46 protein-coding genes, 1 tRNA gene and 1 pseudogene (1 of these 48 running past the window's edge) are annotated in these 57,671 nt (G+C 38.2%); 26 read left to right on the top strand and 22 right to left on the bottom strand.

Annotated elements, in window-relative coordinates:
* Nucleotides 1-527: the 3' portion of a DNA polymerase IV gene (dinB, locus tag K0B81_04355; GenBank protein ID MBW6515835.1), read on the top strand. Its footprint begins 583 nt before the window's first position; 527 of the gene's 1,110 nt are visible here — the last part of the coding sequence; the start codon falls outside the window, past its left edge; the stop codon is at nucleotides 525-527.
* 120 nt (nucleotides 528-647) lie between these two features.
* Here the strand turns inward: dinB and dprA are convergent, their stop codons facing one another.
* From dprA to K0B81_04340, 3 genes are read right to left on the bottom strand one after another with little or no spacing between them, the layout of a single operon-like run.
* Nucleotides 648-1,736: a DNA-processing protein DprA gene (gene dprA, locus K0B81_04350; GenBank protein MBW6515834.1), complete on the bottom strand. Its 1,089-nt coding sequence runs from the start codon at nucleotides 1,734-1,736 to the stop codon at nucleotides 648-650.
* Nucleotides 1,708-2,739: a GTPase ObgE gene (obgE, locus tag K0B81_04345; GenBank protein ID MBW6515833.1), complete on the bottom strand. Its 1,032-nt coding sequence runs from the start codon at nucleotides 2,737-2,739 to the stop codon at nucleotides 1,708-1,710. Before obgE ends, dprA begins: the two co-directional genes overlap by 29 nt.
* Nucleotides 2,740-2,774: 35 nt before the next feature.
* Nucleotides 2,775-4,298 carry a T9SS type A sorting domain-containing protein gene (locus tag K0B81_04340; protein MBW6515832.1) on the bottom strand — a complete coding sequence of 508 codons (1,524 nt, stop codon included), beginning with the start codon at nucleotides 4,296-4,298 and terminating at the stop codon, nucleotides 2,775-2,777.
* A 233-nt stretch (nucleotides 4,299-4,531) separates the two neighbouring features.
* Here K0B81_04340 and K0B81_04335 point away from each other — a divergent pair, with 233 nt between their 5' ends.
* The 9 genes and pseudogenes from K0B81_04335 to K0B81_04295 all read left to right on the top strand — a co-directional run bounded on the left by K0B81_04335 (nucleotide 4,532) and on the right by K0B81_04295 (nucleotide 16,157).
* A complete protein-coding gene (locus K0B81_04335; GenBank protein ID MBW6515831.1) occupies nucleotides 4,532-5,620 on the top strand; it encodes an undecaprenyl/decaprenyl-phosphate alpha-N-acetylglucosaminyl 1-phosphate transferase in 1,089 nt (362 codons plus the stop codon).
* On the top strand, nucleotides 5,617-6,366 hold the full coding sequence (locus K0B81_04330; GenBank protein MBW6515830.1) for an MBL fold metallo-hydrolase: 750 nt from the start codon (nucleotides 5,617-5,619) through the stop codon (nucleotides 6,364-6,366). Before K0B81_04335 ends, K0B81_04330 begins: the two co-directional genes overlap by 4 nt.
* Nucleotides 6,350-7,753, top strand: coding sequence for a hypothetical protein (locus K0B81_04325; GenBank protein ID MBW6515829.1), 1,404 nt, complete (start codon nucleotides 6,350-6,352; stop codon nucleotides 7,751-7,753). The genes K0B81_04330 and K0B81_04325 overlap by 17 nt, the downstream gene beginning before the upstream one ends.
* A 5-nt stretch (nucleotides 7,754-7,758) precedes the next feature.
* On the top strand, nucleotides 7,759-8,349 hold the full coding sequence (locus K0B81_04320; GenBank protein MBW6515828.1) for a hypothetical protein: 591 nt from the start codon (nucleotides 7,759-7,761) through the stop codon (nucleotides 8,347-8,349).
* Nucleotides 8,350-8,351: 2 nt separating this feature from the next.
* Nucleotides 8,352-8,804 (top strand): hypothetical protein, encoded by a 453-nt coding sequence (locus tag K0B81_04315; GenBank protein MBW6515827.1) that lies wholly within the window; start codon nucleotides 8,352-8,354, stop codon nucleotides 8,802-8,804.
* Between the two features lie 96 nt (nucleotides 8,805-8,900).
* Entirely contained in the window at nucleotides 8,901-11,114 is a 2,214-nt protein-coding gene (locus K0B81_04310) for a UvrD-helicase domain-containing protein (GenBank protein ID MBW6515826.1), read from the top strand.
* Nucleotides 11,115-11,164: 50 nt separating this feature from the next.
* Nucleotides 11,165-12,181, top strand: a complete 1,017-nt coding sequence (locus K0B81_04305) for a hypothetical protein (protein MBW6515825.1) — start codon at nucleotides 11,165-11,167, stop codon at nucleotides 12,179-12,181.
* An 86-nt stretch (nucleotides 12,182-12,267) separates the two neighbouring features.
* Nucleotides 12,268-13,416 (top strand): annotated as a pseudogene (dxr, locus tag K0B81_04300) (1-deoxy-D-xylulose-5-phosphate reductoisomerase).
* A gap of 203 nt (nucleotides 13,417-13,619) precedes the next feature.
* A complete protein-coding gene (locus K0B81_04295) occupies nucleotides 13,620-16,157 on the top strand; it encodes a DNA internalization-related competence protein ComEC/Rec2 (protein ID MBW6515824.1) in 2,538 nt (845 codons plus the stop codon).
* A 70-nt stretch (nucleotides 16,158-16,227) separates the two neighbouring features.
* On the opposite strand, the gene K0B81_04290 is transcribed toward K0B81_04295, so the two are convergent.
* The 8 genes from K0B81_04290 to K0B81_04255 all read right to left on the bottom strand — a co-directional run bounded on the left by K0B81_04290 (nucleotide 16,228) and on the right by K0B81_04255 (nucleotide 35,209).
* On the bottom strand, nucleotides 16,228-17,454 hold the full coding sequence (locus tag K0B81_04290) for a mechanosensitive ion channel family protein (GenBank protein ID MBW6515823.1): 1,227 nt from the start codon (nucleotides 17,452-17,454) through the stop codon (nucleotides 16,228-16,230).
* Nucleotides 17,455-17,801: 347 nt separating this feature from the next.
* Nucleotides 17,802-19,412: a CTP synthase gene (locus tag K0B81_04285; GenBank protein MBW6515822.1), complete on the bottom strand. Its 1,611-nt coding sequence runs from the start codon at nucleotides 19,410-19,412 to the stop codon at nucleotides 17,802-17,804.
* Nucleotides 19,413-19,481: 69 nt separating this feature from the next.
* Nucleotides 19,482-19,931 carry a hypothetical protein gene (locus K0B81_04280; GenBank protein ID MBW6515821.1) on the bottom strand — a complete coding sequence of 150 codons (450 nt, stop codon included), beginning with the start codon at nucleotides 19,929-19,931 and terminating at the stop codon, nucleotides 19,482-19,484.
* Nucleotides 19,909-21,798: an ABC transporter ATP-binding protein/permease gene (locus K0B81_04275; GenBank protein ID MBW6515820.1), complete on the bottom strand. Its 1,890-nt coding sequence runs from the start codon at nucleotides 21,796-21,798 to the stop codon at nucleotides 19,909-19,911. Before K0B81_04275 ends, K0B81_04280 begins: the two co-directional genes overlap by 23 nt.
* Nucleotides 21,799-22,030: 232 nt before the next feature.
* Nucleotides 22,031-25,603: a transcription-repair coupling factor gene (mfd, locus tag K0B81_04270; GenBank protein ID MBW6515819.1), complete on the bottom strand. Its 3,573-nt coding sequence runs from the start codon at nucleotides 25,601-25,603 to the stop codon at nucleotides 22,031-22,033.
* A 55-nt stretch (nucleotides 25,604-25,658) separates the two neighbouring features.
* On the bottom strand, nucleotides 25,659-31,958 hold the full coding sequence (gene sprA, locus K0B81_04265) for a cell surface protein SprA (protein ID MBW6515818.1): 6,300 nt from the start codon (nucleotides 31,956-31,958) through the stop codon (nucleotides 25,659-25,661).
* A gap of 61 nt (nucleotides 31,959-32,019) precedes the next feature.
* The gene (locus K0B81_04260; GenBank protein MBW6515817.1) at nucleotides 32,020-32,814 is read right to left on the bottom strand and encodes a type III pantothenate kinase; all 795 of its coding nucleotides are present in this window, start codon (nucleotides 32,812-32,814) and stop codon (nucleotides 32,020-32,022) included.
* 100 nt (nucleotides 32,815-32,914) lie between these two features.
* On the bottom strand, nucleotides 32,915-35,209 hold the full coding sequence (locus K0B81_04255) for an agmatine deiminase family protein (protein ID MBW6515816.1): 2,295 nt from the start codon (nucleotides 35,207-35,209) through the stop codon (nucleotides 32,915-32,917).
* A gap of 468 nt (nucleotides 35,210-35,677) precedes the next feature.
* Between K0B81_04255 and K0B81_04250 the strand changes: the two genes are divergently transcribed.
* The 15 genes from K0B81_04250 to K0B81_04180 all read left to right on the top strand — a co-directional run bounded on the left by K0B81_04250 (nucleotide 35,678) and on the right by K0B81_04180 (nucleotide 47,760).
* Nucleotides 35,678-36,616: a M23 family metallopeptidase gene (locus K0B81_04250; protein ID MBW6515815.1), complete on the top strand. Its 939-nt coding sequence runs from the start codon at nucleotides 35,678-35,680 to the stop codon at nucleotides 36,614-36,616.
* Nucleotides 36,617-36,660: 44 nt separating this feature from the next.
* The gene (locus K0B81_04245) at nucleotides 36,661-37,371 is read left to right on the top strand and encodes a thiamine diphosphokinase (protein ID MBW6515814.1); all 711 of its coding nucleotides are present in this window, start codon (nucleotides 36,661-36,663) and stop codon (nucleotides 37,369-37,371) included.
* Nucleotides 37,364-37,597 carry an exodeoxyribonuclease VII small subunit gene (xseB, locus tag K0B81_04240; protein ID MBW6515813.1) on the top strand — a complete coding sequence of 78 codons (234 nt, stop codon included), beginning with the start codon at nucleotides 37,364-37,366 and terminating at the stop codon, nucleotides 37,595-37,597. Before K0B81_04245 ends, xseB begins: the two co-directional genes overlap by 8 nt.
* Nucleotides 37,587-38,477: a polyprenyl synthetase family protein gene (locus tag K0B81_04235; GenBank protein MBW6515812.1), complete on the top strand. Its 891-nt coding sequence runs from the start codon at nucleotides 37,587-37,589 to the stop codon at nucleotides 38,475-38,477. Before xseB ends, K0B81_04235 begins: the two co-directional genes overlap by 11 nt.
* Nucleotides 38,478-38,482: 5 nt before the next feature.
* Nucleotides 38,483-38,923: a dUTP diphosphatase gene (gene dut / locus K0B81_04230; GenBank protein ID MBW6515811.1), complete on the top strand. Its 441-nt coding sequence runs from the start codon at nucleotides 38,483-38,485 to the stop codon at nucleotides 38,921-38,923.
* Between the two features lie 78 nt (nucleotides 38,924-39,001).
* Nucleotides 39,002-39,922 (top strand): quinolinate synthase NadA, encoded by a 921-nt coding sequence (gene nadA / locus K0B81_04225; GenBank protein MBW6515810.1) that lies wholly within the window; start codon nucleotides 39,002-39,004, stop codon nucleotides 39,920-39,922.
* A gap of 50 nt (nucleotides 39,923-39,972) precedes the next feature.
* The gene (locus tag K0B81_04220; GenBank protein MBW6515809.1) at nucleotides 39,973-40,632 is read left to right on the top strand and encodes a methyltransferase; all 660 of its coding nucleotides are present in this window, start codon (nucleotides 39,973-39,975) and stop codon (nucleotides 40,630-40,632) included.
* A gap of 38 nt (nucleotides 40,633-40,670) precedes the next feature.
* Complete coding sequence (locus K0B81_04215; GenBank protein ID MBW6515808.1) at nucleotides 40,671-41,324, top strand: ATP-binding cassette domain-containing protein; 654 nt, start codon at nucleotides 40,671-40,673, stop codon at nucleotides 41,322-41,324.
* Nucleotides 41,321-42,091, top strand: coding sequence for a hypothetical protein (locus tag K0B81_04210; GenBank protein ID MBW6515807.1), 771 nt, complete (start codon nucleotides 41,321-41,323; stop codon nucleotides 42,089-42,091). Before K0B81_04215 ends, K0B81_04210 begins: the two co-directional genes overlap by 4 nt.
* A 1-nt stretch (nucleotide 42,092) precedes the next feature.
* The gene (pgsA, locus tag K0B81_04205; protein ID MBW6515806.1) at nucleotides 42,093-42,680 is read left to right on the top strand and encodes a CDP-diacylglycerol--glycerol-3-phosphate 3-phosphatidyltransferase; all 588 of its coding nucleotides are present in this window, start codon (nucleotides 42,093-42,095) and stop codon (nucleotides 42,678-42,680) included.
* A gap of 7 nt (nucleotides 42,681-42,687) precedes the next feature.
* Complete coding sequence (locus K0B81_04200; protein MBW6515805.1) at nucleotides 42,688-43,878, top strand: DUF4837 family protein; 1,191 nt, start codon at nucleotides 42,688-42,690, stop codon at nucleotides 43,876-43,878.
* Between the two features lie 56 nt (nucleotides 43,879-43,934).
* Nucleotides 43,935-44,702 carry a YjbH domain-containing protein gene (locus tag K0B81_04195; GenBank protein MBW6515804.1) on the top strand — a complete coding sequence of 256 codons (768 nt, stop codon included), beginning with the start codon at nucleotides 43,935-43,937 and terminating at the stop codon, nucleotides 44,700-44,702.
* Between the two features lie 46 nt (nucleotides 44,703-44,748).
* On the top strand, nucleotides 44,749-46,668 hold the full coding sequence (locus K0B81_04190; protein ID MBW6515803.1) for a hypothetical protein: 1,920 nt from the start codon (nucleotides 44,749-44,751) through the stop codon (nucleotides 46,666-46,668).
* The gene (locus K0B81_04185) at nucleotides 46,658-46,873 is read left to right on the top strand and encodes a hypothetical protein (GenBank protein ID MBW6515802.1); all 216 of its coding nucleotides are present in this window, start codon (nucleotides 46,658-46,660) and stop codon (nucleotides 46,871-46,873) included. Before K0B81_04190 ends, K0B81_04185 begins: the two co-directional genes overlap by 11 nt.
* Nucleotides 46,873-47,760, top strand: a complete 888-nt coding sequence (locus tag K0B81_04180; protein ID MBW6515801.1) for a DUF58 domain-containing protein — start codon at nucleotides 46,873-46,875, stop codon at nucleotides 47,758-47,760. The genes K0B81_04185 and K0B81_04180 overlap by 1 nt, the downstream gene beginning before the upstream one ends.
* A gap of 26 nt (nucleotides 47,761-47,786) precedes the next feature.
* On the opposite strand, the gene K0B81_04175 is transcribed toward K0B81_04180, so the two are convergent.
* From K0B81_04175 to K0B81_04125, 11 genes are all read right to left on the bottom strand, one after another.
* The gene (locus tag K0B81_04175) at nucleotides 47,787-48,365 is read right to left on the bottom strand and encodes an indolepyruvate oxidoreductase subunit beta (protein ID MBW6515800.1); all 579 of its coding nucleotides are present in this window, start codon (nucleotides 48,363-48,365) and stop codon (nucleotides 47,787-47,789) included.
* A 9-nt stretch (nucleotides 48,366-48,374) separates the two neighbouring features.
* Entirely contained in the window at nucleotides 48,375-49,967 is a 1,593-nt protein-coding gene (locus tag K0B81_04170; protein MBW6515799.1) for an indolepyruvate ferredoxin oxidoreductase, read from the bottom strand.
* A 307-nt stretch (nucleotides 49,968-50,274) separates the two neighbouring features.
* Nucleotides 50,275-50,667 (bottom strand): cytidine deaminase, encoded by a 393-nt coding sequence (cdd, locus tag K0B81_04165; GenBank protein MBW6515798.1) that lies wholly within the window; start codon nucleotides 50,665-50,667, stop codon nucleotides 50,275-50,277.
* 10 nt (nucleotides 50,668-50,677) lie between these two features.
* Nucleotides 50,678-51,223, bottom strand: coding sequence for a 23S rRNA (pseudouridine(1915)-N(3))-methyltransferase RlmH (locus K0B81_04160; protein ID MBW6515797.1), 546 nt, complete (start codon nucleotides 51,221-51,223; stop codon nucleotides 50,678-50,680).
* Nucleotides 51,168-52,067, bottom strand: coding sequence for a bifunctional enoyl-CoA hydratase/phosphate acetyltransferase (locus K0B81_04155; GenBank protein MBW6515796.1), 900 nt, complete (start codon nucleotides 52,065-52,067; stop codon nucleotides 51,168-51,170). Before K0B81_04155 ends, K0B81_04160 begins: the two co-directional genes overlap by 56 nt.
* A gap of 21 nt (nucleotides 52,068-52,088) precedes the next feature.
* Complete coding sequence (locus tag K0B81_04150; GenBank protein MBW6515795.1) at nucleotides 52,089-52,955, bottom strand: RNA polymerase sigma factor RpoD/SigA; 867 nt, start codon at nucleotides 52,953-52,955, stop codon at nucleotides 52,089-52,091.
* 11 nt (nucleotides 52,956-52,966) lie between these two features.
* On the bottom strand, nucleotides 52,967-53,281 hold the full coding sequence (locus K0B81_04145) for a MerR family transcriptional regulator (GenBank protein MBW6515794.1): 315 nt from the start codon (nucleotides 53,279-53,281) through the stop codon (nucleotides 52,967-52,969).
* 13 nt (nucleotides 53,282-53,294) lie between these two features.
* Nucleotides 53,295-54,362, bottom strand: coding sequence for a LysM peptidoglycan-binding domain-containing protein (locus K0B81_04140; protein ID MBW6515793.1), 1,068 nt, complete (start codon nucleotides 54,360-54,362; stop codon nucleotides 53,295-53,297).
* Nucleotides 54,352-54,627, bottom strand: a complete 276-nt coding sequence (locus tag K0B81_04135) for an acylphosphatase (GenBank protein MBW6515792.1) — start codon at nucleotides 54,625-54,627, stop codon at nucleotides 54,352-54,354. Before K0B81_04135 ends, K0B81_04140 begins: the two co-directional genes overlap by 11 nt.
* A 113-nt stretch (nucleotides 54,628-54,740) precedes the next feature.
* Nucleotides 54,741-55,847, bottom strand: a complete 1,107-nt coding sequence (locus K0B81_04130) for an amidohydrolase (protein ID MBW6515791.1) — start codon at nucleotides 55,845-55,847, stop codon at nucleotides 54,741-54,743.
* Nucleotides 55,848-55,888: 41 nt separating this feature from the next.
* Entirely contained in the window at nucleotides 55,889-56,875 is a 987-nt protein-coding gene (locus K0B81_04125; protein ID MBW6515790.1) for an aspartate-semialdehyde dehydrogenase, read from the bottom strand.
* 87 nt (nucleotides 56,876-56,962) lie between these two features.
* Between K0B81_04125 and K0B81_04120 the strand changes: the two genes are divergently transcribed.
* Nucleotides 56,963-57,039: transfer RNA gene (locus K0B81_04120), tRNA-Arg, on the top strand.
* The last annotated feature ends 632 nt before the right edge of the window (nucleotides 57,040-57,671 follow it).

Below are 57,671 nucleotides of genomic sequence, written 5' to 3'. Positions count from 1 at the left end.
AAATGTATAGCTTGGACATCAAGACAGGAAAAGATCTAAAAAAATGGGAGTTACAGGATTTACTCAAACATTTCGGACAGGTAGGTAATTATTACTACAAGATAGTCAGGGGCATCGATAATCGAGAAGTAAAGGTTAGCAGGATCAGAAAATCATTAGGAAAAGAAAGAACATTTTCCAAAGACCTGTTTGATCCCAAGGAGATGCTTGAAATACTCAATTCTATTGCTCAAGATGTCTCAGAAAGCTTGATTAGAAAAAATATCAAAGGGAAAACAGTAAGCATCAAGATTAAGTATAATGATTTTACTCTCCATACGAGATGCCTAACCAGACAATATTTTTTCTCCGATCATGAGACTATGTGTGCTATTGTGCGGTCTCTCTTTGAGACAAATTATATTCGTAACCGCGGAGTAAGACTTTTAGGGGTATCTGTATCCAACCTCGACACAGAAGAAAAACTTGATGCAGGAGAACAACAGTTATTTGATTTTTTCACAGAATGTGATGCCGAAGAAGTATAACAATAGTAACTCTTTCTTCAGAATTTCACAGCTCAAATACAATAAACTATCTCTTTAATAAATCACTGCTGCAAATAATCGTTGAGGGTTGATACACGAGCAAAAAGTAAGAATATTAAGTTAATCAACAGAACTAACCATAGTTCCGTCACCAACCCGCACTAGGTTTTTTATCTCAAGATTAAGTAAAATAGCCGATAACTGACCAATTGATAACCCTGTTTTTAACACTAAATTATCATAATTTATGGCAGGTCTATTTTCTCTGATAATCTTAAGAACCATTTCTTCATTCTTATTTAACTCCGGTTTTGCCGTTTCTATTGCCTGCAGAAGAAGATCATACTCTTCAATTATATCTGTGTGAGAAGTTACGATCTTAGCTCCTAGTTTTATCAAATAGTTTGGACCTTCCGAAACTTTACGATTTATATCTCCCGGCAAAGCAAACAGATCTCGATTTTGATCGAGAGCAAATTTTGCAGTCAGCAAAGCACCACTGGTCTTTTCTCCCTGCACGACGAAAGTACCGACAGTTAACCCGCTAATGATCCTGTTCCTGAGGGGGAAGTTCCACTTCTCCGGTTTGGAACCGGGAAGAAATTCAGATATCAGAGCACCTTTCTCCAATATGCGTTCTGCTAATTTATGATTTTTTTGAGGGTATATCTGATCACAGCCGGTTCCCATTACAGCTATAGTTCTTCCTTTACTCTCTACAGTAGTAAGATGAGCTTGAGTATCGACACCATAAGCTAAACCACTAACTATTGTGAATCCCGCAGCAACCAATTGTTCTGTGATCTTTCTGGTCATTATAATACCATAATTATCTGGCTTCCTCGTTCCAACAACAGCTAATGCTCTCTCTTCCCCCAGAATAGGCAAGTTTCCCCGATAGAAGAGAAATAGAGGAGGATTGAATATGTTGATCAAAGGTTCAGGAAAATCTTTGTCTAAAATAGTTACAAAATTTATCTTATAACGCTCGATCAATTTGCATATCTGAGACCAGTTTTCAGGATCTTTATCAGCTGCGATCTGCTTTTTTATTGGATGACTAACAAAATCTAGAGGTTCTAACGGCTCTAATCCTTTGCCGATAAAATTCTCCGGCTCCCCCAAAGCTTTTAGCATTTGATGGGTTTTGATCAATCCAAGATCTTTAATCTGTACTAATCTAATCCAAGACTTTATTTTCGCTGTCATTTTTCTTCACTATTCTATATAATTCATTTTTTAAGCGATCGACATTCTCCCCTGTTGCAGCAGATATTAAAACTATTTGCTCGTAGTGTTCTTTAGTAAATTTCTCTTCTAATTCTTTGATCTTTTTGTCTCGTGCTTCGCCGGTTATTGTATCAAGCTTATTCAAGGCAATAAGATGAGGTTTCTTTTGCAGATGCTTGTCATACTCATACAGCTCACTGCTGAGTACTTGATAGTCGTGCTGAGGATCTGAAGAATTGATATCTATCAAGAAAAGTAGGACTCTAGTTCTTTCAATATGCCTTAAGAATTGTAGCCCTAATCCTTTACCTTCATGCGCACCTTCAATAATACCGGGAATATCGGCAATTACAAAAGAGCTGTAGTCTTGCATTGATACAACCCCCAAAGATGGTTCTAAGGTAGTAAAGGGATAATTGGCAATCTTAGGGTGAGCAGCTGAAACCTTGCTTAAAAGTGTCGATTTGCCGGCATTGGGAAAACCTACTAACCCGACATCAGCAATAAGTTTTAATTCTAATTCTAATTCTTTCTCTTCTCCTATACCACCATCTTCTGCAGTTCTAGGTGCCCGGTTTGTACTTGAGGCAAAAGAGGCATTACCCTTACCCCCCATGCCACCTTTCGCTATTACTTTTTGCTGATTATGTTGATCTATCTCTGCTAACAGCTCTCTTTTACCTTCTGTAATGTCATAGATAATAGTCCCAAGGGGAAATTGCAGAACTCTGCTCTCTCCAGATCTACCGGTTTTGTTCTTGCCGGAGCCATGTTGACCACGTTTGGCTTTATAGAGTTTTAGATAACGATACTCTAATAGGGTGTTGATATTTTCATTACCAACTGCTATGATATCTCCACCTTTGCCACCATCTCCACCATCAGGTCCACCTTTGGGTACAAATTTTTCTCGTCTGAAACTGATACATCCCTTACCACCGTTTCCTGCATGAACCTTAATTCTTGCATAATCTATAAACATCTCCTACCCTTGCCTGTTCTGTTGAAAATACCAGATTATTTGATAATTAGTAACTTGTTTTGTAAAAATTGCTTTGTATGATCATCCCTATAACGGATAAAATAAACTCCACTTCCTACCACTCTCCCTTGTAAATCTCTTCCGTTCCAGAAATACTCATCCGTTGATCCATTGGTAGTTTCTTCTCCCCATTTGTAGATCAATCTCCCTTTAATATCAAAGATATCCAAGTATGAATCGGGTGATCGCTCGAGATTTTTCAGCTCGATTTTCAGATAATTGCTCTCTTTTGAAGGATTAAAAGGATTAGGATAGACTGTAATATAGGCATTGATATTGGGAGAAATAATCTGGTCGTCTATATTAGAGTAGATAAGATATTCAACCATTTCATAGCCATTATCACTGAATCTTATCACTCCATTTGACCATTGCTCAGAGAAGAGTGTTGAGAAATTCACCGGTTCGGTAAAATCAAGACTTTGCGGTTGAAACTGATAAACCGATTCATTATCCAAGACAACTTCTGAAATGAGAGGGAAATTGCCGTTAGTATCATAATAGGTGAGATTAATTGTTGTTACAGTAATTAAGTCTTCGATCTCAATATCGAATAAACCGGGTAAAATGTTTTCAAAGGGTTCAACAATATACTGATCTATCACCATCATTGCCGGTTGTCCAATATCTACAAATTCGGATTCCATAGAAAGGGAGATCTGCATTGTTAAGGGAACGAACAGCAGGCTATTAGTCGTATTTGGCCATTCCCCAAAATAAGGATCAGTAGTGAGATCTTCCTTAAAACAGGACATGATAAGATTGTTCTGATCAATATGATGCTCAATATTGCCTATTCTGGAAATAGCATCAATACTTAACCCAGCAAATCTATATAAACCGGGAGTGAGCACAACAGGTATCTGACCATAAACCATTGCATAGAAAACCGAATCGATCAATACTGTTTCCGGATTTATAATTAAAGATGCATAAACATTATAGGGTCCCAAAATAGGACCAGTTGGAAAGCTAATGCTATTATTGGATATTGCTGTATAGAATCTGGACTCGGAATGAGAAAAATATTGGGCTGTAATATCTAGATACTCTGGAAATCCATCCGCTATGTCACCAACATCATCTTCTGCAACCATAGCCAATTCGTTCATAGCAGGAGGGAAACTATCGTTAAGTATGTATCCAGACATCATTACCACCAAAGAATCAGGTAGACCGGGGATAATATCATCTAAATCATCAAATCCGTTTCCGATGGATGTTCTATAACGACAAAGTACAATATCATCAGGATTTACCGGTATTATTGCGTCATAGGTTAGATCATTAACAGATATCAATTCTTGGCTTAACCAATTCTCCCCCTGTGAATAATAAAATCTAGTAATAGAATCAACGAGTGGAAAGATTTCGCTTCTGATATGAATTTCATTGTTGAGGGTATAAGAGCTGTGGCGTATATTTGTCCAAAGATTAGTTTCTTGAGCATACATATAGAGTGAACTAAAGAGACAGAAAACTGTTAATAACCTTTTCATGCAACTTCCTCTTATTTTTTATGAGTCATAATTTTTCAAAAAAATCATAAGAGTCAAGGAATAATATTCTTTGAATGCACTGCTACTTGTCTTCTCAGAACTACTTCCGAAAAAGCATAGGGCATTGAATCGCTTATAGCATTAAATAGACTGTTGAGCTGATAAAACCTTTGACAAAAAAAAACTCCATTCAAACTGTGATTTAATAATTGTTAAAGAGGTCACTCATTCGCATGAATGTTTCGATATATGAATATGTACTAGTTTTAATGCTATCTTTCATGACCGTCTTTGCTTTAACACCTCTAATCAGGAAGCTGGCATTAAAAATAGGATTTGTCGATAATCCTTCCCAAAGGAAGATTCATGCCAATACTATACCTCTTCTTGGTGGTTTAGCGGTTTTTATCGGCTTTATAATTTTCGTCCTTTATGATGTCATCATAGTACCGCATAGAACATTTGATACCGCCCTCATTGGCTACTTGGGCGGTGCATTTCTTATTTTGACTATTGGTTTAATAGATGATAAATATGGCATGAAACCTATAATAAAGTTTATGGGGCAAATCATAGCTTCATTGATTTTTATCTACACTAATGATCTTTTAACTATCTTGGGTCCCATTTATATTACACTGCCAATACTGATCTTTTGGATGGTTACTCTGATAAATGCCTTTAACTTTCTTGATAATATGGACGGTATCAGTACTGGTGTTTCTGCAATCTTAGCTCTCGGCTTTTATGGTTTTGCTTTTGTTACTAAGACCAGTGCTCTTTCTCAGCAGGCACATTACATTTCCTTATTATCACTAACTTTTGCAGGTGCAGTGTTAGGTTTCTTGCCATACAATTTCAATCCTGCTAAGATCTTTTTGGGAGATGCCGGTAGTTTATTTATCGGTTATTTTCTTGCTTCAATGGGTATATTAACAGGAAGATTAGCTGTCATCAGAATGGAGCATAATCTCTATTACCTTCTACCAGTATTATTATTAAGCTTTCCATTATTTGATATAACATTGGTTAGTTATACACGTAAACGAGACGGAAGAAGAGTTACACAAGGTGGCAAGGATCATTCAACACACAGAATAGTGAACGCCCTGCAGTCACCCAAAATTACCAGTATAGTAGTATATCTGATCAACATTGTTATTGTCTTATTGACAGTTGTCATTCTCAAAATGAATTCTCATGTCCTTCTTATTTTCTCGGTTGTTTTCTTCGGGGCAGGATTCTATCTGTTTGGAGCTAAACTTGATTCTATCCCTATTATCATTACCAAAAACCAACTAAAGATAAAAAAGAAAAAATGAGAATTGCCAGAATACTCGGTACAGCACCCGGAATACCTGTTTTAGGTAAGAGTCACTCAGCTTTATGGTGCAAAACAAATGGTCGCAATGTATTATTCGACTGCGGAGAAGGCACTGCTCAAAAGCTTCTTGAATATGAGTTAGATAAAGATGTGCTGGATGCAATAATAATCAGTCATCTCCACCCAGATCATATAATTGGGTTATTCATGGTGTTGCAAATGTTTCATCTGCAAAAAAGAGTTCGCCCATTGACAATCTATTTACCGGAAGCAATCGATTCCGTTATCAAAATGATGAATACACTATATCTGTTCCCGGAGAGATTTGAATTTCAAATAACTGTCTTAGATATCTCCGAGTTAAAGAATATGATACCATGCATAGAACCAATAAAGAATAGTCATTTATCTAATTATAGGAAATTTATCGAAGAACATAAAGTCCCTAACCTAATGAATTCCTACTCATTTTTTATACATACGTACGAAAAAAGAATCATCTATACCTCTGACATAGTAAATACCCAACACTTAACTGAATACATAGATGATTCAGACATTATAATAATCGATGCTCTACATCCATCTAGAGAGGACATCTGCGGGATTATCAGTCAAGAAGAAAAGCTGATTATCCTGATCCATGGTTTATCTGACGAATTACAAGAAGCTTTAGAAACAATCAGCCATTCGAACGTTATTATTGCAAACGATGGATTTCAGATCGATGTTGAAAAGAATTAGTATCTTCTGTTTGCCACCAATTACTATTATTTTAATAGTAACTGTAGGGTGTACCTCAAACTATTACGTTACCGCATATAACTTGCAACAGCGGGGAAATTACATCGGAGCAATAGAAAACTACGATCAGTTTATTGAAAGAAGTCAAGATGGAGCTATGGTTACAATAGCTCTAAATAATCGTTCTCAAGCATATTATCAATTAGGTTTACAAACAATGGAGCGGGGTAACTATCAATTAGCAATCCGTATGTTCTATCTGGCTAATAGCGCTATAGCAGATGAGAAAATGGTTGATTGTTATCTGTTTTTAATAGATAATGCCAATGTAGTTGAAGAATTAGACTCAACATTAAGATTGTATGACTTTATCATCAATGCTTTTCCGGGAATACCTTCGATCAGCAATGTAATATATCGCCGTCTGATGATCATCCATGAACATAGACCTGAGCGTAATGCTATCTTTGACAACTACAGACTCCTTGTTGAATATGATGAAGAAGAAGAGTATATTGATCTTGCCCAACCGATAATAGACGAATACCTCCCTTTGCTTATCGAAGATGCTAAATCTGATCCAGAAACAAAAACCGCCATTTCTCGCCTATTGTATTTGTTAAATTATCCACATTCTTATCTTGATGAGGTCAAAAGTGAGATTGGATTGTTGTATTTATATGAGGCAGACCTTCACAGAGCCAATGAGCAATTTCATGAAGCTGAGAATTATTATTCATTAGCAGTTGAATTCAACCCAGCATTGCAGGTTGAGATAAATGAGCGATTAACCCAAACTATTAATCAAATGATAGCTTATGGAGATAACTTATTAAACGAAAGAAAAATTGATGAAGCAATAGATATCTACACACAGACCTTTGCGATCATCCCTGATAATCTCCTTGCAGAGAGGGCGATTGCCAGGGCAAGAGAGTTGAAAGAGAATATTGCTCAAGCTAATACTCTCTATAACCAAGCACTTGAACAAGAACAAGAAACCAATTACCAAGATGCTTTACGTCTCTACCGGTTATCATATAATAGAGACCGACAACCACGAACCGCTGAGAAAATTGCTTTAATGGCCAATATGATCGATTTAGGAACTAATCCGGAGGGCTTTGCCAGGAGAATAATCACAGAATACAGAAATGGTATTATAGTAAGAAATCTGAATAGAATAATTGAGGAACAGAGAGAAATGCATAGTGACGCTGTTAATGTGTCAGGTTGGAGAATTATGCTATCAACAGGTACTTACCGTTATGAGATCAGGTATGATATAACTTCTCGAACAGACAGCTACTATTTCATCTGGCACGTAAATCTCTTAAACAAACAATTAACTCCTTTAAACAGAATATCTACTGAGATAATGGAATAGAAAAAATGATTCATAAAATACCTTGTTTATTACTCTTGCTTTTCATTGTTTTTTCAGTCAAAATATTATCGGCTGATTTCAGTATCATGGAGTTTTCCAACCCCTATAAATATGAATGGTTTGAAGAAGAGGACAGAATTACTTTTCGTGACAGTCTGGAATATAGAACAATGATACTGAGTGAGTATGATGAATTGAAACAATCAACCATGACCAACGCTTTAAAAACAGCATTTCTGCCCGGCTGGGGTCATTTTACTCTTAGAAGCTATACTAAAGGACAGATCTTTCTTGGGGCTCAATTAGCTCTGTTGGGATCGAGTTTGTATTATTATGAAAAAGCCATGATCCATTACCGTAGATATGAGAAAGCGACACAAATTGATGAAATAAATGAGCATTATGACAACGCCTTGCTACCTTATCGGCAGTCCAATCTCTTATTGGGACTCTTTATAGTTGTTTGGGGCTACACAATCTATGATGTGATTGTTGAGACTAATCAACATAATTGGAATATTTGGAATGATCTTGTACAACAGAATTCTAATCAGGCATTAATCATCACTCCCACTGGTATAACCTTAAGGTTTTAACAATGAAAGAAGTTAAGTCATTGAAACAGCGATTTTTCATAGTTGATAAGTCACATTACGTTATTTTTGTGATATTCTTATCTATTCTCTTTTCCATTACCTCTTGTTCGCTTGATAGAAAAAATCCCTTAGACCCTTCCGGCAGTGGTGATGTAAGAGTCCCGCCAAAAGTACTCGGTTTGACATCCAGCAAAGTTATGACTCCCCAAAATGCAATTATAATAAGGTGGAATCGTCTTGCAGATGTAGATGGATATTATGTTTACCGTGCTTTTGGAGTATATACTATGAAGGAGAAAATTGGGGTTATCGAATCGAATGATATCATCGAATATACTGATATGAACAGCATCTTCTTTGGTAGAAAGTATTATTACTGGATATCGGCGTATATAGAATATCCTCAAGGTAGATTGGAAGGACCTTTATCGGACTATATAGAAGTGAGTTTTTAGTCTTCCGTTCTAAAAGAAGTATATGCTTCATTTCATTCTGTTAAATAGTTTAACTTCATTTTTAAAACAACTGATCAATAAAGTTATTAGAAGAGTATGTTATTAGAACATCTTGATCCACAACAGCAAAAAGTTGTGTTAAATACAGAAGGACCATTGCTTGTTTTCGCAGGAGCCGGAAGTGGAAAGACCCGTTCCATCATCTATCGTGCTGCTTACTTAATCCAAGAGATGGGAACAGAACCATGGAAGATACTCATTGTTACTTTCACCAACAAAGCCGCACGGGAATTAAAAGAACGACTTGCCCAGCAGCTTTTTATTGATGTCCGTTCTTTATGGGTAGGAACCTTTCACTCTATTTGCGCAACGATCCTTAGGTTTGAAGCAAAAGAACATCAGCTCCCTTTTACTAGTAATTTTACGATTTTTGATGCAGACGATCAGAAGGGTTTGCTAAAAAAAATCTATAAAGAGCTTGATATCGACGCATCATCTATGCCAATCGGGACAGTAGCCAGTATAATCAGCAGAACAAAGAGTTCCTTGATCAACACAGAAAATTTCTTTGATTACCATCCTCCAAATGTTTATACTGAATCTGTTTATAAAATTTTCATTAGATATCAACAAAAATTGCGGGATAACAATGCTCTCGATTTTGATGACCTATTGATGGAAACTGCTATTCTATTAGCTAATAATGAAATAGTATTACACAAATACCGTCGTAAATTTTCTCATATTATGATCGATGAGTATCAAGATACAAACTTTGCTCAATTCCGGATTATTCAATTGTTAGGTGGCGAGCATGGTAATATCTGCGCCGTAGGGGATGATGATCAAGCGATATATAGCTGGCGTGGAGCTTCCATACAGAATATAATCAATTTTGCTCAAGATTTTAACAATGCTACTATCATCCGATTAGAACAGAACTATCGTTCTTCTCAACCAATACTTGATATTGCTAACAAACTTATCTCCTGCAACTCGACTCGCCATCCGAAACAGTTATGGTCAGACAGAAAGAAAGGTGAAAGACCCGTGTTACATACATATGAAACCGACACTGATGAAGCGAAGGCAATTTTACAAGACATAAACCATCTTTTTGAATCCCAAGATTTTTTCGAAACAGTTGCAATTCTTTATCGGACAAATGCTCAATCCCGTATCTTTGAGACAGTATGCCTCGAGTTGGGAATTCCTTATAAAGTACATGGTTCACTTAACTTCTTCCAAAGAAAAGAGATCAAAGATATTATTGCCTATTTAAGAGTCATCATAAATCCCGAAGATACAGAGAGTCTTTTACGGATAATTAACTTCCCACCCCGCACTATTGGAGGAATAACAATCGGTAAATTGGCAGAATATTCTGCTGAAAGAGGTATAACTCTCTATCAGGGACTAATAGAAGCTGAAAAAATCACTACGCTCTCTAATCGACAACAAAACAGTTTAAGTAGTTTAGTTTCTTTGCTGCTCCGTTGGCAAAATATGATTAGCACAACAGAAGTGACTGAACTATTAGAAGACATCTATCAATCATTACAAATCATCGAGTATTATTCTGTCAGTAAGGATTTCAAAGATGTGACCCGCATAGAAAATATCAAAGAATTTCTTGTTGCCACCATGGATTTTGCCGAGAATTATCGCAAAGAAAACGACCAACCAGCAACTCTGGTAGATTTTTTACAAAATATATCTCTCTTCACGACACTGGAATCAGAATATGAGAACTTACCGGAAGACGGAGAGGAAAAACAGCAAGTAAATCTAATGACTCTCCATAATGCCAAAGGATTGGAATTTGATTATGTTTTTATTTCCGGTTTAGAAGAGAAGCTCTTACCCCATCAACTATCCCTGCATAGTAATGAAGAAATAGAAGAAGAGCGGCGACTTCTTTATGTCGGTATAACAAGAGCCAAGTCACATCTGTTTCTCAGTTATGCCAGATACAGGCGTACTTACTATGGCTATGAGATTACTATGCCCAGCAGGTTTATCAAAGAAATATTTCCGGAACAAAAGAAACAAATACCCATTGATCAACGTAATTACAATAAGTCGGTAAGAGTTAATGATTTTACTGAAAAAAAGGTAAAGATACCATGGATAAAAGAAGATGAGAAACTATTCCGTATCGGTCAAAGGGTGCGACACAAAGATTTTGGAGACGGCACTGTGTTGAGTGTTGAAGGTAAGGGAAAGGATGCTAAATTATCCATTCTCTTTAGAGACGGTAAACTAAAAAAGATAATCGGTTCTTATGTTCAAATCTTGACCGAAAAATAAAAATGATTATTATATTACATAAGAGTTAATTAAGCAAGAAGGCATAATCAATGAAAGACATATATTCTATACGACATAGCACCGGTTCTTACAAGAGACATCCTGTCATCATGATATCAGCTATAGCTGTTATGATCGGTTTTCTATCTCTCCCTAATGATCTTACGGCAGAGAAATATGCCGGTGAGATCTTTCGAATGGGAGCTGGGGTAAGAAATTTTGCTCTGGGAAATACCGGTTTGACAGATTATCAAACAGCTTCTATTGCCTATTGGAATCCGGCTTTATTAGCAAAGACAGAGGGACAGGGTTCATCTTTTGAATTAATGCATGCTGAAGAGTTCATGGGACTAGTAACCTATGACACTTTTTCAGCAGTATGGGGTGAGCGAGCCCGTTACGCTTTAGTTCTTTCGAGAATCGGGATCAATAATATCCCTCTTACCCGGCTTCCTAATCCTGACGAACCTGTCTCAGTTGATAATCAACCTTACCATTATAAAACCGTTAATAATTCGGATTATATTTTGTACTTAGGTTTCTATCGGCATCTCGGTTCTTATGTGATCGGTTTTACCCCTAAGCTGGCTTATCGAACTTTAGCTGAAACTAGTGGTTACGGTTTCGGCGCCGATATCTCTACCTATTTTGATCTGCACCATAATTTGCTGTTAGGCATGAAATTACGCGACTTCTTTTCCACACAGATCTTTTGGAGTAACGGTACTCACGAAATAGTAAATCCGGGTTTGGATTTTGAATTTAGTTATTATTTTGCTACCCCCCTTATCGGCAGTAGATCAAGAATAATTGCCGGAACAGAGATCATCGCTGAAGGACGAGAAGAGGCAGCTACTATTCATCTTGGTCTTTTAAGTTTTGACTATCACTTTGGACTGGAGATACCAATTCCCGATTATGTAAATCTTTATGCCGGATATGACATAGAAAACTTTACTGCAGGGATATCGGTCAATATCAGCCAGTTCCAGATCAATTATTCCTTCAAGCATAACACTGAAATTGACAATTCACATCGTGTCTCTATTGGATTGACACTCAGATAATCATTGAAGTATTTACTCGACAAATAGTAAGCGTCATCTAATCTTGATCATTAAAGTGCTTTGATCCTAATTTATAACAAATGAAGATGATAAAGGATACTTAGATGAAGAAAATTGCTGTTCTGGGGCTTACAGGTTCTATTGGTCTTTCTGTTGTAGAAGTGGTCAGAAAACATCCACAACTGTTTCAGATAGCTTTCGCAACATCGCATAACAATTATGAACTGATGACTTCCCTCTCTCAAGAATTGCAGATAGATAAGATCGTATTGACGGGACAGAACTTCTCTAATCAGAAAAAACCCGCTCAGCAAGGAATTTACTTTGGTCAGGAAGAGGTTTTGCAGATTCTTTCTTCCGAAGAGTTTGATATAGTTATCAATGCTGTTTCCGGTTCTGCCGGTTTGGTTTATTCTTTTCATATTTTAGAAATGAATCACTCCTTAGCTCTTGCTAACAAAGAATCTTTAGTGATGGCAGGACATCTTTTCCAAGATCAAATCAACAAAAAAAAAATCATCCCGATCGATAGTGAACATAGTGCACTTTTTCAACTATTTAACGGTTTGAGCCCGGCAGAGATAAATAAAGTCATTATAACTGCTTCCGGCGGTCCTTTTCGTGAATTGCCGTTAGAGGAATTTAGCCATATTACTCCCGAACAGGCATTACAACACCCAACCTGGTCAATGGGAGCCAAGATAACTATTGATTCCGCTACTATGTTCAACAAAGGGCTGGAAGTAATTGAAGCTCACTGGCTATTTCAACTCCCTTATGACAAAATTGATGCTGTTATCCATCCCCAATCAATTATTCATTCGCTGGTTGAGTGCTCGGACGGGTCCCTGCTTGCCCAGTTGAGTAATCCCTCCATGCAATTACCGATACTTTATGCCCTTTCCTATCCCCGCCATATCGAATCCGATTTAGGGAAAACCAATCTCACTTCTTTACCCTCCTTATCATTCTTTGATATTGATGAAAAGCGATATCCATTATACAGATTAGCCAGAGAGGCAGGAAAGCAGGGGGGGATAATGCCTACGGTCTTAAATGCTGCTAATGAAGCGGCTATAAAGCTTTTTTTAGAGAAAAAGATCCCTTATCTAAAGATCCAGCAAATCGCCGAAGAATATCTAAATAAACAGAGCAATATCGAAAATCCCGATTTGGAAACTATTTCAGAGGTAAATGAAAAGACTTTTAAGCAGGTAATCACTACTTATGGTTAAAAAGTTGAGAGAGTTTAGCGCTACGCTGTTTAGATAGTTGAGAAGAAAGAAATAAAAAATGGTTAAACTGATGTTATAATCTTAACGGCTGCGAAGGGCGAAGGGCAAAGGGCTAAGAGCGAAGGGCTAAGGGCAAAGGGCTAAGAGCGAAGGGCTAAGGGCTAAGGGCTAAGGGCTAAGGGCTAAGGGCGAAGGGCAGAGAGATGGAACTGAAGATCTCTGGTAACACCGGATTGGAAGATAGAAGATATAGTGTTCCAGCACCTCTCTTGATTATATCACTTTTTTGGATTGCCGGTATTTTAGCAGGTTTTTATCTCCCCTCTAATTGGCACAGAGCAGAACTGCTTTTTTATGTCATCCCATTATTTGCTCTAATAGCACTAACTTTTCTGCTTTTCCAGGATCAACTTGTTAAACTTTTGCTTCTTCTACTCCTCGTTTTCTTGCTGGGATATCTCCGCTCTAACCTGTTAACTCTTTTCCCTGATAACCATATATCCAATCTATTCCAACTAAAAGAAAAGATCGTTGCTGAAACGGAGATCAGTATTGTTCGGGAACCTCAGAAAAGAGAATATATCTATGGCACTAACTACCGCATATTTGGTGATCTGATCACGCTGAATAATTACCCTATCAGAGGAAAGGTTATTCTGACTTTCCCGGCTAATTATCTGGCTGGGGATCCTGAAGATCTTATACCCGGCAACATCATCAGGACTATTGCCGAGCTGACCCCTTACAGGAATAGTCGTGGTTTCTCCCGCATCCCTCAACCTTTCTTCACTAATAGAAGTAGTCAGGCAGCCCAAGGTAGAGCTAAAACGCTTGTTTATGCCGAACCTGTTTCCGCAGGAATTTATGGTTTGGGTTCAGGATATCGCTACCGGATCTCCCAAATCAGACGATACATAAAAAAAAGAATAGAAAGCCGTATCCCGACAGAACATATCCCCTTTATTAAGGCAATTTTGTTAGGTGATCGTGAAGAGATGGGTGATATGCGGGAACGTTTAGCTGCAGGTGGCATGGCACATCTAATCGCAATCAGCGGTATTCATCTGGCAATAATAACCTTGATCCTGCTGACTTTTCTTAAACTAATTCATATCCGCCGTGTACCGGCTGGATTGATCATTATCATTTTCTTTGTTATCTATGGAGAATTATGTAATTGGAGCCCTTCGGTCAGTCGAGCTACTCTGATGATCTCTCTCTTAATTATCTGTGGGATCCTTCAGCGTAAACCTTCATATAACAATATCCTCGCGGCTAGTTTACTGATTATCACCATAATCTCACCAAGAGAAATCTTTGCTATAGGATTGCAGCTCTCATTTATCTCGGTTTTTGTTCTAATCAATATCTTGCCGTTATTTAACCATAAACTCCAAACGATCTTCAGGAATCGAAGTTTCTATAATACAATGGGTTACCGAACCTGTCAATTACTCCTCACTACGTTTCTGATCAGCATTTTTCTCCTGCCGATGACTCTTTATTATTTCAATCAGTTTTCCCTGAACGGATTGATCGGTAATCTTATCGGTATCCCTTTGCTCACGATAATAATACCACTGGCGATGATTATTGTCTTTATCCCTTCAGTACCATTACTACAAACGGTTTTTCAGAATTCGTTCACGCTTATCATGTCGCTCTTTACCGGATGGAGCAGGTTTACCTCTACATTACCCCTCTTTTTCAATTTCATCCCTTTTAGTTGGATTCAGCTTATTCTCACATATATTCTATTAGGTCTCTTTTTCTTCTGGTTAAAGAAATATGGTCTGATTCCCCCAAAAGACAAAGATAAAAACAGAGCAAAAATGTGGCTGAACAAGCAAAACAAGTTGTTGTTCCTGTTTTATCCAGCCCTAATGATGTTGATACTGCTGATTATCTTTATTTCTACTACTATCAACAGAAAAGATCTCTTGATCATCACTCTCTTCGATGTCGGTCATGGTGATCTTTTTCTCATTGAAACACCTGAGAAGGAGAGTGTTATGATCGACACGGGACCAACGGCTGAGACAGGGATCCATCTAAGATATGCAGCTCTCCCTTATCTCAAACAGCAGGGGATAAACCGTCTCGACTGGCTGATCATAACCCATCAGCACAGTGATCATTATGGAGGGCTAAAATATCTCTCCCAAAATGTAAAGATAGATAATCTGATGATTACCGATTATTTTCAGCAAGATGAGATCTGGCAGAGCTTGCAACTTCTTATAGATTCTACACGAACGAATATTCATCTGGTCAGAGATACTACCCATATTGCACTCGAAAACATGAAATTAAAGATCTTGCATCCTGATGCTCAGTTTGTTTCCTCTAACCCCAATGAGATGTCTATTGTAGTAAAAATGGCTTTCCATAATTTCTCGCTTCTCTTTACGGGAGATATCGAATTCGATGCCGAGATGCACCTTATTACTTATTATCCAACTTATTTAGAGAGCCAATTCCTGAAAATCCCGCATCATGGCAGCAGAACCTCAAGTTCCCCACCCTTCATAAAAGCGGTCAATCCTGAGTTTGCCTTCATTCCGACTGCTTTGCGATCCCGTTTTAATATACCGCATCCGATAACTCTGGAAACTCTAAATTTTTTAGGCGACCGGCTCTTCATATCAGGACGGGAAGGAACTCTGCAGATCAAGACTGACGGTATCACAGCAGAGATGAAAACTCTCCCTAAAGAAAGAAAAATAACAGTAAACTTCTGATAATTAAAAGAGAATGTAGATAAGAGCTGTGATCGCTCGCTAAAATTTTTTCAGTAGCTAATGCTGGAGTTTATGTTACCGACTTGATGTTTTCTTTCATCTGCAAGAGATCATACCCGGAAGGATACTGGAATACCCTTAAATTAAACTCCGGTACTATTGCCAGCAGATGATCAAAAATATCTGCCTGAATACTCTCATAAACAGTCCAATTAGTATCATTGGTAAAGGCATATACTTGGATGGGAAGTCCTGTAGAAGTAGGTTCCATCTGCCGCGTCATCATGATCAAATTTTGATTTATTCTGGGATGTCGTTTGAGATATCTTTCGATGTAAGCTCTGAAGGTTCCTATATTAGTTAAATGTCTTCCATTAATAAAGTCAGTTTCTTCTATGCCCAACTTTCGATTATGAGCCGATATATCATTCTTTTTATCTGCCAGATACTCTTTAAGTAGTCCTATCTTTTCGAACTTCGCCAGCATCTCTTCATCACAAAACCGCACGCTTTCCAGATCAATGTTGATATTCCGCATTATCCTTCTACCACCACACTGTTGCATACCCTTCCAGTTCTTAAAGGATTCATCGATCAGTTTATGGGTCGGAATGGAGACTATGGTTTTATCCCAATTCTGTACCTGTATGCTATACAATGCCAAATCTATTACATCCCCGTCGGCACCAAATTGCGGCATTTCTATCCAGTCACCGATCTCGATCAATCTGTTTGATGTTATGCGGACACTGGCAACGAAAGAGAGGATCGTCTCCCGGAAGATCAGTAAGAGTACAGCCGTCATAGCTCCCAATCCACTCAGCAGTATCCAGGGGGATCTTTCTATCAAAATAGCTATTATTATTATCCCGCCGAAAAGGAAGATAATTATCTGGAGTACCTGAATGAAGCCCTTGATCGGTTTACCTTTAGCGCTGGGAAGCATCTCATATACATCATTAACAGCAAACAAAAATCTGTCTAAAGCAAACATTATGATCAAGGCAAAGAGAGCATTTAAGATCCTCTCCACTACTACTTGTTGATCTGTTAGAAGATAAGAAAAACGTCCGATAAAGAAAAGTGAAGGCAATAAGACTAATTTTTCCAAAACTTTTCGCCTGATGAGCATGTTGTCCCAATTGGTCGGACTTTTTCTGATCAGATAATGTAATATGGGGAGGATTATCTTCAAAGTTATCAGATAGAGTATCAAACTCCCTAAGAATAGAAACAAGAGAGAGTACCAATTATTGTCTTGGATACTGACCTTTATTGTAGTAAAAAGTTCTGCCATTTCTTAACTCCTTCTTTTACAATTTCAATTATAGATAGGCGATTAAATCCTTGTGTTTTGTATTTGATCCATCATTATCATAGTTTTGAGTTGACTTCGTCGACCCTTTGTTGGCTTCGCCGAGCTCGGAAGCAGCCACGAAGAAACAATTTCCTCGGTTCGATACAATCCGCCCAGCGGATCACTCAGGGTGACAGAAGCAGCTTTTTCCCCGGTTCTAGTGTAGTAAAAAGATATAAGTACCTTTTACTATTAGGGAACCTACGAGCCGGCCCTAGCCGGCTCGTGTGCTCCCTAATGATAATCGATAAATAATTCTTTGAAAAAATCACAACTAAAAGTCTACATTACAGTTTCTCGGTCTCTCTTCTCTGGAGAGCTGCTTTGATGAAATCTCGGAAGATCGGGTGAGGAGTAGCCGGTCTCGACTTAAACTCAGGGTGGAATTGAACAGCAATAAAGAACGGATGATCCGGTAATTCGATGATCTCGACCAGTAGATCATCCAGATGAGAACCGGAAACTACCATACCTTTTGAAATTAACAGGTCGCGATACTTATTGTTAAACTCGTAGCGATGACGATGTCGCTCTTTGATCTCTTCTGCTTTATATATCTTAGCTGCTAAAGTTCCTGGCGATATTTTGCAGGGATAGGCACCAAGCCGCATAGTGCCACCGATCTTATCTATGTACTTTTGCTCGGTCATCAAGGCGATTATGGGGTGTTCACATTTTTCGTCAAATTCCGAGCTATATGCTCCGGTTAACTGACAAACATTTTTGGCGAATTCGATGACAGCCACCTGCATGCCAAGACAAATCCCAAAGAAAGGGATTTTGTTTTCCCGGGCATGCCGGGCAATCTCGATCTTACCATCTATTCCCCGTACTCCAAAACCGCCGGGAATTAAGATCCCATCAACATCACCCAAGCATTTTTCTACTTCGTCCTTCTGGAATACCCTTTCCGAATCGACCATTTTGAGGTTAAGCTTTGCTCGATGGTAGGCAGCAGCGTGGATCAACGCCTGCCAAACACTTTTATAGGCATCCTGATGGTCGACATACTTACCGCAAAGTGCTATTTTAACCTCTCTTTGAGGATTTTTAAGATTATGAACCAACTCTTCCCAATCAGAAAGATCTACCTCCCTCTCTTCCAACTCTAAATGGCGACAGATAGCTTTATGCATCTCTGCCCTAAAAAAGTTTATTGGAATTTCATGCACAAAATCTACATTATAGGCATTAAATACATGATCTTTGGGAACATTAGTGAAGAGAGATATCTTGGCTGCGATATCACTGTTGAATGGTTTGTCGGAACGGCAGATCAGGATATCCGGTTGAATACCAATTTCCCGTAATTTATAGGCGCTGTGCTGAGTCGGTTTGGTCTTTAGCTCTCCGGCAGATTTGATATAAGGGACATAGGTCAAGAAAACAAACAGAGTGTCTCTTATCCCTACTTCCATGCGATATTGCCTGATCGCTTCCAAAAAGGGTAGACTTTCAATATCGCCAACTGTTCCCCCTATCTCTGTAATAACAATATCATACTTATCACTAAGTTTTCTGATCAGATTCTTGATCTCATTAGTTACATGGGGAATAACCTGTACTGTCTTGCCTAAATAATCACCGCGTCTTTCTTTTTGAATGACCCGTTCGTAAATCTGACCGGCTGTAGCATTGGAATCCTTGGATAATGACTCACCAATAAATCTTTCATAGTGTCCCAGATCAAGATCTGTTTCTGCACCATCGTCAGTAACAAATACTTCTCCATGTTGGAACGGGCTCATAGTGCCGGGATCAACGTTAAGGTAGGGATCTAATTTAAGCATCCCAACCTTGTAATTCATTTTCTTCAATAACAAACCGATAGAAGAGGCAGCAATCCCCTTTCCTAAAGAAGAAACCACTCCACCAATTACAAAAATGTTCTTTGCCATAACCGCTATACCTCTATTTTAATAATTAAATAAGTTATTAGACATATTGATTTTTCATATTACATTTTGTCATGTCTGACGTAGTCGTGACATCTCATCTTTGCCTGCAAATCTTGCAAGAGTCAGTGAGGAGATCGCTCCAGTCGAGATGACAAAGAAAGAGGAGATCGCTCCAGTCGAGATGACACTACCCTCCCTTGTCATGTCGAGCGAAGCGAAGCGTAGTCGAGACATCTCATCTTTGCCTGCAAATCTTGCAAGAGTCAGTGAGGAGATCGCTCCAGCCGAGATGACACTACCCTCCCTTGTCATGTCGAGCGAAGCGAAGCGTAGTCGAGACATCTCATCTTTGCCTGCAAATCTTGCAAGAGTCAGTGAGGAGATCGCTCCAGTCGAGATGACAAAAGGAAATTGATTTTTAATGAAAAAGCAGATTTGAAGAGAAAAAAATGTTATAGAAAGGTTGGTTACGTTAATATTGCGAAGATTATTGATATTAAACATTGAACTGCAGATCATAGAGTACTTTGTAACGCGGACAGTTCTTTAACAATTCTGCGTGATCTCCAATGCCAACGATCTTGCCGGCATCCAAAACTATTATCATATCTGAAGAGAGAATCGTAGATAATCTATGTGCTATGATCAAGACGGTACGGCTCTTTGTTGCCTGTTCAATAGCAACCTGCACCTTTCTCTCTGCTTCTGTATCGAGTGAACTTGTAGCTTCATCAAAGATCAGAATTGGTGGGTTACCGACGATGGCTCTGGCTATGCATAATCGCTGTTTCTGTCCTCCTGAGAGTGTCCCCCCCTTGGCATAAAGCATCTCTTCATATTTATGGGGTAGCTCCTCGATGAATTCATCGGCATAGCCACGCTGAGCTGCTTTGATAATATCTTCCTGGGTCACGGTTTTCAGAGTACCGAAACTTATATTAGCGGTAACCGTATCGGTAAAAATAAGCGATTCTTGAGTTACAATTCCGAAAAGATTCCTTAAGTCCTTGATCTTTATCTTAGTTAAAGGGATCCCGTCTATCCTGATCTCTCCCTCGGTTACATCATACAATCTAAGCAATAGATTTGCCAGAGTAGTCTTACCGGAACCACTGCTCCCAACGATGGCTATTTTTTCACCTTTCTTGATTGTAAACGTTATCTCTTTGAGAACTTCCTTATTCGGTTCATAATAGAAAGATACTCTGTCAAACTCGATCTTGTCGGTAAAATCTGCCTTACTGACTGCATCTTTTGCTTCCAATAGATCGGGCTCATTGAACATGACTTCGGAAATCCTGTCTAAAGATACGAGAGCTTTCTTAATGTCGGTATAGGTCTTTGAGATTGATTTTATGGGATGCAGCATAGAAAAGATGGCAAAGAGAAACGCTGTAAACTCGCCAAAAGTAAAACCGGATGAACCTGATAATACTTCACTGCCGCCGATGAGGAGGATGATTATTCCGGTAATTGCTCCATTCATTTCTGAGATCGGGACATTGAAACCGGAATAAATCTCTGCCTTACGCCAGAAACGGAAAAATTGCTTATTGATCTTTTGGAACAGAGAATATTGATCATCCTCTCTGCCAAATGCCTTAACTATCTTCATATTACTCAGTACTTCCTCTACTTTAGAATAAATATCGGAGAACTGAGCTTGAATACGACGGGCATATTTCTTGATCTTCTTACCGACTAAGGCAACAAGAAAAGTTGTAATCGGTAGGATGAGCAAACTGAGCAGAAAAAGTCTCAGGTTTAGATATATGGCAATCCTCATAAATACAAGGACAAGCAGTAAATCACGTATAGCATTAAACATCGAAGTAATAAAAAGATGACTCACTATCTCTACATCACTGACCATCCTGACAAGTGAATCACCAACACGGTGACGGGTGAAGAAACGGAGTGATTGCCTTAAATAATTCCGGAAAATAGAGTTACGGACATCTACAATCGTCTTGCCGTTCAAATTGGCAAACATGAGCCGATTAAAAAAGAAAAAAACATTTTTTAAGAAGACAATTATCAGAACAACTGCTGCAACGAACTTTAAAACCAGCATCGAGTCGGTCTGTTCCATTATCTTACCGAATCCTTCCAGCAGAGGTCGGAAGTTATTAATGTTAAGCAAACCAAAAATGCTTTCACTTTGAACAAAAGTAGTCGTTACTTCCTTAATGGCATTGAAGAATTCAGGAAAAGTTGAGTAGATGATTTCGCCTTTAACAGCAGGAAAGACATAGTCGAAGAAGGGTACCGCCATGGTTATGCTAACTCCGCTGAATAGAGCGTATCCGAGCATAAAGAACAATCCGGCTATTAAATATCCGTAGTGTCTCAGCATTATTGCGTATATCCGCATCAGATTCTTCATTGACGGTAATCCTGAAAGATTCTCATAATTAAATGAGGATCTGTTTTTGATATAAAAAAAATAGCTAAGTTTATGTCAAGGAATAGGTAGATTGAAGATCATTGATAAATTGAGGAGAAAAACTATAGTTAGAATAAAAGTAAGGAGTAAAGAGTGATGTGTTTCGGGATATCCTTTGAAACCTTCACACTTAAAACGGACTTTGGACAGTACCAGCAGTATAGATATCAGTTTAGGTTACTTCCGCTAAAAGTAACAGGATTCCTTCGGCATAATTGAACAGTTGTTCAGATTGCCTTTTGGTAACAGGTTTTGTCTCAAGATCTGTCAAGCTGATGCTCATTTTTAATCTCTTACCGGAGGCATCAAAATCAACCGGATACTTGATCTTTTTGATCATCTTTTCAATCTTTTGCTGGGAAGGGATAAAGTTATGAGCAAATTCAATTAATATCCTTCCTTTTTTGATCTGGAATCCCTCTAAATTGACTTTCTTAGCCAGCAATCTCAGACGGTAGAATTTTATGCCTCTTTGAGCAGGTTCCGGTATAGAACCGAAACGATCTCTCAATTCTTCTTCCAGATCGTTAAATTCATGAACATCCTCAAAATCAAGCATTCTTTGATAGAATTCGAGCCGGATTCTTTCATCCTTGATAAAGTTAGCCGGGAAAAAGAAATCGGCATCAATCTGCAGTCTCTCTTTATATTTTACCTTCTCGTCTTCCCAGATCATCGGTTTTGAGCTCGGTCTAATATCACCTGAAGCCAACCGAGGAAAACACTTCTTCGCCTGCCCTATGAAATCCTTTTTCCATTTCATCGGGGTGGCTGCTTCCGAGCTCGACGAAGCCAACTCTTCTGCAACAGGGAGAAGATTGCTGACCGCTTCTGATAGTAGTTTGTTGTAATAGTTAAAACCAATTGCTTGAATAACTCCACTCTGCTTGGTACCTAATAGAGTGCCGGCACCACGTAGTTCTAAATCCCTCATAGCAATTTGGTATCCCGAACCGAGAGCATTATACTCCGTTAAAGCTTCCAATCTTTTTCTCGCTTCATCCTTAAGATGTTTCGGGATAATGAAATAGGCATAAGCTCGTCTGTTGCTTCTGCCAACTCTTCCTCGCAGCTGATATAATTGAGCCAAACCGAACATATCAGAACGATTTATTATTATTGTATTGGCATTGGGTATATCAATTCCCGATTCTATAATGGTAGTGGCTACGAGAACATCGAACTGCTTATCATAGAAATCGAGCATAACTTTTTCTAATAATCTCTCCGGTAGCTGACCATGTCCCACTGCTATTCTGACTTTAGGAAGAAGTTCTCTTAGTTCATCCGCTATGCTGTCAATTGTTTCGACTCGATTATGCAGAAAAAGTATCTGTCCTCCACGTTCCAATTCGCGTAATATAGCATCTTTGATAATCCCCCGATCATAAGGGATGATCACAGTCCTGATCGGTAATCTTGCTTTGGGAGAGGTTTGCATTAATGACATCTCTTTGAACTTGGCAAGAGCCATACTTAAAGTTCTTGGTATAGGAGTTGCTGACATATAGAGAGTGTCTACGTTCACTTTGAGTTTTCTTAATGTCTCTTTGTGTCTGACCCCAAAACGGTGCTCTTCGTCTATAATCAGCAGTCCTAATTTCTTGAATTTTATATCCTTGGAAAAGAGACGATGTGTTCCGATAGCAATATCAATCTCACCAGTTCCGATCTTCTTCACATCTTCTTTCAGATGCTTCGCTGTCCTGAATCTGCTGAACATAGCAATATTTACCGGATATTGGGCTAATCGCTCCCGAAAGACAAGATAATGCTGTTCAGCTAAGAGAGTAGTAGGGACAAGGACTGCTACCTGCCAGCCACTTGTAATAGCTTTAAAAGCCGCTCTGATCGCAACTTCGGTCTTGCCAAAACCGACATCGCCACATAACAATCTCTCCATCGGCTTAACTTGTTCCATATCGGTCTTGATCTCTTCTGTTGCTCTTCTTTGATCCGGAGTATCTTCATAGATGAAAGAACTCTCCAGATCATTCTGCCAGACCGAATCTGTTTCGCAAGAAATACCGGTTCTTGCCTGCCGTTCAGCGTACAGTCTCACCAAATCATCTGCGATCAGTTCAATCTGTTTCTTTGCTCTATTTTTTACTGCATCCCAACGTTTGCTCCCTAATTTACTGATCTCAGGTTTGACCCCTTCATCGGCAACAAAACGATTTACAAGCTGTAACTGAAAGGTTGGAACATAAACCCTCGCATCTTCAGCATAGCGAATTGAGAGGCATTCGATATTGATGCCATTGACCTGCATCAATTTGAGACCTTCATATATTCCTATCCCATGATCTACATGAACAATATAATCACCGGGATTTAAGGTTTCATAATCAATGATAGTTTCGCCTGTAGCAAAGTATTCCTGAAACCTCTTCTGTTTATAACGATTGAAAATCTCATGATCGGTAAAGAGAGCTAATTTGGCATCTTCGATATTAAAACCGCGATGAAGTACCCCGATAGAAAATTCAATTTTATCTTCTTGATCGACCAATAGCTCCTGCATACGTTTACTCTGGCTGATATTATCGGATTGGATTATGATCTGCCAACCTTCTGAAATCTTGCTGTCTAAGACCTTTCTGAGTATATTGAGTTCTCCATTCATGCTGCTCTGTGAAGAAAATGAACTCATCTGAGAACTCTTTATTAGCTTATGCTGCTGAAGGAATGCCGATAAAAAGTAATAACTGTGTGATGAGATTTTTTTTACAAAACTATCTAAATTGGAATAAATCTGTTCCGGAAGTGGTATCTCCTGCCTTGCGGATTTCTTCTTTTGGGAAATCTCCTTGAGTCTTTTAAGATATAGATCTGCAGTCTCCTCATAAAGTTCTTCAGCAATATTCTCTAAGAATTGATATTCATCAAAAACAGTAACCGTATCCTCAAGAGAAACATAGTCACTGATAGTTGCTGTTTCTTTGTATAACAGAGATACATCCTGTTCTATCCCTTCGTATAACCCTGTATTATGCAACTTCTCCCAGAGTTGGCTGTCGGTAGTTGTTATATCATCTAAAAAAACCTCTCTCACGGGTAAAACAGTATAAATCTCTCTCTTTCCTCCTGTGGAACGTTGTGTTTGGGGATCAAAAAATCGGCATGAATCTATGGTATCGCCAAAAAACTCCAATCTGACCGGTAATTTGTTAGCAGGGCTGAAAATATCAATTATTCCCCCTCTGCGAGCAAAATCACCTACCTGAGACACTTCCGACTCTATCTTGTACCCAACACTTACCAGTTTGGAACATAGCTGCTCGATTTTATAATCATTACCAAGTTTTAGTGTAATGATATTGTCACGTAGCAATCTAGGGGGTACTATAATCCTCAAAAGATTTTTGATAGAAACAACAATTATATGTGATTTCCCATTGAGTAATCTCGACATTCCTTCTATTCTTTGAGCTCTAATAGAAAAATGAGGAGACCTGTCTTCATAAGGTAGTGTTTCAAAATCGGGTATAAATACTATATTGTCATGCCCTGAAAGCAGAACAAGATCATCCACGATTTCTTCAGCTCTATTATCCTCACTTGTGATAAACAGAACGTTTTTCTTTAATTGTTGAAGATCGAATATCCGTGCTGACAGAAGAGCTTTTGTTGTTAAATTCAGCTGGTAAAATAAAACTCCCTTTTCTTGCTGTAAGAGAGTATTATCGAACTTCTTAAGGAAGTTAGATCGCTCCAAATAGGGCTTCAAATACTGATAGATCATTTTCTATTCCGTCTAAAAAAGAATTGTCTAAACCAACCTTCTGGATGATCATTCTCTAAAATATAATTTCAACCCACATACTGAGAGAGAAGATCTTTAGTTTCTCGTCTCTCAATTTATCATGATTGTTTTCGTAACTGCTCAGGAGTCCACCTTTGATATTTTGGCTGAAGTTATAAGACACACGAGGACTGATAGTATATCGTGAAGTATGGCGATCAACAATGGTGTCTTGCATACCTTTATTGGTGCTCTTGGATGTATCCCAACTGCCACCGAGCTCAGTTGTCAGTTCATTGGTTATCGGCATTCTTTGTCCGAAGAAAGGTAATTTAATCCCTTGTGGTGATCTAAAAGAGTAGGAAACAGAGGCATTCAGACCACTGTTATTTGTAGTTTGCACAGCGTCAAAAGTTTCTCTAAAAGTAGTTGTTTGTGACTGAGAAAAGTTATAAGCTAACGTTGAAGTAATATTCGAGATCCAATTAGCTTGCCAGGAGAGTAGTGGAGTAAAACTGTAGGTATGAGATTCCGCAGCAGGTTTATCCCAATGAGGTTTATCCCAATCAATAGGACCTCTGACCCTTTTCGTTAGTGTATAGTTACTGATCAGTCGTGAACCGGTAAGGAATCTTTCCCCTCTGATAATTCTTTCAAAACCTGTCAGTGTAACTCTCACATTAGGAAATACTGTAGTAATTTCTTTTTGGCTGGCAGTAGAATATCTGCGATCAATTGTATAAGAGTAATTCCAGGTAGTAGTAAGATTGGTCAGAATAGGATAACCGCTACCTAAAGTAATTGCATCACGAACATTTTTCATATCTAATTCTTCGCTTTCATCTGCAAATTGTCCGGGAAGTCCCAACTGATATAAGAAAGAAGGTCTTTCTTCTCTTCTGGAATAACGGCTTCCATAAGTATTTTCAAAAGTAAAGTTTATATTGTCAATTCTGGCAATATAGGTCAATAATCTTGCCCATAATCTTTGTTCTTCGATCCTTTCGGTTGGTTTATCAGTTGGTTTTTCATCATCTTTTCTTTCTTCTTCTCCTTTCCTCAATTCTTCCTGTCGCCGCATTTCTTCTTGCCTTCTCATCTCGTCTTGACGTTTTCTCTCTTCCTCATCTCTATCCGGGAAACCACTCCCAAACGGATCACCACCAAACGGATCATCTGAACCCGAGCCCGGTTTATCCTGATCAAAGAGATCTTTATCACCCCAATCATCCATCATATCAGAGGGAAAAGTTCTTTCATCGAAGTAATCCGGAGTAGTTGGCAGTTCTCGATATCTTATGCCGTGTTTAGACATAAAGCCGGTCAAAATATCTCTATTTCTCAGAGTAAGGTTAGTTCTAATATTCCGGTTAACATTACCTTCAAATTCATAGATATAATCCTCTTCGGTCTCCTGTCCAGGCATACTCTGCTGAAGTGGTCTTTGCCTCTCATTGTAGCGCACGCTTCCGGTAGCATTGAGAGAGAAAACAGAAGGGAGATAGTTGGGTGTATAGTTCAATGTGATATTCTGGTCTCTTTCATTCTCTTTACCAATAGGGATAAGATTAAATAGTTTATATTCTCTTGTCAGATCTCTTTTTTGTGAAAATCCCCAGACACTCTTCAGGTCAGTGGTAAGATCGTAATTAACTGTTGTAGAGAGATTGAGTTCTTCTCGATCAATGGCATAACGATCTGGAGACCATTTTACTTCCAGAGTATCCGGTAAGTTTGTATCCCAGCGCCAGCGTCTTGGCTGTTCTGCTCTATAATTGATCGTATTGTTAAATGTCTGGGGGAAAAAATACAACGAGTAATTAGAACCGAGGCGCAGACCTAAACTCTCTTTTGGTAGTGTTAAATTATAGGTCATATTCCCGGAATAGATCATAGTTGTATCAGCATTGGTCGAGGTGAGGTTTTGATTCTGTCTGATATTACCCCGTAATGTTGTATTTCTTAGAGTATATTGTAACCATTTACTGCGGGGAGTTATCGTCTGATTGAACGATAGCTCCGCACTTTGGGTTAAGCTTTCTCTTTTTTCTCGTTCCTTTTCCGCAGGATCAGCAATATCTTCCCTTAAGATATCTGAATTTGCCTTATAGCGAGGTATCCCGTAGGATTGATTTCTCATTAGGGTAAGAGGAAGGTTAAACCCCCATTCAGCCGGGAGGAATTTATGAAGATTATACCTATTAGTAATGTCAAAGGTGATCGATTCCTCGTTAGCTGTTCTCGGTGTTCTGGTTCTGGCTGTACTGGTATCAAAGTTCTGTGATCGCCAAACCAGACCAACATTCAAAGTAGAGAAATCGGCAAAAGTAGTGTTCAAAGTAGTTCTAGCGGCAAACCCGATATCTTGATACGGATCAGCGACCCGCACTTCATTAACATACAACCTTCCGTTAAAACTCTGTGATCCCTGATTAGCAAGTCCAACAGCCATTTCTCTGATATTAGTTAAGGTAACCCTGCTACCTCTAACTTTTAAAGTCAAAGAATCTGCAACTCCGTTGATCGTGACCGGTACTGTAGTTTCATAAGTATCATTGATAGACTCCAGGTATTGTTTCAATGAGGTCAATTGGGAAAAGTCAACATCGATTTCTCGCCAATTGCTTTCAGCCATCCTGTTCCCGTCTGCATTGTAAGAAAAAGCTTCTGCAGGATACCGGACCTCGTAGTAATTGAGAGAATCTGCTCCTACCCGAAAAACTACCTGCTGATCCCCCTTGGGTATATTGGTCTGATCACCTCTTTCTCTTTCCAGGTAAACCCAGTATCTCAACCTCCCATAAGAGAGGAGATTCTGTGTATCCAAGAATCTTTGGATTGTTAGCCCATAATGACCTTGTTGCAGATTTTGATAATCAATAGTCAAAGATTGGTCTAATAAGGGGACGCCATCTTCAATAACAGTAACACCCGGTGGCGAAACATAGTGTTCTCTATTGTTTTGATTATCTACGACCCCCACAGACATTGATTCATTGTTATTTTGTAGTTCGAGAGGGGTTATGATCCTATCAGTGTTAATATCTTTTATATAGCCCTCTTGCCATTTGTTACCGATAAGATCCATTTTCACGATCTGTACCCTGGTCAGCTCTTCGGTTTCCAGCCAAACCCGGGCAAAATTTATTCTTCGTAAGCTGGGTAAGCTGCCAACCTCTGTCTTAATAACATAGTCATCGATCGGTATTCTGAAGAGCCGCCAACCGTTATACTCACTCTCATATTCATGGCTATTGAGGTTGATCGTATATTGAAAATATCTGTTTATTATGTCCAATCTACCATTATTGTTCAGGTCTTCCGTATCTAAAATACCATTCCCGGAAGTTCCGTTAATAAAAGGATAGTCTCCATATTGATTCTTTTCAATGCTGAATCTATCCCCAGGATCATCACCCGGCAGACCTTCGGGTATCCCGTCCAATCCAACATCTTCCCAAGGTTGCAAAATGCCGTCAACTATGCCATCATTAGCACCATCTTCTGTGTTTAGCACCCCTTTTCCATCATTCCAGACATAGAAGTCTTCACTGATATCTCCCAGATCAATATGCATGGTCACAGATGGTTCAAAACTCTGGAAAGGGTATTGATCCACTTTGACCAATACTTCCAGATATTTCTTCTCCGAAAAATCTATCTCATTACCCAGAAACCGCATAATTCCAGCCCAATACTGGTTAACAATATCCGGATTGGAGATTTCCGGAGGCACAGCTCTCAAGGTCAGGACCTGCACTCTTTCTCTTCTCTCTTTAGCCGTTAAAAATTCCGGACTATAAACCTCTTCAGCATATATATTGTCGGGATTATACCAGTTGGGTCTGGCTCTCATTGAACCGACATTCACCGGTTTACTGGCTGGAGACCACCCTCCCCGGGTCAGACCTAACGGATAAGTATCAACTATGGTCTCCATATCATCCAAATAGGCTTCTTTTCTATCTGGTTGATCCTTATGCCCGTATATATTGGGCATTGTCACAGCAACTTCACCGGATAACCGAACGCGGGAATCAACATCAGTACGTACCAGGGGGATCATATCAACCATTTTGGTCAGTATGGGTGGATCAAACTCGATCCTGCCGTCTATGTCAGCCATGATCAGAGTTCTGTTCTCGCTGCCGATCCTTGGTCTTCGGTCAGACACCCTCTCGGCATGGTAGATAAAGGTTCCTCCCACTTGAGCTATATCACTGAACTTCCAGTCTGCTCTCATCCCCATCAACGTTTTTGACTCTACGGCAAAGAGAGGTCTGTATTCATAATTTATTTCGATCACCGAATCGGGGTTTTTCCCTTTTTCAGTCAGAAAACTGATGTTGCCAAAGTCATAATCCACTAAAAAGTGCACATTTTCTTGTAATGTTTCTCCGTCAACAACTACCCTGACTGAACCGGGTAAAATATTCATCTGACCCAATTCGATCCTGTCTCTTCCCACTTTACCGACAACAGAAAGATAGACCGTCAGCAGTTCCCAATCTGCAGAGCTGAACGTCTCTTGTTCATAAATAATATTATCGGGAAAAGCTCTGAAAGGTTCAATGAAGGGTAGAATAATGAACCCGTCCGTTAAATTAACAGTTGTGTCCCAGCCATTAATGACCTGATCCAGATTCGTATCCATTCTCAGATAGTCATTGATCTCTAAACCACCCGGAACAATACTGTCATCAACATAGTAGTTCAACGTTCCGTCGGGATTTCGCGTAAAGAAATTCAGCCGGAAGCCCTCATTCTGAATATTTCTTCTGTTCAGATTATACATATTTCTCACCTGCAAGGGCCATGTATCTGGATCATTTACATTTTGATTACTTCTCCTGATGATCTTAACAAAGAGTTGATTTTCATTAGGATCACCGATCTGAATACCGTCTCTTTGAGTATAAACAACACCCAGAGTGTTTAGACGATCTATCATCCGGTTCATGGTTATTATCCCGGTATCATAATCCACATAGAAGTCTATTGCCTCTTCCAGGATCTCGAACTTGTATGGTTCAAATTGAGTAGGGTCTTCGCCGATCTCCCAACCATCAACGACGTTAACATTATGAGTTTGCTGTCCGGTATCTAAATAGACCCGGAAAAGTTGATTTCTCTCCGGTAAAAGGTTCGGATCAGCAATGATCCATGAGCCGTCATTGGTTGTTTTTATGGCATTATTGGCATATCCTGTCAAAGCTCCCTGTTCCCCCTCCTCATATAATAAATAGAGATCATAGGGATTGGTCACATAATAATGCGTCCTGTTGACAAAATCACGACTCCGGTATTGCAGAGAGTCCGCAGCATCAGTACCGGTAAATCTTCGGGAGAGTCTCTCCGCTTCCTCTTTACTCGCTATAGCTGTGATCGTTAGATCACCCAGTTGAAAATCTCCTCTCACCCCAAAGAGCCCTGTCGAAGATGCCGAATAACGAATAAACTCTGAACCGGTTAATGCCAGGGATATATTCCCCGCTTTTATGGACTGGATGATCTCATCTTCATCTCCCCGATACTCTATCTCGATCATACTGGGGTCACCGAAAGGAGTATCTGTTGCCGAAGTATGGCGAACATTGACAAAGATCTTTTCCCCGATTGTTCCCCGCAGCAGAAGATTCAGATCCTGCCGCATATCTAAGGAAAAACTCGATCCTTGTCCGGTCTCAGTGAGCCGCCTATCTTCCCTTTTGGTACTGCTGCCCGATATCGTAAGTTTCTGACTTCCGGAAAGATTTAACCTTGTGGGACGGTCTCCAATAAAACGCCGGACTGATCTGGGTAAAGCAGGCAAATCAAAAACGATCTCAGGTATTAGCCCTGTCTGTTGTTCCCGTGTTTCATCTTCTAAGAGTGTCTGCATCTTTTCCTGGAGCATAGCATTGAATTTTGCTCGAAACAGATTCTCAGTATATCTCATGAAAGTTAGTTCTACCGGATAATACAATTCTATGTTAGCAGAAAACTTTACTCTCAGAATGATCCTCTTAGCTTCGGGATCTATTTCTTTGACCATCGTAATCCTCAAGCCGTTATGAAAATAGGCATTGTTGCGATAAGTGGAGAGTCCTGGCGGGATTTTATAAACATCAATATAATTATTCCTGATTACCGGCACACCGGGCAAATACAACTGAATATAACTTCTATATTCTTCCCGATCATCAGAAAGGGTTATGATCTCTGGCAAAACATCTTCTCTTGATGTTTGATAATAAACCTCCTGAATATCCTTATCCGATCCATTGTCTATAACATCCCCACTTACCACAGGGATAGCCAGCAGGACAATAGCTGATAGAAGAGATAATGAGATCAGCGATAGTTTTTGAATCATTTTAATGTTTCTAAGTGATTTTGCCTTAGGATCCTTATATTGATATTTCTTTCTTTAACTACTAACTACTAACAGGGGTGTTATGTTGCATACAAATACGAAAAAGACCATCAATTGTTAGTGTTTTATCTATTGTTGCTTCTTCTTCTAAATTATCCCCTATCAGGTGAGCAATACCTCCGGTTAAGATTACTCTGAATTCTCCTAAATCCCGATAATCTTCTTTTATCCTTCTAATAAAGGCATCCACCATCAGTGAGTGTCCCTTTATTATACCGGACAACAACGCATCCCGAGTATTAGTACCAAGTGTATGTTGGGGAGTTTCTAATTGAATTTTTGTTAATAAAGAAGCTTTTTGAAAGAGGTTGGCAGAGCTGATAACCACTCCGGGTGAGATTATTGTTCCATGAAAATATCCATCCTTACCGATTAGCTGAATAGTAGTTGCAGTACCAAAATCACAAATAATACAGTTAGTATTGTACTTTTTCCAAGCTGAATAAGCATTAACTATCAAATCAGCCCCTATAAAGCCGGGATCAGTCACAGGAAACGTCAGACCAAGAACTGTATAGGCATTGACATTAAATATTTTCGATGTAAGATACTTAGTTATTAAATGCTCAAAAATACGACTCAATTCAGGAACCACAGAAGATATACAGCATATCTCGATATTCTTTAAATCAACCTGATTTTCGCTGGCCAGTGAACTGATTAATGCATAGTACTCATCTTCTGTTCTGGAAGCATCAGAATCTAAACGCCACGAACAATACAATTCTTGGGAATTGTATATACCTATCTCAATATTGGTATTTCCTATATCAATTACTAAATATCGGCATTGCATAGCAGACAATTAATTTCATACCTTTGAGTCGGTCAAGAGTGATTTCAACTCAAATTGCGAGTTAAATCTTAACAGATTAACCACTGAGAAGTTATCAACTCTACTTTAAAAGAATCATCTTCCGTGTTTCTGCAAACTCTGCTGTCGTTATACGATAGAAATATACACCGGCTGCAATTTCTTTACCCAAACTGTCGCGTCCATTCCAAATTAAACTATGATCGCCTTGAAAATAATAATCTGCAATGAGCGTGCTAATTTTCTTACCCTGAATATTAAAAATCTCCAACGAGACAAAAGTAGCTTCAGGCAGAGAGAAACTTATATTAACTGTTGGATTAAAAGGGTTAGGATAAGCTGGAAACAATCTATAAGAAGCTACTATAGGAATGTCATCTGTAGAAACTTCCTCTATCATATATTCTGCAGTAGCTATTTCACTCGGCAGAAACAGATCAAGTACTGCTATGGCTTTTATAATAACAGACTCAGAAATTAATATAGGTTCTGTATACAATAGACTCTCTTCATCAGGGATGCTTTCATCTAATGTATAATATATAACAGCTCCTTGGGTATCACATCCGATAGTAACATTAATTGTTTCCTCATATAATCCCTGTTCGGGATCAAAAACAGGCTCTGTAACTTGACGAATATCAATTATAAACGAGAACCATCCTTCTGCAGGAAGATACGAAGTTTGGGCAGGAACCAACATATTTGTAGCAATTATTTTATATTCAACCAGATCTTCTACATTGAGATCTTGACCGAAATCACATGTATAGCTATCTCCATTAATGTTATCGAACTGTAAAAATTGTGATTCTTCCCCATTGATACGATACTCTAATTCCACCGATACTATTCCGGAAGGATCCGTTACTTCAGCTTCAACAGCTACCGGTAAATCATTTAAATAAACTTCAGTAATAGGATTATGTAATATTGTAGGAGAGGTGCTTTCGTAGCCAACTACAAAATTGTGAGGATCAGGTGCACCAATAAAGGGATGCTTTGCTGTTCTGCCTGATCCATCAGAAGCATAGAGATAATACGATAACGTATCCCCTGCTGTAAACTCCGTTAGTGCGGCTGTAAAATTATAGTCATTAGTAGTAACCAGAGGTACACTTTGATATTGTCCGCTGTTGATCTTATAATAGACTTTTAACGAATCTGCATAAAGGGCTTCACCACTATACGGAAAAATATAGGCATCTATCACATATTCTGTATTATAGGGTTGCTCGCCTAAAAAAGGCAGATGCCTGATATAAAGCATACCACTATCAGCTATCTCTTTTACCCGGCAATGAATAGCATCAGTAGAAACCCAACTACTGGAATAAAAACCGACTACTTCATAACCTGGCATGGCATCTTCATAGGAAGCAAGTGCTGCATTATCCCATGTACTATTCATGATCGGAACATATACCTTGTCGTTTACTATTACAGAGTTTGTGTAGGGTTGATTATTTGGAGTATAAACTCTGTAAATTCTATAGGGAGTTCCATAAGGAGAAGTTAAGGTTTCAAAATAATCAACAACACCCTCAATCTGGTTATATTGAGAATGATTGGTTGGAACTGATCTAACAAGTACTTTGTCCGGTGCAAGAAATTTCGCCCAGCAGTCTATATGGTTAATATAGGTACCATTGGGATCTGGTATTACCAGATGTTCTGTAATGCCCATATAATCTTCAACAAATTGATCTATTTGTTGATGTGTATATGATGAATTTTCTGTATATACAATATGGCTCGCAGCTCCCGTACCAAAACTATTGGACATAAAATTCCCACCGGTATGTAAAATATTCATGCCATATAAAGGTAAATCATATTGATTAGCAAAAACTACGGGAATATTATCATCGTTTGGCCTGGGCCTGTTATACGAGAAATTTACTACGCCAAGTTCATTGTTACCATCAAAGATGAAAAATGGACCATAATCCCTTGTCCAATAAGAATCTGTGGGAGCAATCATAAATTCACAATTAGCCAAGTTGACACTGCCATTATTATAGGCATTTATTGCTTGATTTTGTACACTGGTACTGCTGACTATGGTAACAATCGTTGCGTGTTGAGATATATGAGCTACCAAGCTTACCGGAATACCCAATGGATAACGGATTAAAACTCCGGTCATTGGTTCAAACTCTGCTACGTTACGGACGGGAGTTGATGGTGGATCAGTGGGATCAATTCTTGTGCCTATCTCATCTATTCGTGCCATTTCCTCGGGAGTCATCCATTGGGGTAACGACTCAGGGTTGTCCCGAAACCATTCTTCGGTCATTTTAATTAAGTCAAAAGTCGCTGAAAGATTCAGAGCAAATGTCAAAATTAAAATCATTAATATTAATCTTTCTCTCATTCTATATCCTCTTTTCAAAATTTTTTCATTTTATCTCAAAAAATTCAGACCATCTATTATGTAAAGGAATAATTGTTGGTACTAAGCAAACTGAGAGACATATATTTGATTACTTTGCTTTTACTCATACAATATCCTTAGGGAGCACACGAGTCGGCACTATCGGACTCGTGTACTCCCTAAAGGTAAAACTAAAGGCATTAAGATTTATAGAAACCATATAAGACTGTAGTAATAAAACCGTAATTATCACTAACCAAAATTAAGATGTTAACAAAGCTATAGGTTAGCAGTCGCTGACATTAATCGCCAGCTGAGAAAAATAGAAAACCTATTAACAACCCCTCTATCAAGTTATCAGATATCGGCTAACTGACAAAAAGCTTGACAGATAGCTAAACAAAAAATATGTAGTTATAAAGTGAATTTAAAGAGTAAAAAAATGAAGAAAATAAATAAGGATAGCTGATGGCATTAAGCAAGAAATGGCATATTATCTTATCTCATACAAATGGTGCTAATCTCTTAAATATCAGTTTAAATAAAACCGTTGGTTTAATAGTCTTTGCTTTACTTGGTATTCTGTTTTTAGGTATGTTGTTTTCAGCAGCATTCATTATCCGTTATCATATATATTTCCCGCAGATCGAGCAGTTACAGACAGAGAATAGTTTATTACGCAATGAGCTTGATAAATTAGTAACAGAAATGGATTCTGTTATGTACCGCCTTCGGCAAATGGAAGAGTGGGAAGATCAACTACGTTTAGACCGCAATATAGGCCAAATTAATCGTGATCTTCGTTCAATGGGTGTGGGTGGATTACCTCAAATAAACACCTACTTTGCCAATTCCGATCATGATCTTAACCTCAGTATAAATCTCGTTTGGAATCAGATGAATGAATTGAAGGGGATCAGCACTTTCGCGCATGAGCTCCGTCGTGATTTAATGGATAATTTATCTCTTCAAGAAGAGATGTATCGCTATACTCCATCGATTTATCCAACTTTTGGTCGTATTACTACCCCCTACGGTTGGAGAACACATCCAATAACCCGACAGCGAGATTTTCATTCCGGGATTGATCTCGCTAATCGTCCTAACTCACCAATTTATACCACTGCCGATGGCGTCATTAAAGAGATCAGCAGTAATCGTTACTATGGTCGTTTTATTGTTATTACCCACAAATTTGGCTATGAAACAATGTATGCCCACTTAGAAAAGTCATTAGTTAAAAAAGGGGATATAGTGCAAAAGGGTGAAATTATTGCTTTAATGGGTAATACCGGCAGATCAACCGGAACTCATTTACATTATGAGGTGCGACGATATGGGAGAAACCTTAATCCATATCAATACCTTAATAAAATGGAAGAAGATATAATAATAACTCAACAATAAAGCTCCGGTCATAACAGAGGTTATGATCCTATTATGATGAAGGATTGTCTATCAAGGCGATAATTTATTGCGACGATATATCAATAAATCAAGCAACTGATATTGAAGCAGATTATAATAATTTCTTTCGCTTTTTAAAATCACAGACTTCTAAAACAAATTCCTTAAAAGAATATCTACTTGTCTCTGTCGATAGTGGCACCAACTCTCTGTATCGGCAAGAAATCATTCCTGACGTTATTATCGGTGATATGGATTCCATTCAACCCGAAATACTTGAACATTATCGTGAGCTTACTACAATTATAATTCATCCTTCACAAAAGGATGAAACCGATACAGAGCTTGCTCTGAATTGGTGTATAGAGAATGATATACAAGAGATTCTGTTCATAAATCGCTTGCAAGGGAATTTTGCTCATTCTTGGGGTGTTGTAACGTTGCTTTTTAAAGCAAGAACCAAAGGAATAAAGGCAAAAATATCTAACTTTAAAGAGCTGATCATGCTGATTCCTCATTCTTGGTCATATAGGGGTATCCTCGGAAAAAAGATCTCTCTGATTCCTTTGACAGAAGTAGTTACTGGTGTAGACACATCCGGTCTTGGCTATCCTTTAAGAAAAGAACCCCTTTTTTGGCATTCAACTCGGGGTCTTAGTAATGTTTTTATTGACTCAGAAATCAAAATCTGTTATGATAGTGGAGAATTATTGGTTGTGATGGAAAGTACTTTAGAGGAGATATTATATGAATAATGATATCCAATTTAAGATAGCCCTGAAGCGTTTAGAAGAGATTATCGAGAAATTAGAAGACGATATCGATGATCTTGACGAACTTGTGAAATTATTCGAAGAGGGTTCGGAGTTAGTTGCAATCTGCGACAAGAAATTATCTGATGTGGAGTCAAAAATAGAAATGATAACCAAAAAATTAAACGAAAGAAGCCAAACAACAGACAGGGGAAGTGATGAAGAATAGGATGTTATTTAAAAGAGATTTAAAAGAGAAAAACGAACTGGTCAACATAGCTCTGGATAGATTCTTACCCCGTAAAGATGAATATCCCAAACAGATTCATAAAGCCATGCGACACACGCTATTTGCAGGGGGCAAAAGGATTAGACCCTACTTAATGATCCGAACCTACAATCTCTTTTCTGAAAAAACCGAAAAGATAACCGAGGTCGCCGCTGCCTTAGAATTAATGCATACTTATACCCTAATACACGATGATCTGCCGGATATTGATAATGATGATATCCGTCGTGGTAAACCAACCTGTCATGTTGTTTATGGAGCTGATTTGGCTTTATTAGCAGGAGATGCACTTCTTGTTAACTCAATCGAGTTATTGAACATGGTTGATCTAGAAGATACGTTGAAGTTAAAGATCATCAAAGAATTTGTTGCCGTTTGTGGAGATCAGGGACTTATAGCCGGACAAATGGCAGATATAATAAACGAAGGCAAGAAAGGAAACCCCAAAGTATTAGAATTCATACATTTGAACAAAACCGTCAAACTCTTTCAACTTTGTACGAGAATTGCTTGTTTTGTCGCCAAAGCCGGAGAAGAAGATTTTCAACGTCTCGACAGATATGGCTATCTTTTCGGCATGGCATTTCAAATTATTGATGATATCCTTGATATTGAAGGTGAGGAGAGTAGTTTAGGCAAGACTACCGGTAAAGACATGGAAAGCCAAAAGGTTACTTATCCGGCGGTCTATGGACTTGAGAAGTCAAAAATCGAAGCACAACGAATGATTGATGAGGCAAATGAAATCCTCTCTCAATATGGAGAAAAAGCTCTCCATCTGCACTTACTAAACAATTATATTATCTCCCGAGAAATATAACACAAATGATTCGGATCGGAATAAAGAGACTCGTATCTCAGGCAATTATACCACAAAAGATGAGTCAAAATGCTGCTGGATACGATCTCTATTCAGCAAATGAAACGACACAGATTATAAAACCAAGAGATATTGCCCTGATTCCAACCGGAATAGCTATCAGTATTCCGCATGGTTATGAGGCACAGATCAGACCTCGCAGCGGTTTATCTCTGAACTACGGGATTGGGATACTGAATTCTCCCGGAACTATTGATGCCGATTATCGCGGTGAGATCAAAGTGATCCTCTTCAATGCCAGTGAAGCGACCTTTTATTTGGAGCCCGGAACCAGAATAGCTCAGATGGTAATATCGCAATGTCACGAGATTGAATTCGATCTCTGTACAGAGCTTGATGAAACTACAAGAGGGAGTGGAGGATTTGGTCATACTGATTTGAAATAAATCAGTTTATGGTTTGTCAACTAATTGCTCTTTATTAAGCAAATCAAGCTACATTGATATAATGTAATGGAGACAGCAATGACCTTTAATAAAAGTATTACTGAATTGATATGTCAGATAGAAAACCTCAAGAAGAAAAAGAATGTTTTGATATTAGTTCATAATTATCAACCACTTGAAATACATAGTGTGGCTGATATAACCGGAGATTCTTTACAGTTAGCTCAGGAAGCTGCCATGACAGATGCCAAGATTATTGTTTTGGCAGGAGTAAAATTTATGGCTGAAACAGCTAAACTATTAAATCCAAAGGCAAAAGTTTTGCTATCTCACCCCAATGCCGGTTGTCCAATGGCAGATATGATTACTGCCGAGCAATTACGGGATTTTAAAGCTGAATTTCCCGGCTCTGAGGTAGTCTGTTATGTTAACTCATCTATCGAAGTAAAAGCAGAAAGTGATATCTGCTGTACCTCTTCAAATGCCCTTAAGGTTGTTAAATCAATACCACCTGATAAAAAGATACTATTTGTGCCGGATCAGAATCTGGGAAGTTATGTAGCTGAGCAGAGTGGAAGAGAGATCATTGTTTGGAAGGGTTTCTGTAGTGTTCACCATGTCAATATTACTGTACAAGATGTTGAAAGAGTCAGAAGAGAATATCCGGATTATACATTGATGGTACATCCTGAGTGTATTCCGGAAGTTGTTCGATTAGCCGATATTGTAGCTTCCACAAAAGGGATGGCAGATTTTGTCGCTAAGAATGATAAAGTGATCTTAGGTACAGAAATCGGCTTAACAGAGCAGTTACGATCCCGTTATCCTGCAAAGAAAATTCATCCACTTTCAGAGAAAGCAATATGTAAAAATATGAAGAAAAGCTCACTTCCCCTTTTGTTGGAAGTAATTGATAAAGAAGCCAATGAAATTACTATTGAAAAACAGGTAGCTGATAGGGCTATGCAGGCATTGAAGAGGATGCTGGAAGTTTCTTGAATACTTTCGAGAGACGGAACATTAAAGAGAGCATAACAAAGAAGACAATTATGGATTTGAGACCCGTTGCCTTACCTTTTGCAAAGATAAGCATTCTGCAAGATGTTGAAAGCCAGGCTATTAGTTCGGACAGTGAATTTTTGTACCGCAATATTGTCGCTGAATATTCTGGAAATGCTGAAAAACCTATCAAGGCGTTGGAATTAGGAACAGGTAATGGTATAATAGCAATAATGCTGGCTCTTACTTTTAAAAATTGGCAAATCAAGGCTCTGGAAGCACAAATAGCGCTCTATCTGCTGGCAAAAAAAAATATAAGTCAAAGTAAAACAGATATTGACCTCATCTTAACTGATTTTCGGAAAACAAAACAAATTGATATCAATGAGAAGTATGATCTGATCTACTCTAACCCCCCATTTTATTCACTAACGACAGTGAGAATAAGCCCTTCAATATCCAAATCTCTGTCCCGTTATGAATTGCTTTGTGATATGGAGGATGTTTTATTGATAATGAAGATTAACCTTAAGAAGAATGGTAAAGGATTGTTCCTTTATCCAACTATAAGAGCTGATGAGTTCAGAAGAAAAGCCGAGAAACATGGTTTCGAGATAGTTAACGAACAAATTAATGTTAACAAAACACAACAGGAAAATAAATCGAGAACCATATTTTTTATAAGTCATACTAAGAGGATGAGCAGTTAATAAATGCATAAAACAAAAAGAAAAGTGAGTGAACTTCTATGTTAGTAATACCAAAACTCAAGGTTACAGATGGAAAGAACATCATTCTCTTCTCAGATGCTTTAACTATCCCGGAAGGCAAATCAATCTACCTCTGTGATAGTAACCTTAAAGGGAAAACTCTCTTTTTACAAGCGATCTACCATTATCTTAAAAAGAGTCGAAAAAGCAGAGAAAAACTCCTCAAGAAAGAAAATGAATTCATCTGGGATATTAGTAATAAAAAAAAACTATATAGAAAAGGTAGTAAAGATGTTCTGTTAATCGAATATACACCGGCAATACTTCCTAACCTCACTATCAATCAAAACATAATGCTTCCCCTTAAAACCATTAATGTAAGAATGAAGAATAAGATTCGTGAATACCTACAACAGTTTGATCTCGGTTCAAAACAATACAATTCTGCAAAGAATCTTTCTTTCTCAGAGATGAAGATTATTGAACTTATCAGGGCTGTAATGCTGTTACCCAGTGTTGTTCTTATTGATGATTTCGACCTTTCTTTTTATCAAACTCTGTTAGAGAAAGTTCTGCATATAATGTTTCTCATGCAACAAAATGGTACAGTCTTTATTGCTACCGGCAAATCAGAAAATCTTGCCTTTTCTAAAAACTATAAAATTGAGAACAAAAAGGTCATTGAAGTATGAAATACACCTTACTACAAACACTAATTATTCTCATCTTTCTCTCTATTTTTGCGGTTACAGACTTTGGGTTCAATCAACAGTATAACAATCTGGTTAATCGCATTGAAAAAATGCCGATTCTCATATTTTCTCACGACTGGCATCTATTGGAAAGCATTCATTCAGACTTGCAAGATAGTCCTCATATCAGTTTTATTTCCTTGGAATCAAATGTAGACATTCTGGGGAAAATGATAGCCGAATATGATTTGCCGGCAACAGATCAGATATTAGATATTGATCAATTACCTAATTTGTTGCACTTTTCGTTTAATGGGAACAAAACATCCAAATCCGAGTTCCTCCAAATAAAAGAGCAAACCGAAACCAGAGAGACAGGTTTGATGATTGTTGCCGAGGAGAGCGATCTAGGTAACTTGTTTGATCTTAAAGAATCTATATCTCTTATTCGTTGGATTTTTTTTATCGGTACACTGATCATGCTCTGTATAATAGCATTAATTATCCGTATTATTGCAATCAAGAAAGAAAATTTCTTTTGGACTATCTACTATCGTTCAGGAGGTAGAGTAAATAGATTCGGGGGTTATTTTTTCAAATCTTTGATAGCAACTTTGCTACCAATAATCTGCTTTGGACTACTTCTTTATTTCGTAAACCGGAATCTTCTATTCACATATTCTCTTGATACAAAAAGCTGGATATTAATACTAGCTACAATTATGGTTACTATGCCATTAGCTTGGTTCATAACAGGTAAGGATTGATATGAAAATAAAACGACATATTCCTAATATGCTAACGATTTCCCGTATATTATTAGTACCGATTTATCTCATCTGTCTTTATTTGATCGGAGATCAATTAGGAGCTGAACTGGCTTTATTAGTATTTATTGTTGCTGGTATAACTGACTTTTTTGATGGTGTGCTGGCTCGCAAGTTTAAAAGTATAACAGATTTCGGGAAAGTTGTTGATCCCTTGGCAGACAAGATAATTGTCTCCGTTGCTTTGATCACTATTGCTCTTTCCCCTATCGAATTAACAAGTATCTATGTTGCATACATCGTTATTTTAAGAGAAATCTTAGTTACAATCCTTAGGTCATGGTATCAAAAAAAGAATATCTATATCGCTGCTAACTTCTGGGGTAAATTAAAGACTACCTTTCAAATGACCGGTATTATTGCCTCCCTGCTACTCTATGCAGGTAAGTTTAGGTTTGAGTTTATAAGAATTAATATGCATCGGTTTACAGATATTTTACAGATATTTTTCTGGCTTGTTGTCGTTATAACGATAGTATCGGGAATAACTTATCTCCCTTTCTTAAAGAAAAATAACGTGAAAGGTTAGGATACAAGTGATTTATAGTATATTTAATAAGCATCACAGTAACATAACTTCTGATAGAATAGTAATCAGAGAAACGAGAATGATCAAACTATTTAATCCTTCTTTCTGCTTTGCTCTGAAAAAGTGCAGCGTTTTGTTAGTTATACTGTTATCGTCTATACTTGTAAGTTGTGGTGGTAGTGATGACAGTAGAAGACACCGTCCTTCAGGAAACCAGACAGATCCCAGAAAACCTCTTTCTTGGGGTCATGAACAAACGATTTATGTCTTTGCTGATGACCGGGTCTGGTACTATGCAGAACAATATTTGCGAGAAAGTATAGAGAGATATTACTTTACGACTGAAAACGAAACCTATTTCGACTTGAAACGTGGCGATTTTAGCTCTCTTGATCTGTTTTACCGTTTCAAGAACTTGATCTTTCTGGCACATCTCGATTCAGATAGACATGTCTCAAACTATATAAAACAGAATTTGACCGAAAACGTTATTCAGTCGGTGAATGAAAACGGAGTCGGTATGTTTATCCGCCATAATCTCTGGGCAAACGACCAATTAGTCCTCTTTTTAGTGGGAGATACAGAAGCTAATCTGCTGAGATATAACATCTTGCAAGCCGATGAGGTTTTTCAGCAATTTCGTGAAAAATTATATGCACGCACAGCAAGCCGTATATTCGGGTTTAATGTTCACCCGGTTAGCTTGTTTCGTAATTTCCCTTGGAATATGAAGATACCGGAATATTACATCGTTTATAAAAGGAATGAAGCTGATAATTTCATTTCTTTTTTAGCAAGAAGAAGAGAACAACCCGATAGGTATCTTTCCGTTTATTATGAAGATATGCCTGAAAATAATCTGGATATTGATTGGTTATTTACAACAAGAGAAAGATTAGCATGGCAGTATTACGATGAAGATGAGTTTAGAAGAGAAGATACCCGTTCCGAAGTAACAGATCTGGTAGGAATCAATGCCCTGAAACTCTCAGGTCGTTGGCAAAACCGTAAACATGCTATCGGTGGTGCATTTCAGTCTTTTGCTTTTTATGATGATATTGGCAAAAGAGCTTATTTAATAGATAATTCAGTTTTTTATCCCGAAGGATTCAAGTTGCCAGCCTTAATTGAATTAGAAGTTATAAGCCGGACTATTGATCTTGAACAAGAATCGGAAGCACTATCAGCAGTAGAATAGATAGTTTGATATATAAAGGATTTATAGGAGATAGAGAGGAGAAGAGGAGATAAACTATGAAAATAATACTCTGTTGTCTGATCATTTTGTGTATGATATCCATTTTAAGTGGTTATGAGTTGATATATTTGGCAGATACTCCTACTGCTGGAATTCTACAATATGGAGAAGTATTGATTAACACAAAGATGTATCGAAATAATGGGATCATTTTAGGAGCATCTGTTGGTTTATTCTCACGTTTTATGTTAGGCGTAAGTTATGGTGGAGAAAATATTGTCGGCAATGAATCACCTAACTGGCACGAGAGACCAGAAGTTCATGCTAAATATCGTATTATAGATGAAAGTCCATTTTTACCTGCTGTAGTAGTTGGATTTGACTCTCAGGGTCATGGGGTTTATCATTCCCTCTTAAAAAGATATGATATCAAATCAAAGGGGTTTTATGCAGCAGCAAGCCGTAATTATTATTTCCTCGGTAATCTTGGTTTACATCTCGGAACAAACTATAGTATGGAAAATAAAGATGAGCAGAAAAGTATTAATTTTTTCCTTGGTGTAGATAAATCGTTAGGAGATGAACTTACTTTAATGATTGATTATGACTTTGCTCTAAACGATAAAAAACCTGAAATGGAAGAGTTGACCTTTAATGAAAGTCTTTGGAAAAGAAAGGGTAATGGTTACTTGAACCTTGCTCTTTATCTTCGATTTACAGACTTCTTGGCAGTCAAATTTATTGCTTATGATGTGTTAGAGAATAATCGTCAAACTACTGGTGCCGATAGAGCTATTTTAATTGATTATAATATGAAGTTTTAGCCCTCACAAACAAGTGTTAACTTCTGTCATAGAGAAAGTAATAGAAATGCGCAAATTCATAGTAATTCAGGTCGTCATAATTATCGTTGCTTCACTTATCTTCGGTTGTTCATCTGGAAGCAGGTTACCCGATACTAAAACTCTCCCCCAAGATAAAGGAAATCCAAATAGTAACTCTATTCATTTTTACACTATGGGAGAGATCGCCTATAATCAAGATGATATCTTAACTGCCTATGGTTTATTCAGACAGGCAGATCTAGCTGATCCCCAAAATATTAGCATTAAAGAGAGAATTCTTGAGACTCTATGGATACTAGCTATTGATGACGAAACAAGATATGATGAATTGATAGCTTTAGCAGAAAACCATATCTCTCGTAATCTATATTCGTTAAACACTCTAAGATACTTAGGATTGTCCTATTTCCAAGTAGGGAAAAACAAAGAAGGTTTGAGGACAATGAAATGGGTTTTGGACTTAGATCCAACCCCATACAATTATTATGATTATTTCTTATATCTCTTGAGATACGGAGATACTGTAGATTTTTCCTATTTGGAGAAAGCTTTAGAAAAGGGAAAAAATAATCCCAACATACTATATGCTATTGCTCAGATATATGAATATCATAATCCCTTTAAAAGTAAGGAGATATTGGAATATGCCGCTCAAACATTTAAAGATGAAGAATCATACGACCGCTTGATTTACTTCTATAACCGTTACTTCGATTGGTATGGTATAGTAGATTTTATTGAATCCTTGCTTGATGAAGGGAAACCAGTAGAAAAAGAATATAAAGGCACTTTTCTGGAAACCCTCTTCTTTCTCGATGATTATGATAGAATAATCGCTAATTATGAACATTTCAAAGATGATCCTGAAACAGAGTTTATTCAAATCATCTATCTTGCTGCTTATTTATCCGAAAACTATGAATTAGCTAGTGAACTAATTCAAAAGCTCTTTCAAGCATCAGATTATGAATTACAAGATAAAGAATTGCTATATTCATCGTTAGCAACGCTCTATCTCTTGCTTAATGACTTCGACAATGCTGCAGAACAGCTAATGAACATTGATGACATTCGAACACAAAAATCCATTCTGTTTTATGAATCTGAAGATCATATTCTTGATATTGATGTTGAAGAATTCATTAAAATCTTAGTTTCAAAGGGGTATGATCAGGATAGAGCGACTTATCTACTAGCTCTTTCATATTTTAATAATAGTGAATCAGACGAAGGTTTAGGGTTGTTGAATAAACTATCTGAAGTTGTTAATGACGATGATGACCTGCTCTTTAACATTGCTTATACTTATCTTGAGCACGATTTGAATCAATCAGCTGTTGAAGTGTTGAACAAAGTTGAAGATCCTGAATTTGAACCTTATACTTTTATTGGTTCCTTTTATTATGTCTCTGGTGTTGATTCATTGGCGATTAACTATTTAACACTAACTATTGAGGAACATGACAACCCTTCTACGGAAGCATTTCTTACTTTAGCTTCTCTATATAATAAAAGGAAAGACCACGATAAAGAGTTAAGAATAATGGAGAGAGCCGTTGTATTATATCCGGAAGAGCCATTGATCTTGAATTGGTTTGGTTACTCTCTAGTTATGCATACGACGAGGTATGGTGAAGCAGAAGAGTACTTATTAAAGGCAATATCTTTAGAGCCGGAAAATCATTATATCCAAGACAGTGTTGCTTGGCTTTATTATCAAACTGAGGATTATGAAAAAGCACTTGCATATATGCAGGGCATAATCTACAATGGTGTTGATAGTAGTGTTATTGCCTATCATATTGGTATGATCTATTATAAGTTATCTGAAAAAGAAGATGCGAAATATTACTTACTGCAAGCTATAGAAATAGATGATGATGATGACTATAGAAATAAAGCAGAAGAAATTTTAAAGGAGTTGGAAGCATTATATGAACAGTAAATTTATCTTTAATACGACAAGTATTGTGTTTTTTGTTCTTGGAGTGATACTCCTTACCTTAGGATACATAATCATGGCAACAGGAGATATTACCATTTCTCCAATTCTCCTGATAATTGCTTATGTTATTCTTTTCCCTTTAGCAATCTTAGTCGGGCTTTTTCAAAAACCTAAAAAACAAGACAAAGAACAAAATCCTGAATAATGGAAAATCGTTATCTTTCGGAAGAGTTGATCGCTAAGATCGATAAGTTTAAATTAAGAGCCCGTCTGATAGTTGAAGGGTTTATCATTGGTCTGCATAAATCACCTTATCACGGCTTTAGTGTCGAATTTTCCGATCACAGACAGTACAATCCCGGTGACTCCATCAAAGATGTTGATTGGAAAGTTTATGGTAAGACTAATCGTTATTACATCCGTCGTTATGAAGAAGAGACTAATCTCAAATCATATATACTGATAGATCATAGTAAATCAATGGGTTATACTTCGGGAACAACAACCAAATTAGAATATGCCAAAGCATTAGCTTCTTCGCTCTCCTACCTGATGATAAATCAGCAAGATGCCTCAGGATTACTAGCTTTTACTGATAAAATAACCTCTTATATTCCGCCGCGCTCAGTAAAGTCATATCTCAATATTCTCTTAACGAATATCCATAACTTAGAAGCAGAAGATAAGACAAGAACGGCTGAGGTACTGCATAATTTAGCGGAACGGATTCATAAAAGGGGCTTGATAATTTTAATTTCTGATTTAATAGATGATCCTGATAGCATACTTTCAGGTCTTCAGCATTTCCGCCACAAGAAGAACGAAGTGATAGTTTTTCATATTCAGGATAAGCAGGAATATCTCTTTGATTTTCAGTCTGAAACAGAATTCATCGACTCAGAAACAGGAGAAAAATTAACAGTAAACCCTTGGTTAATAAAAAAGGATTATCTGCAGGAATATAACAATAATATCGAATACTTAAAAAAACGGTGTTTCGAAGCAAGAATTGAATATAATCCAATTACTACCGAAACACCTTATGATCAAGTACTTTTACAATATCTCTTAAAGAGAGCAAAACTTATCTGATTAAGCAGATATTTTAATACGCTAACTTATCTTTTCTGAGCTATTTCTTTACCTCTATCCATAGCTTTTAGGTTAACATTAACGATATCTTCACCTTTCCTATTAAAGATGAATTTGATCCCTTCCTGAAATTTTTCGTAAGGTAAATCTATAAATTCCGTAACAGCTCCCAGCATGATCATATTCATAGCTCTTGGTGCACCCATCTCTTTCGCTAAAATGTCCGCATCAATCGTAATACTATGCGGAAGTTTTCCTATTTCTGCGAGTAGTTTATCTTTCTCAGGATAAGTGGCAGTATTAATATATGGAGTTGTATTGGTAATCAACCATCCATCTTTAGCCAAAAAAGGTAAATATCTTAACGATTCCATCGGCTCTACGGAAACAATTATATTCGCACTACCTAAAGGTATGAGATCAGAGAAGATCTCTTTATCTGAGATACGCAAATGGGATTGAACATCTCCTCCACGCTGACTCATACCATGTACTTCAGATTGTTTGAGATGGAGGTTAGATTCCAGAGCAGCATAGCCAATTATCGTCGCTATCGTCAAAATCCCCTGTCCACCTACACCGGCTAAAATAATATCAGATTTCATCTCTACCTCCTATTTCTTGCGCATCTTCTTGGTTAATGTTTGGATACATTCCCGACGTGGGATAATGACCGATACACCATCATAAGCTATCTCTTCTTTAATCAGCTTTACAAATTCTTCGTGATTACGAGTTAAGGGAACAATAATTCTTATATGTTCCTCTTCTACTCCGATACCTTTACAGATATCTTCCAATTTACCAGCACCGGGAGAAGTTTGACCTCCTGTCATTGCAGTAGTATTATTATCGAGGATAAACAGAACTATATTCGATTTTGCATTTACTGCATCTAAGAGACCCGTAATTCCGGAATGAGTAAATGTTGAATCACCGATCACGGCAATAGAGGGGAACAAACCGGCATCAGCAGCTCCAATAGCCATTGTAAGGGATGCCCCCATATCAACACAGCTGTTTATTACTCTGAATGGTGGTAAGGCACCGAGCGTATAACATCCGATATCAGAAAAAACATGTCCACTGCCATATTCGTCTATAACCTCTTTTAATGCTTTATAAGTATCGGTATGAGGACATCCCACGCAGAGTACTGGTGGTCTGGGAACCACTATTTCCGGTATTGATTGTCCGGTTAGATCTTCCATTCCTAAGGCAATTCGCACCAAGTTAGGGTTTAATTCACCATCTCGAGGTAAAGTCCCGTCGAGCCGTCCTTTAATAACTAGGGGTTTATTCATATAACCGCGCAACATCTCCTCAACCAGAGGAGCACCCTCTTCCAGAATCAAGAGAGATTCACATTCATTGGCTATTCGCATCACAAGAGATTCAGGAATTGGATATTGCCCGATCTTCAAGACAGGATAAGGAGATTTCCCTTCCGGAAAATTCTCCATTAGATAATTGTAAGCCAGTCCACAGGCAATAATGCCCATCTTTTTGTCTGGACCATCGATATAGCTATTGAATGGTGAGTTTTCCGATTCCATTAAAAAATCCTTCTGCATAGCTAAGAGGTTTTTATATTTACGGCGTGCTATAGCAGGAAGAAGCACAAATTGATGTATGTCTTCCGGTAGTTTCAATTCATTTTCTTTCAATACCGGTTTTCTCTCTATTCCTGCTCGAGAATGAGCCAATCTGGTAGTCAATCTAACCAGAATTGGTATCTTGTACTTTTCCGACAGTTCAAAGGCATAAAAAGCCATATCATAAGCTTCTTGCTGGTTACAGGGTTCTAAGGCCGGTAGCATAGCAAATTTCCCGTAAAATCTGGAATCTTGCTCATTTTGAGAAGAGTGCATTGAAGGATCGTCAGCCACTGCTACTATTATACCCCCATTAGCTCCCGTAAGTGCAGAATTTACATAGGGATCAGCTGCTACATTGAGCCCAACATGTTTCATACAACTCATTGTACGTTTTCCGGCATAGGACATCCCCAAACTAGCTTCCAGTGCCGTCTTTTCATTAGCAGACCATTCACTGTGAACTTTTCGTTCCATCGCCTCTTTATTGCGTTGAATATACTCGGTAATCTCTGTCGAAGGTGTACCGGGATAGGCATATACACCTGAAAGACCGGCATCTAAAGCTCCCTGTGCTAAAGCTTCATCGCCTAACAAGAGAAGTTTTTGCATATTTATCTCCTTATTTGGTTTGATTTATCTTTCTGCCGGCAAATTATTTCAAAAGTCATATAAAGCAAGTTTTTTTTGTTTTTGCTTGATTAATCCCGTCTCAGAAACGTTTGGAAGATTTTTCCGTGCTATAAAGGAGTATAAACCGTGTTATAGATTAACCAAAAAATAGAATTATGATCTTTAAATTGTTGTAAGCGACTAGTTCTTGTTAATGTTAATTTAATGGAGCAGTTTATAAACTACTCGTTAATTACATGAACTTTGTATTATATCAAAGTCTTTTGGCTTATACGCTAAAAAGTTGCTACACTTTTCTCAACTGGAAGCTTTCCGGTAATAACTCCTTGATCAAAGCTGTGTGGATTTCATTCTTATTGGCGTAAATAACCCTTAGATCGAGAGAAAACTCACTCAACACCTGTCGGCAGGCGCCACATGGTGGAAAGAGCATATCCGAATCAACGTATATTGCTATGACACTAAACTCTTTCTCTCCGTTTATGACTGCTTGTGCTAAGGCATTCCTTTCTGCACAAACCGTTAAAGAATAAGAAGCATTCTCGATATTACAGCCGGTATAAATATTCCCTTTTTTGCTTCTAATTGCAGCCCCGACCTTATAACCGGAATAAGGAGCATAAGCTCTATCTGCTGCCTTTCTTGCTGCGTCTATCAATTTAAGATCATCGTTTTTCATAATCTACCCTTTAATAATGGTATTTTTTCCCGTGAATGATGGTGAAAGCACGGTATAACTGTTCTAAAAGTATGATCCTCACCATTTGATGAGTAAAGGTTAACTTGGACAGACTCAATATTAGGTTACATCTCCTCTTAACCTCTTCTGCCAGACCGTAAACCCCACCTATGACAAAAAGAATATCGTTATAGGAAGCTTTTTCTGCTATGAAATCGGCAAATTCAGCAGAATCATACATAACGCCCTGATAATCCAGACAGACAATAAAGGGCGTTTTGGTAAACGATTTCAGTTTTTCATCAAGATACTTATTGATAGCCATACCCTCTTGCCTGATAACAACTTCCGGATTATTTGTTCCGCTGAGAGCTACTTCCAGTATATTTGTTATGGCAATCTCCGCATAGGGTCTGATCCTCTTCAAAAATTCCTCTATAGCCGATTTGATGTAGCTATCTTTATTCTTGCCAACCCAAAGTATTCTGATGATCATTATTTTACATAGCAGATAGAATTCCCAGAGCCATGGAGAGCTTCTTTGTCTCGGCATCATCTGCTCTGGAGGCGATCAGGATCGGAACTTTAGCACCCATAACAACATGAGCAACACGATAATGACAATAATAGGTCAACGCCTTCCCGAAGATATTACCCGCTTCAATATTTGGAACAATGAGTACATCTGCTTTCCCCGCAACTTCCGATTCGATACCCTTCGTTTTGGCTGCTTCTTCACTCACTGCATTATCAAAAGCCAACGGACCGTCAACATAACAGTCCGGGATCTGTTTCCGATCATTCATCTTTGCTAAGAGCGAGGCATCAATGGTACAAGGCATTTTGGGATTAACCGCTTCTACCGCGGCTAATACAGCAACTCTCGGCATCTCGATCTCCAATGCTTTGGCTACTTTAACCGCATTATTAATAATCGCTATCTTCTCCTGTATCTCAGGATAGAGATTTATTCCGCCGTCACTCATCAGCATCAATTTGTCAGGATGCTCATAGACGAGAACATCGCTTAATATGCTTCCGGTCCTCAGGCCGGTCTCTTTATCGAGAACTGCTTTTAACAGAATAGCTGTATCCGCCTTTCCCTTCAAGATAAGGTGCCCTTTATTACTGTTAATTGCCTTTACCGATTCCTGACATGCCTTTTCTAAATCTTCTCCCGTGTCGATTATCTTGAATGAGCCGGCAAATTTCTTATACTTTTTTTGCAGAAATTCTTGAATATATTTTTTATCACCTACGAGTAGTGATTCTGCCAGATTCTCCTTTTTTGCCATTACAGCAGCTTCCAGAGCAGTAGCAGATTGGGCAGCAGCTATGACAACCGTCTTATTCGGCATCTCTTTTACTTTAGCAATCAACTGGTTAAAATCTTTTATCATTTCTCATCCTCCGTTACTATTTCATAAACTATGGGCAACAATATAATCTATATGGTTTTCGGATTCACTCTGGATATCTTTCAAGATCTTCTTCAACGCCTCTTTATGTATCTGTCGTATCCGTTCTCTGGAAAGCCCTAATATTTCAGCTATCTCGGCAAAATTCTTCCGTTCTTCACCACCTAAACCGAAATACAACTGGATCACTAATGCAGAGCGAGAGTCCAATCCGGCGATAGAGTCTTTGATCTTCTTTTCTGTTTTATCCCGATAGTATCTCGATTGTGGATCCAAGGTCGTAGTATCGCTGATCAAATCTATTAATTGCACTTGATCATTACGACCGGTTACAGTGACATCGTCTAAGGAGAGTGTATCTACATTTTTATCACGAAGTTTTTTTATATTCTTTTTCTTAAGCTTAGTCTCTAATGCTAATTCGTCTAAAGTCGGTTCTTCTCCTGTTTCATTCTTAAATTTATGTTGGGCACTCTTGAGTTTAGACAATGCATTTGATTTTCCCAAAGGAACCCTGATAATATTAGTCTTCTCAGCCAAGGCAAACATAATTCTCTGTTTGATCCACCATACAGCATAAGATATTAGCTTGATATCCCTATCAGGATCGAATTTTTCGATCGCTTTGATCAGCCCCATATTCCCTTCACTGATCAGTTCTGCATAGGAAAGACCTCGATTCTGATAGCGGGCTGCAATAGAAACAACGAATTTAAGGTTAGATTCAATCAGCTTCTGAATAGCTTCTTGATCACCTTTCTTGGCTCTCTTAGCCAATTTTTGTTCCTCTTCACGAGTCAGTGTCGGAGTATCAGAAATCTCTTTCAGATACTTCTGCAACCCTTCATCTTCGTAAATATTCTCGCTCATTGTTCCCTTTTTTACGTTACAAGTTGTAGTGAATTCTTATGGTCTTCGATAAAATCAATCAGTTCGTCATTGCTCATATTAAATCTTCTGGCAAAATTAAGCAGTATTTTTACTCCTGCCAGATTAAGTCCCAATTCTTGTGTCAAGGTGATAATAACAATTATCCCCGTCATATCTTCTTTAGTAAAAAATCTGGTCTGCTTTTCTGTCCTCTGTGGTCTTATCAGCCCTTTTCTTTCATAAGCTCGGATAGTCTGTTCGTGAATCCCCAATTTTCTTGCCACTTGGCCTATAGACATTAATTCCATTTCTTTTCGGACAGACATTATCATTCCTTCTTTAAAGACGTGGCAGTACTTCACGTGGATTGATAGCTTTACCACTTACCCTGTATTCAAAATGTAAATGAGGACCGGTAGCATTTCCCGATTGACCTACCGTCGCTATCGGTTGACCTTGTTTGACCTCATCTCCTAACCTGACCAGATTTCTCTCATTGTGAGCATATACAGTCATGATATTGTCACCGTGATCAATGATCACTACATTCCCATAACCTCTTGCTATGCCAACATAACCGACCTTACCGTCTAATACTGCAAGGATAGGAGTACCAATGGGGGCAGTGATATCAATACCTTTATGATCTGAATCTCCTCGCCTACCAAATTCCGACACTACCCTGCCTTCAACTGGTAAGATCAGATCCGTTCTTCTCGTTGCGATACCTGGAGGTGGTGGAGGTTCTCTGCGTGGTTCGCCCGGTACAACTACCAATCTTTGACCAACACTGATAGCATCACTTGTCAGATTATTAATCTCCTTCAACTGATCGACCGTCATTCCGTAACGAAGAGAGATACGAAAGAGATTTTCACCCGCTTGAACTATGTGATAGGTAGCCTCTTGTTGTACAGCTTCTTGTTCTTCACTATCTACTTCTGGTCTCTCTGGTAACTCAGCTCTTTCAACCATACCCGGCACAAGCCAGATCTTTTGATCTACCTTAATATCAAAGGACTCTAAGTTATTATAGTCCAAAATATCCATGATCTCCAGGTCGTACATCTTAGATATTCTATATACCGTCTCACCTCTTTGAACAACATGATAGCCACTCTCCGGGATCGAACGCACAGTTACATATTCGTTTTTCATTTGTACGCTTGGGGTGAGGTAGATCTTCTGTCCGACAATAATCCTATCTGAATCGAGGTTATTATATAATCTCAACTGATCTACCGGTATAGAATATTTTTGGCTGATACTAAATAATGTATCGCCGCTTTGCACAATGTGATAACTCTCTGACTGAGTAATATACACCGGATTACTTCTGAATGCATAAGCACAACCGCATAGGTTAAATAGGAGTATGATGAATACAAGATAACTTCTAAAACTCAACACGAAAATCCTTATAGGGTTCTGTTGTCTCTATTTCTCTTATTTTAACCTTTTGTACCAAAGAAAAGGTAGGACCCTTTTTTAGCTTCTCGATGAACTGTTCCATATTCTCTTCTTCGCCTATTGCTATAACTTGAACATTACCGTTGGATAGATTTCTTACGGACCCTTTGATATCGAGATTTTCAGCTACTCTGATAGTAAATGCCCGATAACCGATCCCCTGTACTCGCCCAATTACGATAATCTCAAGTTTCTTTAACATTTCTTTCTATTCTCACTATCCTAAATTTTTCTTAGTTGCTAATAATCCTCAATTTTTCATTTCTTTGTCAACTTATTAATCTGTTTTCGTTCTTCATTGGGTCTTTTCCTATACTATTCTCCACAGTCGATCAGAGATTTAAACGCCATTATACCGGTAATGATCGCATCTTCAGCGGGGAGAAAAAAGGGTGAATGCAGGTCGTATTGAGGAGAATCAGCACCTATGAAGAACATCAAACTCTCATATCTGGTTGTAAAGAATCCGAAATCTTCTCCGAAAAGAGTCGGTTCTACCTCTTCCAGTCTTAATCCGGGATCAAGACATTTCTTCAGTTTATCATATAACCTCGGTGAGTTGACCACGGGATCATAAGAACAGATTAACTTTATATCTATTTCAGTTTGGAATTGGGCTGCTGACATTTTTGCCGTTTCGATCATTTTCCTTTTTAGTTTCGCCATATTCTCTTTCGTTAGTGCCCTCAATGTTCCCTGCAGAATACACTCATCGGCAATGACATTCCCAGTAGCTCCACCAGATATCTTTCCTACATGATAGATATATCTCTCATCTGCCGGTAATACCTCTGATATGCTCTGTTTCAGAGTTTGATAGAAATGACATCCGGCAGCAATGGCATCTTTACCCTTTTGAGGATTGGCAGCATGAGCACTTACTCCTTTAAAAACTATATCAAATTCCTGTGGAATACCAAAAAGAACCGTAGGATTCGAAGCTATTGTTCCTTTGGGAAAAGAGGGATGAACATGTAGGGCATATACCTCTTTGATCGGATACTTATCTAATATTCCTGAAAAGAGGACTTTCTCTGCACCCCCAAATCTCTCTTCTGCCGGTTGAAAGAGAAATAGGATATTCTTCTTGTATTTCTGAGAGATCACCTCTTCAATGAGACCGATCAAAACCGTCATATGTATATCATGTCCGCAGGCATGCATTATACCCTCATGTTGTGATGAAAAATCACAACCGGTCTGCTCTTGCAGAGGAAGCCCGTCCATATCGGTACGAAAGAGCTGATAGTCACCCTCACCTTGAGTATATTCAACTAAAACACCCGGAAAAGAAAATGTATGACACTTTATGAGGGGGAATTTTTTCAAATAGTTAAGAATAAATTCGGTAGTTTTAAATTCTTGGAAAGCAAGTTCGGGGATCTTGTGTAACTCTTTTCTTACTTCATATAAGTGTTTCATCAATATACTCCATTCCAACTTCCATTAAGAGAACGTTTTACTTACTCACTTGTTTCTCTCAGAGCAATTAAATGTTCCATGATCTTGACTGCATTAGTAGCAGCCCCTAACCGTACATTATGAGCTACATTCCAAAAGAGCAATGAATGATCGTCAACACCTTTCCGCACTCTGGCAATATGGCTCAACTCCGAATTACCTATCTCTTTAGGAGTGATAAGGTCTTTCGGATAATACTTCAATGCTCCGATAGAATTAAAAAGAGGTGTAATTTCATCCACTTCGATCATCTCTTTGAATCTGACAAAGACAGACTCAGCATGCCCGTAGAGCACAGGAACCCGAACCGTGGTCACAGCAACTTTTAATGTTGGAATATTCAAGATCTTCCTGATCTCAAAGATCATCTTCTGTTCCTCTTCGCAATAACCGGTCTCATCAAATTGACCAATTTGCGGTATGACATTCAGATCGATCTCTCTGGAAAAGGGTGACTCAGTTGAAACCCATTTATCCCCTGCTCTTTCTCCTTGTAGTGCCTTTATGCCACGGTTACCAGCTCCGGATACCGATTGATAGGTGCTTATCACCACTTCATCGAGTTCGTAATGCATGTGCATTGGATAAACAGCTAACACCAGCTGGATAGTCGAACAATTAGGATTGGCTATAATACCCTGATATTTCTTAAGAAGATCTCCGTTAATCTCCGGAACTATCAATGGATGAGTTCTGCGAAAGGCAGAAGAATTATCTATGATTGTATTACCCTTAGTTTCTGCTATTGGTGCGTATTCTAACGAAACCTGCTTTCCGGCTGAAAAGAGCAGATAATCATAAGATTGCTGCATCGCCTGCTGAGTCAGTTTTCTCACTTCAAAATCCTCTCCACGATACTTGAGAAGAGTTCCAGCAGACTTTTCAGATGCATATAAAAAGAGTTCGTCTATGGACAACTCCCTCTCCTCCAGAACTTTTAACATCATCCTGCCAACTTCACCGGTTGCTCCAACTATTGCCAGTTGCATATTTTATACCTCTTACCTTGACCGTTTATCCTTGACATCAGAGTTAATGACATATTTTTTACCTTAGTTTGTGAGATCAGAGAAGTTGCCCCCGTAGCTCAGTAGGATAGAGCAGTTCCCTCCTAAGGAAAAGGTCAGCCGTTCGAATCGGCTCGGGGGTACCATTCGTCACCTAAACTCTATCGATACTCATCCTCTCTGTTTTTTATCGTCTATTTAGTAACCCTCTATTGTCTCTATCTGTCAAGATTAATCTATTACTTCACCCTAAGTTACGGCTTCTTTTACCAGAATTACCTGATTCGGTTTACACTAGATCTTATGCTTAGCTATTAGAACTGATTCTTTCTATAAAATAAAAGTGCTTAATATATATTTTAAACCAAGAATTCCTTTCTTCAATCTATAGGGAGCACTGGCTTTACATGCAAAATTCTTACAACTATGATATTTTAACAGACGATGAAATATCTATGTTATTGTCATCCTGAGTGTTCTGCTGGTAACTTCTTGTCTTTTCCACAACAGAATGTATCGAAGGATAGCTTCTTTTGACACGGCTTAAACCCCTAAAATGCTGACAAAACGGTTAATACTCTAAAAGTTGCATTAAAGCTTGACTTTTTTGGTTATCTTTTTATCTTTTCATCAAAAGACTAACACCCTCTCTTGTTGTATCTGTAGCGGTAATTTAGTTATTTCTCTTTCTGAGTATCTACGGGTGAAAAAGAAGGTAGTTATGAAAATCATTATTCTGTACCGTCAAGGGTTACCCCCCCCATTGCTATCTTCTTGT

The organism is Candidatus Cloacimonadota bacterium (genome assembly GCA_019429305.1).
Lineage (GTDB): Bacteria > Cloacimonadota > Cloacimonadia > Cloacimonadales > JAJBBL01 > JAHYIR01.
This window is presented reverse-complemented; position numbering and strand designations above follow the sequence as displayed.

Coding starts and splice junctions, on each gene's coding strand:
- dprA (MBW6515834.1), bottom strand. CDS start 1,736: ATGACAGCGAAAATAAAGTCTTGGATTAGATTAGTACAGATTAAAGAT.
- obgE (MBW6515833.1), bottom strand. CDS start 2,739: ATGTTTATAGATTATGCAAGAATTAAGGTTCATGCAGGAAACGGTGGT.
- K0B81_04340 (MBW6515832.1), bottom strand. CDS start 4,298: ATGAAAAGGTTATTAACAGTTTTCTGTCTCTTTAGTTCACTCTATATG.
- K0B81_04335 (MBW6515831.1), top strand. CDS start 4,532: ATGAATGTTTCGATATATGAATATGTACTAGTTTTAATGCTATCTTTC.
- K0B81_04330 (MBW6515830.1), top strand. CDS start 5,617: ATGAGAATTGCCAGAATACTCGGTACAGCACCCGGAATACCTGTTTTA.
- K0B81_04325 (MBW6515829.1), top strand. CDS start 6,350: ATGTTGAAAAGAATTAGTATCTTCTGTTTGCCACCAATTACTATTATT.
- K0B81_04320 (MBW6515828.1), top strand. CDS start 7,759: ATGATTCATAAAATACCTTGTTTATTACTCTTGCTTTTCATTGTTTTT.
- K0B81_04315 (MBW6515827.1), top strand. CDS start 8,352: ATGAAAGAAGTTAAGTCATTGAAACAGCGATTTTTCATAGTTGATAAG.
- K0B81_04310 (MBW6515826.1), top strand. CDS start 8,901: ATGTTATTAGAACATCTTGATCCACAACAGCAAAAAGTTGTGTTAAAT.
- K0B81_04305 (MBW6515825.1), top strand. CDS start 11,165: ATGAAAGACATATATTCTATACGACATAGCACCGGTTCTTACAAGAGA.
- K0B81_04295 (MBW6515824.1), top strand. CDS start 13,620: ATGGAACTGAAGATCTCTGGTAACACCGGATTGGAAGATAGAAGATAT.
- K0B81_04290 (MBW6515823.1), bottom strand. CDS start 17,454: ATGGCAGAACTTTTTACTACAATAAAGGTCAGTATCCAAGACAATAAT.
- K0B81_04285 (MBW6515822.1), bottom strand. CDS start 19,412: ATGGCAAAGAACATTTTTGTAATTGGTGGAGTGGTTTCTTCTTTAGGA.
- K0B81_04280 (MBW6515821.1), bottom strand. CDS start 19,931: ATGATCTGCAGTTCAATGTTTAATATCAATAATCTTCGCAATATTAAC.
- K0B81_04275 (MBW6515820.1), bottom strand. CDS start 21,798: ATGAAGAATCTGATGCGGATATACGCAATAATGCTGAGACACTACGGA.
- mfd (MBW6515819.1), bottom strand. CDS start 25,603: ATGATCTATCAGTATTTGAAGCCCTATTTGGAGCGATCTAACTTCCTT.
- sprA (MBW6515818.1), bottom strand. CDS start 31,958: ATGATTCAAAAACTATCGCTGATCTCATTATCTCTTCTATCAGCTATT.
- K0B81_04260 (MBW6515817.1), bottom strand. CDS start 32,814: ATGCAATGCCGATATTTAGTAATTGATATAGGAAATACCAATATTGAG.
- K0B81_04255 (MBW6515816.1), bottom strand. CDS start 35,209: ATGAGAGAAAGATTAATATTAATGATTTTAATTTTGACATTTGCTCTG.
- K0B81_04250 (MBW6515815.1), top strand. CDS start 35,678: ATGGCATTAAGCAAGAAATGGCATATTATCTTATCTCATACAAATGGT.
- xseB (MBW6515813.1), top strand. CDS start 37,364: ATGAATAATGATATCCAATTTAAGATAGCCCTGAAGCGTTTAGAAGAG.
- K0B81_04235 (MBW6515812.1), top strand. CDS start 37,587: ATGAAGAATAGGATGTTATTTAAAAGAGATTTAAAAGAGAAAAACGAA.
- dut (MBW6515811.1), top strand. CDS start 38,483: ATGATTCGGATCGGAATAAAGAGACTCGTATCTCAGGCAATTATACCA.
- nadA (MBW6515810.1), top strand. CDS start 39,002: ATGACCTTTAATAAAAGTATTACTGAATTGATATGTCAGATAGAAAAC.
- K0B81_04220 (MBW6515809.1), top strand. CDS start 39,973: ATGGATTTGAGACCCGTTGCCTTACCTTTTGCAAAGATAAGCATTCTG.
- K0B81_04215 (MBW6515808.1), top strand. CDS start 40,671: ATGTTAGTAATACCAAAACTCAAGGTTACAGATGGAAAGAACATCATT.
- K0B81_04210 (MBW6515807.1), top strand. CDS start 41,321: ATGAAATACACCTTACTACAAACACTAATTATTCTCATCTTTCTCTCT.
- pgsA (MBW6515806.1), top strand. CDS start 42,093: ATGAAAATAAAACGACATATTCCTAATATGCTAACGATTTCCCGTATA.
- K0B81_04195 (MBW6515804.1), top strand. CDS start 43,935: ATGAAAATAATACTCTGTTGTCTGATCATTTTGTGTATGATATCCATT.
- K0B81_04190 (MBW6515803.1), top strand. CDS start 44,749: ATGCGCAAATTCATAGTAATTCAGGTCGTCATAATTATCGTTGCTTCA.
- K0B81_04185 (MBW6515802.1), top strand. CDS start 46,658: ATGAACAGTAAATTTATCTTTAATACGACAAGTATTGTGTTTTTTGTT.
- K0B81_04180 (MBW6515801.1), top strand. CDS start 46,873: ATGGAAAATCGTTATCTTTCGGAAGAGTTGATCGCTAAGATCGATAAG.
- K0B81_04175 (MBW6515800.1), bottom strand. CDS start 48,365: ATGAAATCTGATATTATTTTAGCCGGTGTAGGTGGACAGGGGATTTTG.
- K0B81_04170 (MBW6515799.1), bottom strand. CDS start 49,967: ATGCAAAAACTTCTCTTGTTAGGCGATGAAGCTTTAGCACAGGGAGCT.
- cdd (MBW6515798.1), bottom strand. CDS start 50,667: ATGAAAAACGATGATCTTAAATTGATAGACGCAGCAAGAAAGGCAGCA.
- K0B81_04160 (MBW6515797.1), bottom strand. CDS start 51,223: ATGATGCCGAGACAAAGAAGCTCTCCATGGCTCTGGGAATTCTATCTG.
- K0B81_04155 (MBW6515796.1), bottom strand. CDS start 52,067: ATGATAAAAGATTTTAACCAGTTGATTGCTAAAGTAAAAGAGATGCCG.
- K0B81_04150 (MBW6515795.1), bottom strand. CDS start 52,955: ATGAGCGAGAATATTTACGAAGATGAAGGGTTGCAGAAGTATCTGAAA.
- K0B81_04145 (MBW6515794.1), bottom strand. CDS start 53,281: ATGTCTGTCCGAAAAGAAATGGAATTAATGTCTATAGGCCAAGTGGCA.
- K0B81_04135 (MBW6515792.1), bottom strand. CDS start 54,627: ATGTTAAAGAAACTTGAGATTATCGTAATTGGGCGAGTACAGGGGATC.
- K0B81_04130 (MBW6515791.1), bottom strand. CDS start 55,847: ATGAAACACTTATATGAAGTAAGAAAAGAGTTACACAAGATCCCCGAA.
- K0B81_04125 (MBW6515790.1), bottom strand. CDS start 56,875: ATGCAACTGGCAATAGTTGGAGCAACCGGTGAAGTTGGCAGGATGATG.